The following is a 56363-nucleotide window of genomic DNA, read 5'->3' on the forward strand; positions in this document are numbered from 1 at the left end:
CGGCACCCGCGAGGGCGTCGAGGCCGCCGCCGCGATACTCGGGCGGGAGTGAGCCCTTGCACTCCGCGGTCTTCCTCATCGAGTTCGGCGCCATCATCCTCGGTCTCGGCCTTCTCGGCCGGGTCGCCGGACGGTTGCGCTTCTCGCCCATCCCCCTCTACCTGCTGGCCGGTCTCGCCTTCGGCGAGGGCGGGATCCTGCCGCTGGGCACCAGTGAGGAGTTCGTGGCGATCGGCGCCGAGATCGGCGTCATCCTGCTGCTGTTGATGCTCGGCCTGGAGTACACCGCGAGCGACCTGATCGGGAACCTGCGGACGCAGTACCCGTCGGGACTGGTCGACATCGCGTTCAACGCGCTGCCGGGCGCGGTGGCGGCGCTGCTGCTCGGCTGGGGCCCGGTCGCCGCGGTGGTGCTGGCGGGCGTCACCTGGATCTCCTCCTCCGGGGTCATCGCCAAGGTGCTGGGCGACCTCGGGCGGCTCGGCAACCGCGAGACGCCGGTCATCCTGAGCATCCTGGTCCTGGAGGACCTGGCGATGGCGGTCTACCTGCCGATCCTCACCGCCCTGCTGGCCGGGGTCGGCTGGGCGGCGGGCAGTGTGACGCTGGCCGTGGCGCTGGGCGCCGCCGGCCTGGTGCTGCTGGTCGCGGTCCGCTTCGGGCGGGTCATCTCCCGCTTCGTCTCCAGCGACGACCCGGAGAAGCTGCTGCTCGTGGTGCTGGGCCTGACACTGCTGGTGGCGGGCATCGCCCAGCAGTTGCAGGTGTCGGCGGCCGTGGGCGCGTTCCTGGTGGGCATCGCCCTGTCCGGGGAGGTCGCCGAGGGCGCCCACTCGCTGCTGAGCCCGCTGCGGGACCTGTTCGCGGCCGTGTTCTTCGTGTTCTTCGGTCTGCACACCGACCCGGCGAGCATCCCGCCGGTCCTGCTGCCCGCGCTGGCGCTGGCGGTCGTCACCGCGCTCACCAAGATCGCCACCGGGTACTGGGCGGCGCGCCGCGCCGGGGTCGCGGTGCGCGGCAGGTGGCGGGCGGGCGGCGCGCTCGTGGCGCGGGGCGAGTTCTCCATCGTCATCGCGGGGCTCGGCGTCACGGCGGGCATCGAACCGGCGCTGGGCCCGCTGGCCACCGCGTACGTCCTGCTGCTGGTGGTCTTCGGCCCGCTGACCGCCCGCTACACCGAGCCGCTGGCCAGGGCGCTGACGGGCCGCCGTGCCCCGGTGCGCAAGAGCGGAGCCGAGCCGGAGCGTACCCCGTCCCCCGTCGCCGGGGACTGACCCCGCGGCGGGGCCCGGTCCCCGCACGTCACCCCGAGAGGAGGCCCTGGGCCGTGTCGCTGTTCTGGCGGATCTTCCTGCTCAACGCCGTCGTACTGGTGGTGGCGACGACGCTGCTGCTGGGGCCGGTCACGGTCTCCTCCCCCGTCCTGCCGGCCGAGGCGGCGGTGGTCGTGGTGGGCCTGGCCGCGATGCTGGTCGTCAACGCCGTGCTGCTGCGCGTCGGGCTGGCGCCGCTGCGCCGGCTGACCCGCGCCATGGCGGCGGCGGACCTGCTGCGGCCCGGTAGCCGGCCGGCCGCCGCCGGGCACGGGGAGGTCGCCGAGCTCATCACAACGTTCAACACCATGCTCGACCGGCTGGAGAGCGAACAGGCCGCCGGCAGCGCCCGCGTGCTGTCCGGCCAGGAGGCGGAGCGGCAGCGCATCGCGCAGGAACTCCACGACGAGGTCGGGCAGACGCTCACCGCCGTGCTCCTGCAGCTCAAGCACGTCACCGAACTGGCCCCCGGCCCGCTGCGCGAGGAGCTGCACCAGGTCCGCGAGACCACCCGCGGCAGCCTGGAGGAGATCCGCCGCATCGCGCGCCGGCTGCGGCCCGGGGTCCTGGAGGAACTCGGCCTGCCGAGCGCGCTGCGCGCGCTGACCGCCGAGTTCACCTCGCCGGCGCTGGCGGTGGTGCTGCGCCTCGACCCCGAACCGCCCGCCCTGGACGAGCAGACCGAGCTGGTCCTGTACCGGGTCGCCCAGGAGGGCCTCACCAACACCGCGCGCCATGCGGGCGCGGCCCGGGTGGAGCTGCGGCTGGAACGCACCGCGGGCGGCACGCGCCTGACCGTGCGAGACGACGGCAAGGGTCTGGGCGCCGCACCGGAGGGCGCCGGGATCCGGGGGATGCGCGAACGCGCCCTGCTGGTCGGGGCACGGCTCACGCTCGGCCCCGGGCCGGGCGGTGGCGGTACCGAGGTACGGCTGGACGTACCCGCGCCCGAGGAGGACCACTGACCGTGCCCGAGGCGGCGAAGACCCGCATCCTGCTCGCCGACGACCACGCGCTGGTGCGCCGCGGGGTACGGATGATCCTCGACGACGAACCGGACCTGACCGTCGTCGCGGAGGCCGGGGACGGCGCCGAGGCCATCGAGCAGGCCCGCTCCCACGAACTCGACCTGGCGGTCCTGGACATCGCGATGCCCCGCCTCACCGGGCTGCAGGCGGCCCGCGAACTGTCCCGGCTGCGGCCCGGGCTGCGCATCCTCATGCTGACGATGCACGACAACGAGCAGTTCTTCTTCGAGGCGCTGCGCGCCGGGGCCAGCGGCTACGTCCCGAAGTCCGTCGCCGACCGCGACCTCGTGGAGGCCTGCCGGGCGGCGGTGCGTGACGAGCCGTTCATCTACCCGGGCGCCGTCACCGCGCTCGTGCGCAACCTGCTGGAACGCGCCCGGCAGGGCGAGCCGCTGCCCGCCCGGGCCGTCACCGACCGGGAGGAGGAGATCCTGAAGCTGGTCGCCGAGGGCCACACCTCCAAGGAGATCGGCGACATCCTCTTCATCAGCGCCAAGACGGTCGAGCGCCACCGTGCCAACATCCTGCAGAAGCTGGGCCTGCGCGACCGGCTGGAACTCACCCGGTACGCGATCCGGGCCGGGCTGATCGAACCGTGAGCGGAGGAACGATGGGCAGCTGGGGCAGCGGCAACTTCGACGGGGACACGGCGGCGGACCATCTGTCGCTGCTCACCGCGCGGCTGGTCCGCGAGGTCGAGGACGCCGTGGCCGGCGCGCCGGGGACGTTGGAGCCCGACGAGTACTGGGGCGTGGCCGTGCCCTGCAACGTGGAACTGCTCCACCTGATCGCCGGCCGGGGCTGGGCGGGCGCGGTGCTGCCCGCGGCCGCGACGGTCCACCGGTGGAAGGCGGCCCACCTCGCCGCCTGGGACGCGGCGATCGACGACCTGGGACCCTCGCCGGAGTACCGCGCCGAGCGGCGCGCGGTCCTCGTCCGCACCTTCGACGCGCTGGCGGAACTCGCCGCGCGCGGGGCGTAGCCGTCACCGGGCCCCGGGAGGCGGGGGCGGCGTCAGGCGGCCTCGCGCGCGGGCGCCGCCGGTTCGCCGTCCCGGGGACCGCGCGGCGCGGGGCGGTGGGGCAGCGTCACCAGCGCCGTGCCCAGGGCGAAGGCCGGCGCGGCCAGGGTGGGGAACCGGCCGTCGGGGGCGAGGCCGTGCACCGACCAGTGGGCGAGGGCGGCCGTGCTGCACGCGAGGCCCGCCCAGAGGAGGGCGGGGCGGTCGTGGCGCGCGCCGGGTGGCGGTGCCACGGCGGCGGACAGCCGGGCCAGCGCGCGTTCCAGCGGGCGCAGTACGGCCAGCCCGCCCGCCATGAACACCGCGAGGACCAGCAGCCACGGCACACGGAGCGCCCACCAGGCGGCGCCGCCGAAGGGGGCGTCGGGGGCGACGCCGGCCAGGTAGAAGGCCGCCACGAGCAGCACGGGCAGCATGTGCCACAGGTACAGCGTCATGCTCGCGCGGCCCAGGAAGGCGACGGCCCGGCCGACGAGTACGCCGCGCAGGGCCCGCCGGACGGCCGGCGCGGCCAGCAGGCACGCGCCCGCCTGGGCCACCACCCAGGCCAGCATGGCGGGCGACGGGGGGTCGGCGTTGCCGACGGCCTGTCCGGTGACCCGGATCAGGCTCACCGGGTACGGCCCGAGGGTGGTCAGCGCCGCGAAGGCCAGCACGCCGCCGGCCGCCATCCCGGCGGCGTGCCCGCGCGTCAACCGTCCGTCGCGCCAGCAGAACCCGAGCTGGTACGCCACGCCCCACACGAGTACGTAGTCGACCAGCCCGGCGGACGCCGGCGCGCCCGCCGTCACGAGCGAACCCACCACGACGGCGACCGCGCCCATCACCGCGGGCACCCACAGCCCCCAGCGCCGGTGCGCCGCGTGCAGCACCGGGGTCAGGGCGCTGAGCAGCAGATAGACCGGCAGGAACCAGAACTGCATGGCCATCGCCCATCCCGCGAGAGCGAGCGTGGGCCGGTCCACACCGGCCGCCGAGCAGATCGCGACGGCGAGCAGCACCAGCCCGCAGTAGGCGGCCGCGGGCAGCAGCAGGCGCAGCGCCCGGCGGGCCACCCAGGGGGCCGCGGTGCCGCCCGCCGCACGGGTGCGCGCCCAGGAACCGCCCGCGGCATGGCCCCCGGCGAGGAAGAACAGCGGCATGATCTGGAAGCCCAGGGTCAGCCACTGCGTCCAGGGGATCTCCGCCAGGAGCTCGGGCGCCACGACGCCCCCGCCCGGCTCGCGGACGAGGGCGGTGATCAGCCAGTGGCCGAGCACGACCATGCAGATCGCGAGGGCCCGCAGGAAGTCGACGTACCGGTCTCGCTCCATGTCCGGTCATGGTGCCCGACCCCCGTGCACGGCGCCGCGGTTGGCGTCGGCCGCAACCGTTTCGTGGCCGCGGCGCAACCTGACCGGGGTAAATCGCTTGCGGGGCCTGTGTGTCGGGGCGAGGCTGACCGGTCGGCCGCCGTTCGGCCGGTCGCGAGGAGAGGGAGTCGCTGGTGACGGGCGAGGAGCAACGGGAAGTGCCGCTCTGGCGGTTGGCGGACCTGGTGACGCCGATGGCGCTGCGCACGGCGGCGACCCTCAAGGTGGCGGACCGTCTGGCGGACGGTCCCCGTACGGCCACCGAGCTGGCGCAGGACACCGGCGCCGACTCGGGCGCGCTGGACCGGCTGCTGCGGCACCTGGCCGGTGCCGGGGTGGTCACCCGGGACGGCGGCGGGCGGTACGCGCTGACGGCGCGCGGCGAGGAGCTGCGGTCCGACCATCCGGGCGGGCTGCGGGAGTGGCTGGACACCGAGGGCGGCCTCGGCCGGGCCGAACTGGCCTTCGTGCAGCTGCCGCACAGCGTGCGCACGGGCACGGCCGCCTTCCCGCGGCAGTACGGCCGCGGGTTCTGGGAGGACCTGGCGGCGGACGGGGAGCGGACCCGCTCCTACGACCGGCAGATGGGGGTGGACGTCGCGGCGTGGGCGACCGCGCTGGTCCCGGCGTACGACTGGGGCGCACTCGGCCACGTCGTCGACGTGGGCGGAGGCAACGGGACGCTGCTCGCGGCGCTGCTGACCGCCTTCCCCGAGCTGCGCGGCACCGTGCTGGACCAGCCCGCCACGGCCGACGCGGCCCGCGCGACGCTGGCGGCGGCCGGGCTCGGCGACCGCGGCGACGTGGTCGCGGGCAGCTTCTTCGAGACCCTGCCCAGGGGGGCCGGCGGTTACCTGCTCTGCGCGATCCTGCACGACTGGGACGACGACGCGGCACGGGCCGTCCTGCGCCGCTGCGCCGAGGCCGCCGGGGAGCACGGCCGGGTCCTCGTCGTGGAGAAGGTGGGCGCCGACCGGGAGTCGACCGTGACCGCGATGGACCTGCGCATGCTGGTGTACTTCGGCGGCCGGGAACGCGGGGTGGCCGCGCTGACCGCGCTCGGCGCGGACGCGGGCCTGCGCGTCTCGTCGGTCCGCACGGCGGGGGACATCGGCATCGTCGAGTTCACGGCCGCCTGAACCCCGCGACGGCGTCCGCCGGTTCCGCGTCCAGTGGATCCCGGAGGGAACGCGAGGCCCTGGCCACGCACTCGGCCGCCCCGGACCCGCATGACCGGCTCAAGAACACGGGGCGGTGTCCGCGCCCGTCGCGCGCCGCCGACCGGCGCCCAGGCCGTGTGGGGGCGGCTGGTGGCTCCCGTCGCCGGCGTCGGTGCCGGCGGCACCGCACGGCCCGCGCGGCGCCGAACAGCGCCCGCACACCGCGAGACGACGCGTCATGGTCAGATCGGCACCGGCAGCCGCAACGCCGCCGACCCGCGGTCCCTCACCGCAGCGTCGGGACCGCGCCGCCCTCCGCACGGGTGACCTCGACGCCGGGGAGGCCGCGGGTCCACGCCGCGGCGATCCGGGCGAGGCCGGCCGCGTCGGGCGGAACGGGGCCGAGGCCGACGGCGTAGTGGGCGGAACGGGGCGTGGTGCGGAACGGGCGGGGCCAGGCGTGGACGCCGCCGGTGCCGGCGTCCTCCAGCGCGGTGAGCAGCGCCCTGACACGCCCCCGGACCCTGCCGAGGGTGTCCTCGAACTCCTCCTCCGTCGCCCCGTGCACGGCCAGCACCGCCCAGGCCGCGTGGCGGCGGTGCGGCGGCGGGCCGGCCGGAACGGACAGCGGGCCGGCTCCCGTACCGGCCGCGGACTCCAGCGACTCCCAGGCGCGGTAGAGCTCCTGGACGAGCAGGTCGCGGCCGTCCGGGCCGACCTGCGCGCTGCACAGCCGGATGGGCTCGGTGGGGGTGGCGATGGAGACCGCCGGGCCCGGTGCCACGGCGGCGCCCACCGGTTGACGCCAGTCCCAGGCGGCCCAGGTCGCGAAGAAGTGCCGGAGCAGGTCGGTGCCTGCCGTGCCGGGGGCGTCGTGGACGGTGCGGGCGGCGAGCAGCGCCCAGGCCAGGCCGGGCAGGCCGCCGAAGGGCGCGGAGTCCAGGCCGCGTGCCCGGGCCCAGGCCTTCACCTCGCGGGCGAGACCCGCGAAGCGGCCGTGGTCCCCGGCGAGTTCGAGGACGGCGTCGGCGTCGCTGACGGCGCTCAGCGCGACGGCGGCGGCCTCACCCAGTTCGGCGCGGCGGTCCACGGCCTCGGCGGGGTCGAGGCCGCCGGTGGCGACGACGACCAGGTCGACGTCGAGGGCGCCGACGCGGAAGCGCAGTCCCGGCACCCGGGCTCCGGCCACCTCCCGCACGCGGGTCGCCTCCGGCAGCGCGGCCGTGACCCTGGCCCGGACCGCGCCCAGGTCGGCGCCGCCCGGCAGCGCCGCGACGAGGTCGAGGTCGGCGCCGGGGAGCGCGCAGCCCATGCGACGGGAGCCGGCGAGGTGGACCACGCCGTCGTCCAGGGCGGCGGCCACGCGCCGCGCGGTCTCCCGAGCGTGCGGGATGTCGTCCTCGCGTGTGACGGGATCCGCCTCGGCGGTGTCGGGCACCCAGCGCAGTTCCCCCGTGCCGAGGGCGACGGTGGCGCGGACCCGCATCGGTTCGTCGCCGCGCCGCGAGAGCAGGACGAGTTCGCCGACCTGTGCGGTCGCCCCGCTCAGCCGGGCCGCGCAGTCGGCCGCGACCCGCAGCGGGTCCCGGGTGCGGCCGAGCGACAGGTGCGGGGTGAAGCCCTCGGCGCGGCCCCGGCAGCGCGGGAAGCGGCGGGCGAGGGCGTGCCGGAGGGCCGTCCAGGAGGCGCCGTCGCCGGCCGCCGGGTCCAGCCAGACGGTGGCGTCCTCGCGGTGCCCGAAGGTGTGCACCCCGTCGAGGCGCGCGGTGAAGGGGGGTACGCCGGCCGCGGCCAGGGACAGCAGGGGTGCCGCGCGCTCGAACGCGGCCTCGGGCACGTAGCCGAAGAGCAGGTTGACGTGCGGCGGCCAGCGGTGGATCTGCGGGTCGTGGTCGCGGCGGACGGCCTGGAGGGCGGGCCACAGCTCGTCCGGCGGCAGCCAGGCGACGGCGGTGCGGGCGGTGGGCGGCACGTCCAGGACGTCCTCGGTGTCGTCCTCGGTGCCGGCGGTGAGGGAGAGGGTGACCTCCACGCCGTAGTGGTCGGAGACGAACAGGCCGTCCTCCGTGGGGGTGTCGCCGTGCAGGACCGCGCCGGTGACGCGGGGTCCCCCCGCACGCAGCAGGACCCGGTCGAGCCGGGAGGCACGGCCGCTGAGCGAGGAGACGGCGGCGAGCGGATTGGCGGCCGGGTCGAAGGTGGGGGTGCGGTCGTGCGGCCCGTGCGCCTCGGTCCAGGCGTCGCGCAGGCCGAGGGCGAACGCCGGCCCGTCGCCTCCGTCGTTGAAGTCGCCGAGCAGCAGCAGGGCGCCCTCGACGCCGGCCAGTCCCTCGGCGAGCCGGGCGAGTTCGGCCTGCCTGCGGGCCGGGCCGTCGTCGGAGTGGTCGCTGCTGAGGTGGGTTGCCGCGACCACCAGCGGTCCGGCGGAGGTGTCGACGGTGATCGCGGCGACGGCCTTGTGCGGGCCGAGGGTGTGCCGGGCGGCCTCCCGTACGGGCAGCCGGCTGAGCAGCAGCACCCCGGCGTCGTCGGTGTCACGTCCGGCCGGGTCGGTGCCGAGGGTGTAGCGGGAGCGCACCCAGTCGGCCCGCAGCAGCATGTCCAGCAGCGCGGACTCGACCTCCTGGAGGGCGATGACGTCGGCGTCCGCCTCCTCGAGCGCGCGCAGCAGCAGGGGACGGCGGCGGAAGGTGTCGATGCGGTGGCTGTCGTACCGGTCCCACAGGGTGTTCCAGGTCAGGACGCGCAGCCGGCCGCCGTCCGCCGTCCCGGCCCGCCCGGGGGCCGGCCGCCCGGCGGGGCGCCAGGTCCGGCGGCCGTCGTCCCAGGCGTGCGGGACGCGGGCCGTGAAGAACGGCGGGCGCAGCAGGCGCGGGTCGCCGACGCGTCCGGCGTCGGTGGCGTCGATGCGGTCGGTGCCGGTGGCCCGGTCCCAGACGCGTTCGCCGTCCGCCTCGACGAACAGCACGCGGTGCCAGGGGATGTCGCCGCCCGGCACGAACGCGGGCAGTGGGATGCGCGCGGGCGGGGCGCCGCGCTGGTGCACGCCGATCACGAACCGCGCCGGGTCGAACCGGGCGTCCCAGCGCACGCGGTGGTAGATCTCCTCGCTGGTGCGCATGTCACGCCTCCTGTCCGGTCGCGGCGCCGCCGAGCGAGCCGTCGGTGTCCTCGACGGCGCCGCCCGCGCCGATGTACCAGGTGCGGTGGGCCTCGCCGGGGTAGGGCGGGGTGAACCGGCGGGCCTGCGCGCTCAGTACGGCCGGCGGCACCGGGTGGGCGCGGCCGGCGTTGCGGCGGCCCAGTTCCTCCTCGTCGACCAGGGCCACCACGTGCGTGACCAGGGCGTCGCGGCGGCGGGCCACCGCGTGCACCAGGGAGCGCTGGTGCGGGGTGAGGGACGTCGCGTCCCACACCACCGTCGCACGCCCGGCCAGGGCGGTGTCGAGTCGGCGCAGGCCTTCGCGCAGGACGTCGGCGTTGGCGCGCTGGTCGGCTCGGGAGCCGCGGGCGAGCCGTAGGTCGTCGAGGGCGATGCGGACGGGGCCGCCGGGCAGCGTGCCGGCGAAGGTGCTCTTGCCGCTGCCCGCGGGTCCCGTCAGGTGGATCAGGCGGGGGAACTCCGCGGAGCGCCACCGCCAGGTGGCGGCCACGGCCTCCTCCGGGCCGGCGATCCGCCCGGCGGCGTACGCGGCGCGTGCCTCGGCCCAGCAGCGGTCGGCGGCCTCGGTGTCCAGCCCGGCGAGGGCCTCGCGCAGCCCGTGGCGCAGCGGGCGCAGCGGGTCGGGGCCGAGCAGGCCGGCCTCCTCGGCGTGCAGCGCCGACCATTCGGCCTGCTCGCGGGCCTCGGCGTCGGGCGCCGTGGCCGCCGCCACGGCGTGCAGGACACCCAGGTCGGCGGCGAGCGCAAGGCGGGCGAGGCCGGCCGCGCGGTCCTCGTCGGGGTACGGGCGGTGCAGTGCCGGGTGGAGTCCGGCGAGGTCGGCCACGCGCCGGGCCCCGGGCATGCCGAGCGGTCCGGCGAGGCGAGCCGCCAGGCGGGCGCGGGGGGTGCCGTGCAGCAGGACGGCCAGGACTCCGGCCAGCCGGGCGTCCCCGGTGCGGCCGAGGACGTCCAGCCGGGCGCAGACGTCGGCGGCGCGCTCGGTATGCCCGGGGCCGGTGACGGCGACGCCCACGGCCGCGGAGAGCGCGTCCGCGTCGGGGGCCGCCCCGGAGCGCACCGCCCACAGCGGGGCGGCGGGGCCGAGCCCGTTCTCGACGACGGCGGCGTGCATCCAGTGGGTGCCGGTCGTCACGTGGCCGGCGCGCACCCACTTGGCGACGTGGCGGCCGAACTCCCCGTACCGGAAGCCGTCCACGGTGCGGACGACGTAGCCCTCGCGGCGTGCGGTGTCCAGCCGCAGCGCGCGCAGCGCGGCCTCGTCGTAGGTGCCGCGCCACAGCACGGGCGGCACCGGGATGCCGAGCCGCCGCAGGAAGCGCACCGTGCGGTCCCAGTCCAGGCAGCGGTCGCCGTCCCAGACGGAGAAGCCGTAGAACCAGCTGTCCAGCTCCTCGTAGGGGACGGAGTGGCGGGCGTGCAGGTTCTCCCCGCACACCCGGAGTCCGGCCGGGAGGAAGGGGCCGATCCGTCCCTGGAGCGCCTTGACCCAGGCGCGGGAGGGATGGTGGCCCGAGTCGAGCGACCTGGCGTGGGTGCCGTCCCGGTAGAGCGTGGTGTTCTCGCCGTCGAGCTTCTCGGTGACGACGACCTCGCGGCCCCGCAGCGCTCCGGGGTCCCCGGCGCGCAGGTCGTCCGCCGAGGCCCCGGGCGACCAGGGCAGGTGCGGTGTGCGTGGATAGTGCGTGCGCATGGTGCCGGTTTCCCCCGTGACGTACTGGTGCGGGCTCACTGTAGGAGCGCGGGAATCCGCGGGCCACCGCTTAACCGGGCGCGCCACCGGGGTACGGGAAGTCCCGTGGGACGGACGGTCGGTGTGCGCGTGCCGGGCTTCGCGGCCCGGGGCACGGCAGCGGACGGCCGCCGTCGCGGCGGGCGTCGGGAGCGACCGCAAAATGCGTGGTGGCGGCGGGGGACGGGGGCGATGATGGGCGCGTGACGTTCCTGGAGGTCGCCTGCGACGAGTCGGGCTCCGACGGCGAGAACCTGATCGGCGGGAACACGGATGTCTTCGCCCACGCGGGTGTGTGCGTCGCGGGCGACGCCGCCGCCGGGGCGCTGCGGGAGATACGGGAGCGGATCAGGTCGCCCGCCGAGGAGTACAAGGCCAACCACCTGCTGCGGGAGAAGCACCGCGCGGTACTGGAGTGGCTGCTCGGACCCGCGGGCCCCCTGCACGGTCACGCGTCCGTGCATCTCGTCGACAAGGCGTACTTCGTGCTCGTGGCGGTCCTCGACGTGCTGGCCGGCGGACCGGCCGCGGCGGCCACGGCGCCGGTGCTGTACCGCGAAGGGCGGGGCACCATCGACCCGTTGACGTGGCAGGCGTTCCTCCGCGCCGGCAACGACCTGGTGCGCAGGAGGAACCACGAGGAGGGGGAGGCGCCCGTCGACGCCTTCTACCGGGCGCTGGACGCGCTGCGTCCGGCACCCGGCGGGGACGGCGGTCCGTCCGGGGTCCTCGCGGTACTGCGGCGGGCGAGGCCCCGGGCGGAGGCGTTCCGGGCCCGGCTGTCGGCGGAGCCGGGGGCGGCCGAGCCGTTGGATCCGCTGTTTCCCGCGCTGGAGCACACGGTGGCGCGTTGGGGCGAGGGCGGAGCGCCGGTGCACGTCGTCCACGACCGGCAGAACACGCTCACCGAGGAACGGATCGCGCGGCTCGGGGCGTCGCTGCCCCCCGGCCGCCGTCTGGCGGGGCTGCGGTTGGCCGAGTCACGCCATGACCCGCGGATCCAGCTCGCCGACTTCCTCGCGGGGGTCGCGCGGAAACTGGCCTCGGACGAACTCGCGGGCCGCGGGGACCCGGTGCTGACCGGACTGCTGCGCCCCTACGTGGATCCGCTCTCGGTGTGGGGCGACGACCGGAGCTGGTCGCGGCTTCGGCCCCAGCCGTCCGCGGCGCTGCCGGGCCGGCGCCGTCCCGGCCGGTACAGCTGAGCCTCACCGCAGGGTGTGCGGGCACGACGGAACAGCTCTGCCCCGACCCCGGCTGGAGCCGGCCACGCGATCGCGGGGGTCGTTCCGCGCCGGAGCCCGACGACGTTCCGGAAGCGGTCCTCGGCGCACACGGTCTCGTGGCGCGGTTCCGGCCCCCTCACGGGCGCGCCCCTCGGGGAGCCGCCGTCAGCACTGCCAGAGGAAGGCGGCCTCGCCGCAGGGCCGGCAGGTGAAGACGTAACCGCGGCCCCCGCCGCCGAAGTTCGCCGAGGTCGCGTGGTCGGTCCCCTCCTCGAGTTGCGCCGTGAACGTCATGGTCGCGGTGCAGGAGGGACAGTGCGGGGTCTCGTCACCCTGGATCCAGCCCGGCTCGCCGCCCAGCCGCCCGAGCGCCCGCTCCGGGACACCACCGCCGGCCGGGACCGGGCGCAGCGCGGTGACCGCCCCGAGGAGCGTCACGCCCTCCACCGGGACGGCGGCCGGGGTCAGCGCCCCGGTGAACACGTAGGCGCGGTTGCCGCCGGCCCCGGGGTCCCAGTCCTCGCACATGCCCGGGTCGTTCTGGCAGAGGAAGGCCGCGACGGCACCGTCCCCGGCGGGCAGGTGCGCGAGGAACTGCAGCGCCCCGTCACAGGTCCGGCACAGCGGCCAGGGGAAGCCCTCCGGCACCAGCGGGACTCCGCCGGTGCGCAGGACGGGCGCGTCGGGGGCGGTCGCGCCGCCGTCGATCAGGTGCACCGGGAGAGCCTAGGCCGTGTCGTCACATGCCCTCCCCCAACCTTCGGCGCCCCCACCCCACGGCTCCCCCAGCGCCAGCTGGGGGAGCTCATGTGACGACACGCCCTAATGGCTCCGGGGGACGCAGCGCAGGGCGAGGGCGGCAGCGGTCAGGTAGGCGAGGGCGCCGGCGGCCATGGCGAGGCGCAGGCCCGTGGCGTAGTCGGCGGCGGTGGCCAGGAGGGTGCCGCCGAGCGCCACGCCCGCGGCGCTGCCGATCTGCCGGGCGGTGTTGAAGAGGGCGGAGGCGGTGCCCGAGTACCCGGGGGGTGCCGCCGCCATCACGGTGGTGGTCGTCCCGGTGAGCGCGAAGGAGGTGCCGAAGCCCGCGGCCATCATGGGTGCGATCAGCAGCGGGTAGGCGGGGTCGGTGCCCGCGGCGGCCCAGCCGGCCAGTCCGAGGGCACCCAGCAGCATGCCGGTGACGACCAGCGGGCGGTCCCCGGTCCTGCGGGCCAGCCGTCCGGACAGGACGGAGGCGAACATGGTCGTCGCCACGGCCGGGAAGAGGGCGAGGCCGGTGCCGAGGGCGCTGTAGCCGCGCTGGTGCTGGAAGGCGAGGCTGGCGGTGAACACCATGCCGTAGAAGGCGAAGTTGAACAGGAGCCCGATCAGGGATCCGCCGCCGACCGCCGTGGAGCGCAGCATCCGCGGCGGGATCGCGGGTGCGCGGGCCAGCCGCTCGCGCAGGGCGAACGCCGCGACGGCGAGGAGGGCCAGACCGGCGCCGGCGAGGACCGCCGGATCGGACCAGCCGCGCCGCCCGGCCTCGTTGAGCACGGCGGTCAGCAGGGCGACCGCGGCGACGACCGCGACTTGCGCCGGCCAGTCCAGGGCCCGGTCGGCGCGGCGGGGCGAGGGCGCCACGTGCCGCAGGGTCAGCGCCAGGCACGCGGCGCCGACGGGCAGGTTGACGAGGAAGACCCACCGCCAGCCCACCGTGGACACGAGCAGCCCGCCGAGCAGCGGGCCCGCGGACGCCGCGATGCCGGCCATCGCGCCCCACAGCCCGACGGCCCGCGACCGCGCGGCGGGAGCCGGGTAGGCCTGCTGGAGCAGCGCCAGGGAGCCGGGCACGATCAGCGCCGCGCCGAGCCCCTCGGCCAGCCGCGCGACGACCAGGGCGGGGGCGTCCGGCGCGAGCGCGCACGCGGCGGAGGACGCGGTGAACACGGTCACACCGGCGCAGAAGACCCGGCGGTTGCCGAGCCGGTCGCCGAGCGCGCCGCCGGTGAGCAGCAGTCCGGCGAACACCATGGTGTAGCCGTCGGTGATCCACTGGATCCCGGTGAGCGAGGCGTGCAGTTCGCGGCCCACCACGGGCACGGCGACGTTGATGACGGTGACGTCCAGGATGACCATGAAGTAGCCGGCGCACACCGCGAGCAGCGGCGCCCGTGACCAGGGCCGGGTGCCTGGGGCCGGCACGGCGGCGGGCGCGGGCCCGTCGCCACCGGCGGCCTCCGCGAAGGGCACGTCCTCGACCTCATCCCGTACGCAGGGGTTCCGTACCGGATGTCACAGTAAGGGGTGGAAGGTCCGCTTCACGGGACCGGCCGGGCGGGCCGTGCGTGCTTCAGTCCACCCCGTCGGGACGGCGGCGCAGCAGGTAGGTGTCCATGATCCAGCCCTTGCGCTCCCGGGCCTCGGCGCGGGCGCTGAGGATGCGCTGCGCGGTCTCGGCGAGCGGGCCGGAGATGAGGATCTCGTCCTCGGTGCCGAGGTAGGCGCCGTAGTGGATGTCCAGGCCCTCGGGGTCGATCCCGGCGAAGGCCGCGCGGCCGTCGAGCATGACCACCACGTCGTCGGCGTCCCCGGGGAACCCCTCGGCGAGGCGGCGGCCGGTGGTGATCTGCAGGGGGCGGCCGACCCGGGTGAGGGTGAGGCGGTGGCGGGCCGCGAGGGCGGCGACGCTGCTGATGCCGGGGACGACCTCGTGGGTGAAGGTGCCGGGCCGCCGGGCGAGGACCTCGTCGACGACGGCGATCACGCTGTCGTAGAGGGAGGGGTCGCCCCAGACCAGGAAGGCACCCGTCTCACCGGGGCCGAGGTGGGCGTCGAGGAGGTCCGCCACCAGGTCGGCGCGGCGGCGGCGCCAGTCCTCGACGGCTTCGGCGTAGCCGGGTGCGGTGCGGTCGCGCTCGGCGTCGGGCACCTCGACGATGCGGTGGCCGGGACGGGCGTGCTCGTCGAGCATCCGCCGGCGCAGGCGGATCAGGTCCTGGCGCTCCTCCGGTTTCCCGAGGACGAGGAAGACGTCCGTACGGCCGATCGCCTTGACCGCCTGAAGGGTGAGGTGTTCGGGATCGCCCGCGCCGATGCCGATGACGAGGATGTGTCGCATGCGGTGATTGTGCCCTGCGGTACGCCCGTGACGGCCACCGCGGCAACTGTTCCCGGGAGGTCCTGTGATGTCCCTCACGCCGGATGGGGTGATTACGGTGCGACTTAGTAGCCGGCACCCTCACGGCATATAAGCTCTATCCGGAACGGAATGGGACATTATTCGCACAGGGGGGCGACGGTATCCGATCCGTACGGCGTCATGGGCTGCTCCCGGGGCGGGGAATGCGAACTGAGGGCCCATCAGGTCTCATCCGGACGACGGGTCCGGCGGCGCGGCACGCCCACGCGCCCTGCGCAAGAACCGTCGTGGCTACGAGTCCGCGTAGTACCGATCTTCCATTGCCCGATGTTCGGGACGGTCCACACAATGGCCGGGCCCGCCAGCCGTCACGGCAGCTCAGGCGGGTTGTGAACACGCACGCCGAACCCTCGAGTGAGGTCACGCAATGACGAAGCACCGCCGGACGATGCCCTTCCGGAAGATCACCGTCGCCGCCCTCGCCGTCGCCGCCGTGGGTGTGCCCTCGGTGGCCATGGCCTGCGTCGGCGGCCAGCAGGGGCCGCGCCAGGACGGGTCCCAGGCCCAGGGCCGCTGGAACCACGGCTCGTGGGGCGGGTCCTGGAACGGGGCCGCCGACGGCTCCGCCGGCCAGACCGCGGGCGGGACCTGGACCAAGGGCGGCCCGTGGAGCGGGAAGCCGTCCTCGGCTCCCGCCGCCCCCTCGGCGCCCTCTTCTGCCCCCTCCTCCGCGCCGTCGTCGGCGCCCTCCTCCGCACCGGGCGCTCCGGCCGCGGGTTCGGGCGCCACGCTGACGGGAGCCTCGGCCACCGTGTTCGACCTGGTGAACCAGGAACGCGCCAAGGCCGGCTGCACGGCCCTGAAGGTGAACGCCAAGCTGAACGAGGCCGCGCAGGACCACAGCAAGGACATGGCGTCGCACCGGAACATGTCGCACACCGGCTCCGACGGCTCGTCACCCGCCGACCGCATCTCCTCGACGGGCTACAACTGGCGCAGCTACGGCGAGAACGTGGCCTACGGCTACTCCTCCGCCTCCAGCGTGATGAGCGCCTGGATGGCCAGCCCGGGCCACAAGCGGAACATACTGGACTGCTCCTTCAAGGAGATAGGGATCGCGCTGGCGCAGCCCGGCAACTACTGGACGCAGGACTTCGGCGCCGCGCGCTGAAGCGGTACGCCGGGAGGCCCGGCCGCCCCCGTGGCGGCCGGGCCTCCCGGCGTACGTGCGGCCGGCGGCCGCGCTCAGCGCAGGCCGCGGCCGAGCGCGTTGATCAGCTCGCCGTCGGCGGTGTCCCCGCTCAGTTCCCAGAAGAAGGCGCCGCCGAGGCCCTGGGACTTCGCCCAGGCCGCCTTGCCGCGCAGCGTGAGCGGGGTGTCGTAGCTCCACCACTCGTCGCCGCAGCGGGCGTAGGCCGTGCCGGCGACCACGTGCGTGGCCGGGCAGCGGGTCTTGAGCACCTTGTAGTCCTCGCTGCCCGCCTCCCAGGTGCCGGGAGCGGGTCCGGTGGCGTCACCGCCGGGCGCCGTCCGCGTCACCCCGGTCCAGCCGCGGCCGTAGAAGCCGAGGCCGAGCAGGAGCTTGCGGGCCGGGATGCCGAGGCCGCGCAGCTTGTGGAGGGTCGCCGCCGCGTTGGCGTCCTTCGCCGGGATGCCGCGGTAGGAGGTGAGCGGCGAGTGGGGGGCGGTCGGGCCGGTGGCGGCCCAGGTGCCGAAGTAGTCGTAGGTCATGGGGTTGTACCAGTCGACGTACTTCGCGGCGCCCGCGTAGTCGGCGGCGTCGATCCTGCCCCCGTCCGAGGCGTCGGCGGTGATGGCGGCGGTGACGAGGTTCTTCTTGCCGAAGCGGTGGCGTACCGCGGACATCAGGTCCTTGTACGCGCCCGGGCCGCTGGTGTCGCAGGACATGCCGCAGGCGTTGGGGTACTCCCAGTCGATGTCGATGCCGTCGAAGACGTCGGCCCAGCGCGGGTCCTCGACGAGGTCGTAGCAGGAGTCCGCGAAGGCCTTCGGGTCGGCGGCGGCCTGGGTGAAGCCGGGCGACCAGGTCCAGCCCCCGAAGCTCCAGAGGACCTTGATGTGCGGGTACTTCTTCTTCAGCTTGCGCAGCTGGTTGAAGTTGCCGTGCAGCGCGCCTTCCGCGGTGCTGTCGGCGACGCCGTCGACGCTGCCGGCCGCGTCGTAGGGCTTCTGGTAGTCCGCCCACTCGTCGCCGACGGCGCACTTGCCGTCCGTGACGTTGCCGAAGGCGTAGTTGATGTGGGTGAGCCGGGAGGCGGCGCCCGAGGTGACGATGTTCTTGACGTGGTAGTTGCGGTCGTAGACGCCCCAGTCGATGAAGTAGCCGACGACCTTCGACGTCGCCCCCTGGCCGTGCGGGGCGTGCGGGGCGTGATGGCCGTGGGACGCCGCCGTGGGCAACGGCTGGGCCGCGGCGGGGCCGGTGACGAGGCTCGCGGTGAGCAGCGCCGTGCCGGCGGCGACGAGGCCGGTCAGGGCTCTGCGGAACCGTGATCCGTGCTGTCCGGGCATGGAGTCACCTCTGGTGAGGAAGCGGTCGTGAGCGCGCGTGGGTGCGGGGACACCCTAGAAGGACTAGACCAATGAGGTCAATGGTCTGCACCAATGCGGAAGTACCCGCTCCTCAGGTCCCGGTGAGCGCCCGTCAGGTCGGCATCAGCGTCCAGGACCAGCGGTGGGTGCCCGGACCGACCCGGTACGCCGGCAGGGTGTCGGGCCCGCAGGAGGCGGTGCCGACCCCGCGGTGGGCGGCGTCCACGTGGACCACGCACGCGGCGCGCGGCACGAGTTCGTCGTGGTGCGCGGCCGCCGTGAGCTCCGCGGCGCGGTAGCGGGTGACGCTCACCTGGCGCGGGGCGTCCAGGTGGACGGCGATCCCCGCCGCGGCCGCCGCCCCGGTGAGGCCGAAGCGCCGCACGCCGTGCCGCCCGCCGCTCTCCTGCGGCCGCAGGTACGGCGTGAACAGGGCGTCCACGTCCGCCCGGTGGAGCCCGGTGGTCGCGCCCGTGCACCGGTCGGGGTAGGTCTCGCCCGGCCCCCGGCCGAACCATTCCAGGGTGTCAAGACCCGCCACGGTCTCGAAGACGGTACCGACCCGCGGCACGTCGGTCAGCGCCTCCGGCAGCACGGCGGTCTCGTCGACGAGCAGCCCGCCATTCAGCAGCGGCGTCAGGACCTGCTCGTGACCGACGGTGCCCGCACCGTCCGTGGCGTACTCCGAGCGCACCACCACGCTCGCGCCCTCCCTGCCCACCGACACCAGGGTGCGTCGCGGTGCGTGCAGGCCCCAGGCGCGCCAGCGGGCGGCGATGCCGCCCCACTCGTCGTTGTCGGTGGGCGCCCGCCACAGCGTCAGCACGGGCGGTGCGGTGAGCAACGGGTGCCGGAGCAGCCCGGCTTCGTCGAGTTCCACCACCCCGCCCGGGGCGAGCACGGCGCCCGCCCGGGTGAGCAGGTCCCGGTGGTCCTCGTCGAGCACCACCTGCGGGGCGCACACCAGCGTGCCGCGCGGCGCCCAGGGCAGGTCCTCGGCCGTCGTGACCCGCAGGGTCAGGTGCGAGTCGCCGTGCGGCAGCAGGCTGGTGGGCAGCGGCACCACCGCGCTCTCCCCCGGCGCAAGGTCCGGCAGCCGGACGGGGGCGGTGCCGGAGTCACCGATGTGCCACCGCGCGCTCAACCACGCGAGGCCCGTGAAGTGCTGCCGGTTCGTGATCCGCGCCCCGCGGTGGTCGGGGGTGAGCTCCAGCCGCAGCGGGGCGGCGATCTCACGGTGCTCGGCCATCGCGGGCTTGGGCGTCCGGTCGGGCAGGACGAGGCCGTCGGCGCAGAAGGCGCCGTCGTTCGGCGTGTCCCCGAAGTCGCCGCCGTACGCCCAGCGGTAGCCCGGCGCGGCGAAGCCGTCCGCGTACGCGCCGGCGGGCGCGTCGGGCCCGGCCGGGAGACCGGCCCGCTCCCCGGTGAGCCGCTGGAGGATGCCGTGGTCCCGGAACTCCCAGACGAAGCCCCCCTGCAGGCCCGGGGTGGACTCGATGGCCCGCCAGTAGTCGGCCAGGGAGCCGTTGCTGTTGCCCATGGCGTGCGAGTACTCGCACAGGATGAGCGGCTTGGAGTGCGGGCCGGCCGTGATCTCCTCGATGGAGGCGTACATCGGGCAGATGATGTCGCTCGCGGACTGCTCCCGCTCCCAGTCGTCCTTGATCGCGCCCTCGTACTGCACGGGCCGGGTCGGGTCGGTGCGCCGCAGCCAGCCGGCGGCGGCGTCGTGGTTGGCGCCGTGGTCGCTCTCGTTGCCCAGCGACCAGACGACCACGCTGGGGTGGTTGCGGTCGCGCAGCACCATCCGGGCCACCCGGTCGGTGAACGCCCCCAGGTAGCGGGGGTCGTCGGCCAGTTCGTGGGCGTGGTCGTGGGTCTCGATGTCGGCCTCGTCCACGACGTACAGGCCGAGTTCGTCGGCGAGCGAGAGCAGCGCCGGGTCGGGCGGGTAGTGCGCGGTGCGCACCGCGTTGAAACCGTACCGCTTGAGCAGGCACAGGTCGGCCCGCATCTCCTCGGCGTCGACCACACGCCCGGTCAGCGGGTGGAAGTCGTGCCGGTTGACGCCGCGGAAGTAGACCCGGACGCCGTTGACCAGCAGGTCGGCCCCGGTGATCGCCACGCTGCGGAAGCCGATGCGGTGGCGCGACTCGTCGGCCACGCTGCCGTCCGCACGGTGCAGCCGCACGGTCAGGTCGTACAGGTGCGGGGTCTCGGCGGTCCAGGGGCGCACACCGGGCACGGTGGCCCGGATGCGGGCCTCGCCGAGGAAGTCCGAGACCCGCTCGCTCGCGACGTTGGCCCGCGCGAAGGCCTCGTCGGCCGGGAGCCGCAGGATGCCGTCCGGGGTGCACAGCAGTCCGGAGACGCTCCATCCCGCCGGGAGCGCGCCCGCCCCGCTGCGGACCTTGACGGCGACGTCGAGGGCGCCGCCGGGCACGGCGGTGATCCCCACGTCCGCCAGGTGGAGGAGGTCGGTGGCGTAGAGGTGGACGGAGCGGGTGATGCCGCCGTGCCACCACTGGTCCTGGTCCTCCAGGAAGGTCGCGTCGGACCATTTGACGACGGTCAGGCGCACGGTGTTGCGCTCCCCCGGGCGGAGCGCGTGCGTGACGTCGAACTCCGAGGCGAGGCGGGAGTCCTTGCCCACCCCGACGGCGGTGCCGTTGACGTGCGCGATCAGCACGCTCTCGGCGGCCCCGACGTGGAGCACGACGCGCCGCCCCGCCCAGTCGGCGGGCACCTCGGCCTCCCGCTCGTACACCCCTGTCGGGTTGCGCCCGGCCGGCGGTGAGGGCGGCAGGTCGGGGAAGGGCATCGTCACGTTGGTGTAGTGCGGCAGGTCCCGCACACCGTGGACGTCGTCGAAGTCCTGGACGGTCCAGCAGCCGGGCACGTCCGTCTCGGCCCAGCGGCCCGCGAGCGGGGTGCGCGGGGTGGGCAGCAGCTGGAAGCGCCAGCGTCCGTCCAGGGGTACGCACGGGGCGTCGGGGCGGACGACCGCGTGCATGGGCAGCCGGCGCCACCCGGTCAGCTCGGGGGCGTCCCAGGGGTCGATCGGAACGGCGGGCTCTGCTGCGGCGGGACGGCGGTCCTGCATGGGGGTTCCCTCCCGGGAGCGGTCGGTTCGCGGTGGGGGCGCGGTGACGGCGGGCCCGTGGGAACGAGGACCGGGGCGGCGTCGCCGGGGATGACCCGGCGGCCGCGGGTCGGGGCCCGCGGTGCGGCGCGATCGGCGCCGGGGAGGACAAGGGTCCGCTGTGACGGCACGGGGTGGCGGCCGGGCGGCGCGTCGTCGGGCGCGGGCGTGGTGCGCCCGCCCCCGACGGCCCGGAACGGTGGGGCGGCCGGTGGCCGGTGGCCGGACCGCTCCGGGCGGTGGGGCGGCTACGCGCTCGGCGTGAGACGCAGGGTGAGGATCTGGAACGGCCGCAGGGCCAGCCGGATCCCGCCGTCGGGCCCGAGCTCCGCCGCCTCCCCCTCCAGCGGGCGTTCCAGCAGGTCCGTGACCTGCACCCGCGCCACGGGGAACGAGGCCCGCAGGGTCGTCGCGGCGCGCCCGCCGAGGGACTCGTACAGCCGGACGACGACGTCGCCGGAGCGGTCGTCGGCGAGCTTGACCGCCTCGATCGCGGCCCGCGTGCCGTCGAGCGTCACCAGCGGCGCGGCCGGCCTCGCGTCCGCGGCCCCGGCGGTGACCCGCAGCGGCAGGTTGAGCTCGTAGCCGCCCGCCACGGCGTCCTCGACGGCCGCGCCGGGCAGCAGCGCGTACGTCATGCGGTGCGGGCCCTGGTCGGCGTGCGGGTCGGGGACGCGGGGCGCGCGGACGAGGCTGAGCCGCAGCGTCGTGGTGGTGCCGCCGTCCTCGCGTGAGGTGCGGCCCACGTCGTGGCCGTAGGTCGAGTCGTTGAGCACGGCCACGCCGTACCCGGGCTCCGCGACGTGCGCCCAGCGGTGGCAGAAGACCTCGAAACGGGCCGCGTCCCAGCTGGTGTTGGTGTGGGTGGGCCGGAAGACGTGCCCGAACTGGATCTCGGCGGCGCTGCGGTCGGCGTGCACGTCCAGCGGGAAGGCCGCCTTGAGGATCTTCTCGCTCTCGTGCCAGTCGATCTCCGTGTCGAAGTCGATCCGCGGGCTGCCCGCGCGCAGCCGTACGGTCTGCGCGAGGCGGGAGCCGCCGAAGGACCGCTCGACGCGGATCGCGCCGACGAGCGGGCCCTCCTCGACGACGGTGATCGCGTCCGCGGCCGTCAGGTCGGTGTACTGCCGCCGGTAGTGGCGGTCGATGTCCCAGGCGTCCCACTGGTTGGGCAGGTCGGTGTGGAGCCGCAGCAGGTTGCCGCGCTCGCCGGGGGCCAGCACCTCGCGGCCCGCTCTCAGGTCGAACACCGAGGTGAGCAGCCCGTCGTCGTCGAGTTCGACGCGGACCAGCCCGTTGTCCAGGACGCGTTCGGTGACGGTCACCCTCCCGTCCGGCTCGGCCGCCACGACCGGCCCCGCCCCGGAGGCGGGCAGCTCGGCGAAGACCGCCACCCGGCCGTCGGAGAGCGGCTGGCCCTCGGCTCCGTCCGGCGCCGCCGGCACGGCGACGACCTCCGCCCGGGGCCGCGGTGAGGTGTTGAACACCCACGGCGCCGACGGCCCGGTGCCGGGGTCGCCGGCCACCACCGCGGCGGCGCCCGCGGTGATCGCCTCCAGCTCCTCCTTCAGGCGGGCGTAGGTCGCCTCGGCCTCGCGGTGCACCCAGGCGATGGAGGAGCCGGGCAGGATGTCGTGGAACTGGTGGAGCAGGACCGTCTTCCACAGCCGGTCGAGGTCCTCGTACGGGTACGCGTACGAGGGGTCGCGCAGCGCGGCCGTGGCGGCCCACAGCTCGGCCTCGCGCAGCAGGTGCTCGCCGCGCCGGTTGCCGGACTTGGTGCGGGCCTGGCTGGTGTAGGTGGCGCGGTGCAGCTCCAGGTAGAGCTCGCCGGACCACACCGGGGCGTCCTCGTACTCCGCGCGGGCCTCGCGGAAGAAGGTGTCCGGGTTTTGGACGACGACCTTGGCCGAGCCCTCCAGGTCGCGCAGCCGCCGGGCCTTCTCCAGCATCTCGCGGGTCGGACCGCCCCCGCCGTCGCCGTGGCCGAAGGGGACCAGGGAGCGCGTGCCGCCGCCCTTGTCGGCGTAGTTGCGGACGGCGTGGGCCATCTCCTCGCCGGAGAACACCGCGTTGTAGGTGTCGACGGGCGGGAAGTGCGTGAAGATGCGGGTGCCGTCGATGCCCTCCCACCAGAAGGTGTGGTGCGGCATCTTGTTCGTCTGGTTCCACGAGATCTTCTGCGTGAGGAACCACTCCATCCCGGCCAGCCGGGCGATCTGCGGGTAGGCGCCGGTGTAGCCGAAGGAGTCGGGCAGCCACACCCCCCGGCACTCGACGCCGAACTCCTCGGCGAAGAAGCGCTTGCCGTGGATCAGCTGGCGGGCCATCGCCTCGCCGCCCGGCAGGTTGCCGTCGGCCTCCACCCACATGCCGCCGACCGGCACCCAGTTGCCGGCCTTCGCCGCCTCCTGCATGCGCCGGTACACCTCGGGGTTGCGCTCCTTGACCCAGGCGTACTGCTGGGCCTGGGAGCAGGCGAACACCAGCTCCGGGTAGTCGGACGCGAGCGCGGTGACGTTGGAGAAGGTACGGGCCGTCTTGCGCCTGGTCTCGCGCAGCGGCCACAGCCACGCGCTGTCGATGTGGGCGTGGCCGACCGCGGACAGCGTGTGGGCGCTGGCGTGGGCGGGCCGGGACAGCACCCCGGCGAGTTCGGCGCGGGCCGCGGCGGCGGTACCGGCGACGTCGGCGATGTCGAGGGCGTCGAGCATCCGCTCCAGGGCGCGCAGCAGTTCGTGGCGGCGCGGCTCGGCCGTGGACAGCTCGCGCATCAGCTCGCCGGCGACCTCGATGTCGAGGACGAGGTGCCACACGTCCTCGTCGAGGACGGCGAGATCGGCGCGGGCCATCGTGTACAGCGGCTCGGCGGGGGCGGTGAGCCGGTCGCCGAGCGGGGTCGGCAGGAAGCCCTTGGCCAGGACGTCGGGGTTGGCGGCGGCCTCCAGCAGCAGTTCCACCGGTTCACCGCCGGCCGCGGGGTTCGCCACGGGCACGTACTGGTTGCGCGGCTCGATGCCCTTGACCGGGGTGCCGGAGGCGTCGTGGACCAGGGCCTCGGCCTGGCCGCCGGGCCAGTCACCGATGAAGCCGAGGTCGAAGACGGCCTCCACGCGGCGGCCTGCCCACTCGGCGGGGACGGTGCCCCGGGCGCGTATCCAGCTGGTCGACCAGGGGGTGCCCCAGCGGTCGCCGGTCGCGAAGGGCACGTACTCGGCGGCGAGTGCCTCGCCCACGGGCACCGGTTCGCCCTCCACGTGCCACGCGGTGAGCGTCAGCGGTACCGACGCGCCGTACACCGCGGGGCGGATGCGCTGTTCCAGGACGCGGTCGAGGCGCGCCTCGACCTGCTTGCGGTCGTCGTGCATGGGCTGGTCCCCTCAGTCCCGGAGGTAGGCGAGGTCGGGTACGTGCTTGCGGTATCCGTCGAGCAGGCGCCGCGCGACGGCGACGGAGTCGACGAGCGGGTGCAGCGCGAAGGCCCGCAGTGCGGCGGCGCCGTCGCCGGTGGTGGCGGCGGTGATGACGTCGCGCTCGACGGCCTTGACGGCGGTGACCAGGCCGACGGCGTGGCCGGGCAGCGGGTCGCCGACGATGGGGCGGGCCCCGTTGGCGTCCACATGGCAGGGCACCTCGACGACGGCCTCGGAGTCGAGCGGCTCGAGGGCGCGGCGGTTGCGGACGTTGAGGATCAGCGTGGTGCGCTCGTCGAGGGCGATGGCCCGCATCAGGGCGAGGGCGACCTTCTCGTAGCCGCCGGACTCCAGGTCGCACGAGTCGCGTTCACCGGCCCCCGCGGCCTCGCGGACGTCGGCGCCGTAGGTCGTCTCGCGCTCCAGGCGGGTGGCGTCCCAGGCGGCGAAGGGTTCCGTGCCCGGGGCGCGCATCTTCTCGTAGAAGCGCCGCTGCTGCTCCAGGAGGAAGGCGCCGCGGGTGTGCTCGGCGTCGCGCGCGGCGGCGACGGCCTCGCGGTTGGAGTAGTAGTAGTTCAGGTACTCGTTGGGCACCGAGCCCAGGGTGCGCAGCCAGTCGGCGCCGAAGAGCTTGCCCTCCTCGAAGGAGGTGAGCGCCGCCTCGTCGGCCAGCAGCCGCGGGAGCAGGTCGACGCCGTCCACGCGGACCGCCCGCAGCCAGCCGAGGTGGTTCAGCCCCGCGTAGTCGAACCAGGCCCGGCCGGGGTCGATGCCGAGGGCGCGCGCCACCCGCCTGCCGAGGCCGACCGGCGAGTCGCAGATGCCGATGACGCGGTCGCCGAGGTGGTGGGACATGGCTTCGGTGACCAGGCCGGCGGGGTTGGTGAAGTTGATGACCCAGGCGTCGGGGGCGAGCCGCGCGATGCGGCGGGCGATGTCGACGGCGACGGGAACGGTGCGCAGCCCGTAGGCGATGCCGCCGGCGCCGACCGTCTCCTGGCCCAGGACGCCCTCGTCGAGGGCGACGCGCTCGTCGACGACGCGCCCGGCGAGGCCGCCGACGCGGATCGCGGAGAACACGAAGTCGGCGCCGGTGACGGCCTCGTCGAGGTCGGTCGTGACGGTGACCTCGGGCGCGTCGGGGTATCCCTGCGCCTGCTGCCGCAGCACCCGGACGATGGCGTCCAGCCGTGCGGGGTCGAGGTCGTGCAGGGTGACGTGGGTGACCCGGCCTTCCGCGCGGTCCTCCAGCAGGGCGCGGTGGACCAGCGGGACGCGGAAGCCGCCACCGCCGAGAATCGTGAGCTTCATACCTCGACTACCTCCACCCCCGCCTCGCGCAGCGAGGTCCGGGTCGTCGCGTCCGCCGGGGCGTTGGTCACCACGACGTCGATGTCCTCCGGCCCGCACACCCGGGCCATGCCGGTGCCGGGGAACTTCCCGGCGTCCGCCACGAGCAGCACCTGGTCGCTCGCCGCGATCATGGCCCGTTTGACGGGCACCTCCACGGCGGTCGTGTCCAGTATCTGCCCGTCCGGACGGATGCCGCTGGTGCCCATCACCAGCCGGTCGGCCCGGACCTGGCGCAGGTTGTCCTCGGTGAGGAAGCCGACCAGGGAGCGGTACTCGCGGCGCACCACCCCGCCGAGCAGCACCAGCTGCACGTCCTTCTCGTCCTGCAGCTCCTCGTAGACCGCGAGGTTGCTGGTGATCACCGTGAGCGAGCGGCCGCGCAGGTGCCGGGCGACCCGCAGCGCGGTCGTCCCGATGTCGAGCAGGACGGTCTCACCGTCCTGGATGGTCTCGGCGCAGCGGACGGCGATGGCGTCCTTGGCCTCGACGCGGACCGCGGCGACGTCGGGGAACGGGTCGTCCTCGCCGGTCAGCGGGACCGCGCCGCCGTAGACGCGCTTCAGCAGGCCCTCGTCCTCGAGCTGGATGAGGTCGCGGCGGATCGTGGCCTGGCTGGCGCCGATCCGTTCGGCCAGCGCGGTCACCGAGGTGGGGCCGTCCGACCGCAGTGCGCGGAGGATCAGCTCATGTCGTCGGTCGGGGAGCATGCCCCGAACCCTACCCGGGCTCTCTGCAAAGTCAATCAAAGTCGAGCAGGTTTGTGATTGACCCTTGTCAAACCACTGCACAGCATGCAAGCTCTTGCCTACTTCAGGCCAGGACGTCCCCCCGTCCGGGCCTGGACCGGGGGGACACGAAGCACCGGCCGCGCTCCGCGCCGGTGCCCCTGGAGAGGTAGGTCGCAATGCCGCGGTCGACACACGCCGGCAGCACCCGGGAGGAGGCAGCCGATGTCTTCCTGTCAGGGCTGCTCTTCTTCGACCTGGGTTTCACCGGGCTCCCCTCGGCACCCACCCCGGGCGCCGAGGTGTGGACCAAGGACATGGGCACCTCCCCCGGCGGGATCGCCAACTTCGCGGTCGCGCTGAGCAGGCTGGGGCTGCGTACGTCGCTGTCCGCGGCCTTCGGCGAGGACCTGCTCGGCACGCACCTGTGGCACGAACTGTCCGTCACCGAGGGCGTCGACCTCTCGCGCTCGCGCCGGTTCGCCGGGTGGCCGACGCCGGTGACCGTCTCCCTCGCCTACGAGGGCGACCGGGCGCTGGTCACCCACGGCCAGGAGCCGCCGCTCGGCCCGGACGCGATGATCGGCGAACCGCCGCCCAGCCGGGCCGCGATCGCCCACATCGGCGCCGAGCCGCTGGAGTGGGTGGGGCGCGCGCACGCCGCGGGCACCCTGGTCTTCGCCGACGTCGGCTGGGACCCCTCGGAGCGCTGGAGCCCGGCGGTACTGGAGCAGCTCGCCCTGTGCCACGCCTTCATGCCCAACGCCGACGAGGCGATGGCCTACACCCGCACCACCACCCCGCGGGCGGCGTTGTCCCGGCTGGCCGACCTGGTACCGCTCGCCGTGGTCACCGACGGCGCCGCGGGCGCCCTGGCGGTGGACTCCTCGACGGGCGAGACGGCGTCGGTACCGGGCCTCGCGGTGGACGCCGTCGACACCACCGGCGCGGGCGACGTCTTCGGTGCCGGGCTGGTCGCCGCCACCCTGGCCGGCCGGCCGCTCGCCGACCGGCTGCGCTTCGCCAACCTTGTCGCCGCGCTGTCCGTCGGGCGCATCGGGGGCGCCGCCGCCGCACCGGACCTGGCCGCCGTCGGCCGCTGGTGGCGGGCCGTGCGCGACTCCCCCGGCAACGACGGACTGCGCTCCGCGTACGCCTTCCTCGACCACGCCGTGCCGGCCGCCGCGACGACCGCCGCGGGCCCGCACCACGCCGATCAGCCCGAGCAGTAGGAGAACCCCGTGGACCTTTCCCGCAGACGATTCCTGCAGGCGACCGTGCTCACCGCCGCGGCCGCCGGCCTCACCGCCGCGTGCGGCGGAGGCGGCGCGGGCGGCACCAGGAACGGCAAGAACCTCACGCTCTGGTACTGGGGCGGCGGGCTGAGTGACAAGGTTGTCAAGGACGCGCAGGCGCACTTCACCGAGGTGACCCTGAAGTCCGCGCAGATAGGCGGCGACTTCAAGCAGAAGCTGCTCACGACGCTGACCGGCGGCCAGTCGGTGCCCGACATCACCGGCATCAAGGGCGAGGACATGGCCTCGTTCCTGCCCAACGCCAACCGCTTCCTGGACCTGAACGAACTGGGCTTCAAGGACATCGCCCCGCAGTACCTGGAGTGGAAGACCAAGCTGGCGCGGAGCGAGGACGGCCGGCAGATCGGCTTCCCGATCGACATCGGCCCCACCGCGATGTTCTACCGCGCGGACTTCTTCGAGCAGGCCGGGCTGCCCTCCGAGCCGAGCGAGGTCGCGGCGCAGATCAAGACCTGGGACGACTGGTTCGACGCCGGCCGGGAACTGCACAAGGCGGTGCCGTCGGCGTCGCTGATCAACAGCGCGAGCGCGGTCTTCGACATCGCCGTCGGGCAGGGCACGCAGCGCTTCATCGACGCCGACAACCACTTCGTCGGCGACCAGGACCACATCCGCACCGCCTGGGACCTGGCCGTCCGGCCGTACCAGCTGGGGCTCGACGCCAAGATCAACGACAACAGCTGGAACGCGGCCATCGCCAAGGGCACCCTGGCGACCGAACTCGGTGCCGCCTGGCACGCCCTGGACATCTCCTCCGCCGCCCCCGACTCCAAGGGCAAGTGGCGGGTGGCCCCGATGCCGGGCGGCCCGTCCAACCTCGGCGGTTCGTTCCTGGCGCTGCCCCGCCAGTGCCGCAACCCCGAGCAGGCCTTCAAGGTCGTGAGCTGGCTGCTGAGCCCCGCCAACGACGCCCGCGGCTTCGCCGACGCCGCGATCTTCCCGGCCGCCCCTGCCGCGTACGCCATGCCGCAGATGACCTCCGGCGACCCGTACTTCGGCGGTCAGAAGACCATCGACGTCTTCGGGCCGGCCGCCAAGGCGATCCCGGCGGCGTACGAGGCCCCGGCGGACGCGGCCGTCATGGCCACGTTCAAGACCGAGCTGACCAACATCGAGACCAAGGGCAAGAAGCCGGACGACGCGTGGAAGGACGCGGTGGACCAGGCCAAGCAGATCGCGCAGCGGCAGGGCGTGCGCTGACATGGCGGCGCCTCCGACCACCGGCCCCGGCTCCGTCGCGGTGGGCACCACCGACGGCGGGGCGGGGCGGCCGCGCTTCCGTCCGCGCCGTTCCGCGCCCGCGCACCATCTGCCGCCGGCGCCGCGCGCCGCCCGGCGCGGGGTGCTCTCCTTCTGGCCGCAGTACCTGGCGATCTCGCCGTTCTACCTGGTCTTCGGCGTGTTCATGCTCTGGCCGGTGTTCTACTCGCTCTACCTGGCCTTCCAGCGCTGGGACGGCATCGGCGAGATGCAGTTCGTCGGGTTGCAGCAGTTCCGCTTCCTGATGGACGACCCGGTCTTCTGGCTGTCGATCCGCAACACCCTGGCCATCTGGGTGCTGTCGACGGTGCCGACGCTCTTCGGGGCGCTGGTGCTGGCCACGCTGCTCAACTCCGTGCGGCGCTTCAAGTCCTTCTACCGGATCGCGCTCTTCCTGCCGAACGTCACCTCGATCGTCGCCATCGCGATCTTCTTCGGCGCGGTCTTCAGCAACAACTTCGGCCTGGTCAACGCGATCCTGCACATGGCGGGCCTGCCCGAGGTCCAGTGGATGAGCAATCCGTGGACCATCAAGCTGGTCATCGCACTGCTGATGACCTGGCAGTGGACCGGCTACAACATGATCATCTATCTGGCGGGGATGCAGGCCATCCCCGGCGAGGTCTACGAGGCGGCGAGGATCGACGGGGCGGGGCCGGTGCGGACCTTCTTCCGCATCACGGTGCCGATCCTGCGTCCGGTCATCCTCTTCACCGTGGTCATCTCGACGGTCAACGGTCTGCAGAGCTTCACCGAACCGCAGGTGCTGTTCGGCAGCAACGCGGCCAACGCCAATCTCGGCGGCCCCGGCCAGGCCGGCCTGACCACACTGCTCTACTTCTACCAATCCGCCTTCTCCAACAACGACTTCGGCTACGGCGCCGCCATCGTCTGGGCGTTCTTCGTGCTCATCCTGGTGCTCGTCGCCGTCAACTGGCGCCTCGTACAGCGCGGGAGGAAGTCATGACGCGCACCGCACGGTCGCTGCGGCCCAAGGGGCTCTACCCCCACCTCGTGCTGATCGCCGCGGTCCTCGTCTCGATCTTCCCGTTCTACTGGACGATCGTCATGGCGACCAACACCACGCGCGACATCTACCGGACGCCGCCCAAGGTCTCCTTCGGCCCGCACCTGCTGGACAACGTCCGCACGGTGCTCGAAAGCGTCGACTTCTTCGGCTCGATGCTCAACACGCTGGCCGTCGCCTGCGTCTCGACCCTGCTCGTGCTCTTCGTCGACTCGATCGCGGCGTTCGCCTTCGCCAAGTTCGACTTCCCCGGACGCAGGTGGCTCTTCGGGGTGCTCCTCGTCTTCATGATGCTGCCGCTGCAGCTGGCGATCATCCCGCAATACCTGATCATGATGCACCTGGGCTGGCTCGGCACGCTCAAGGCGCTCATCCCGCCCGCGCTCGCCAACGCCTTCGGCATCTTCTGGCTGCGCCAGTACATCAGCGGCGGCGTTCCCGACGAACTCCTCGACGCCGCCCGCATGGACGGCTGCGGCTTCCTGCGCCAGTACTGGCACGTGGTGCTGCCCATGATCCGCCCGGCGCTGGCGTTCCTCGGCATCTACGCCTTCGTCAACGCCTGGAACGACTACGTCTGGCCGCTGATCGCCCTGGTCAACCCCGAGCACATCACGCTCCAGGTCGCCCTGGCCCAGCTCAACGTCGGCCGCTCCACCGACTACAGCGTCGTGATGGCCGCCGTGCTGCTCGCCTCGGCGCCCCTGGTGCTGGTCTTCGCGCTCTTCGCGCGGGGCTTCATCGCGGGCGCGACCGAGGGGGCCGTCCGCGGTTGACCGCACGGCTCCCGGGGCACCGCCGTTCGCCGCGGTGCCCCGGGCGGGCGGTCAGCCCGTCCGCACCGTGACCATGCCGTTCCCGGTGGTGGCGGTGATCCTGCGCGCCGACGACGCATCGGTCGGCACGCTCACCTCGCTCATCCCGACGCCGGTCCGGGCGCGCACGTCGTAGGCGGTTCCGGGGGGCACGGTGACGGTGACCATGCCGTTCCCGGTCGTGGTGGTGACCTCCTCCGGCGCGGCCTCGAAGGTCGCCTCCACCGTGCCGTTCTCGCTCGTCAGCGAGGCCCGGCGGGCCCCGAGGGCGGTGCCGGTGACTCCGCCGTTGCCGGTGCCGAGGTCGACCGCGCCGGTGACGCCGTCCGCCTCGACCTGCCCGTTGCGCACCCTGACGGTGACGGGCGTCGAGGCGGGCACTCTGACGACGTAGTCGACCTTGCACGGCCGGCTGTTCCCGCACCCGGAGCCGGTCAGTCTCAAGGTGCCGCCCTCGACCCGATGGCGGGTGGCCGGCTTCACGGCGCCGTACTCCAGGGTCTCGGTCACCGACATCGGCCCGCTGCCCACGGTGATCCGCACGGAACCGTTCTCGTTGCGCACGTCGAGCGCCTTCGCGCCGGAGATCTCGTAGGAGCGCGGGGAGGACCCGTCGGTCGCGCCGCCGGGCGACCCCTTCCCCGAGGGGACGGCGGAGCCGGTGACCTCGGCACCGGGTGCCCCGTCGCCGCCCGCGTCGCAGGACGCCAGGAACCCCGTCGCCGCGAGTGCCAGGACGACCGCCACCACGCGCCAACTCTTCACCACTGCCTTCTCCTTGCACGTCGTCAACCATCGCCCCATGCGGAGCATATAGCTGCAAAGGGGGCATTCCCGATCCCCCGATGGAGTGACTGGCCCGCCGATGCGTGGGTACACGCGCTTCGACCGCGGTGCGGCGAACGGGTGGCAGCGGGCGCCCGGGCGGCGCGCGGGGCGGGCCCCCGGCGCCGCGGCCGGTAGACCTGGCGGGCGGGGCGGCGGACGGGAACGGGAGGGCAGGATGCGGCGCAGGGCGGCCGAGGTGACGGGGTGGCTGCTCGTGCTGCTCGCCCTGTACGTGGTGCTGATCGGGCCGGTCACGGTGCTGGAGGTCGGGGTCGGCGCGGCCGGCGCGCTGCTGGCCGGCATCGCCGCGCGCACGGTGCGGACGGCCTCCGGCGCGACGCCGGGCGGTGCGCGGCACGCGGCGCGTGCGGTGCGCGCCTGGCCGGGCGCGGTGCTCGCGGAGACCTGGCAACTGGCCGTCGCCGCCTTCGGCGGGCGGGCCCACCGCGGCGGGCTGCACACGCTGCGACTGCCCGAGGGCGTGGGGGCGGGATGGGCGACCGCGGCGCTGTCCGCGACGCCGGGCGCGGTCGTGGTGGACGTCGACGACAGCGGCGAACGCGTCGTCACGGTGCACCGGCTCGGCGCCGGGACGTCGGCGATGGAGCGCGCACTGGGGGCCGAGGAGGTACGGGGATGAACGCCTGGCTGATCGCGGCCACCGTACTCATGGCCGCCGGGCTCGGCCCGTGCGCCTGGCTGGCGCTGCGCGGGCCGGCGCACGTCCGGCTCGCCGGCACGAGCTTGGCGACGACCCTGGTGGCGGTCGTCTTCCTGCTGCTGGCCCAGGGGTTCGGGCGCTCCTCGTACACCGATCTCGCGCTGGTGCTCGCCGTACTGGGTCCGGTGGGCACCCTGGTCTTCACCCGCTTCCTGGCCGGGGAGCCGCACGAGGGTGGCGGTGCGGCGACATGACGACACGTCACGTCATCGCGGTGGCCCTGCTGGTCGTGGGCTGCGCGGTGCTCCTGCTGTCCGCCGCGGCCCTGGTCCTGCTGCCCGGCCCCTACCGCCGCCTGCACGCCCTCTCCCCCGCCGGCGCGCTCGGCGCCCCACTGGTGGCGCTGGCCCTCGCGGTGGAGACGGGACCGGGCCGGGCCGCCCTGAAGCTCCTGTTCGTCGGGCTGCTGCTGGCCGCCGGCGGCACCGTGACCACGATGGCGCTCGGGCGGCTGACCGTGCGCATGGACGAGCGAAGGGAACCCTCCACGTGACGGGCACCGATGCGCCGGCCGTGATCGCGCTCCTGCTGGTGGCGGTCACCGCCACGGCGGCCGTACTGACCCGCGACCCGGTGCGGCAGTCCGTCGTCCTGGCCTTCCTGGGCCTGGCGCTCGCGCTGCTGTTCACCGTGTTCCAGGCCCCCGACGTGGCGCTGTCGCAACTGGCCGTCGGCTCGGTTCTGACGCCGCTGCTCATCCTGCTCACCGTGCGCCGGGTCCGGCGCGGGCCCGCGGCCGAGCGGGACGGGCGGACCGGGCGGCGCGGGCGGGACGGCCGGTGAGGCGCGCCACGCGGATCCGGCTGTTCGCGGTCGCCGCCGCGGTGCTGTTCGCCGGCTGGGCACTGGCCTGTGCCGAACTGCCCCCGTTCGGGGGTGACGTCCACCCCTACGGCGAGCGGGCGGTCTCCGCGGCCCTGTCCCGGCACACGGCGAACGTGGTCTCCTCGGTCAACTTCGACCAGCGGGCCTTCGACACCCTCGGCGAGGAGTCGGTGCTGTTCGCGGCGGTCCTGGGGGCCACCGTGCTGCTGCGACTGGCCCGCGACGAGCGCAAGGTCGGCCCGGCGCCCCGGTCGGTGCTGCCGGCCACGCGGCTGTTCGGCGCGCTGCTGCTGCCGGTGGCGCTGCTGACCGGCTGGTACGTCGTCGCGCACGGCCAGTTGAGCCCCGGCGGCGGCTTCCAGGGCGGGGTGGTGCTGGCCGCGGGCCTGCACCTGGCGTACGTGGCCGCCGACTACCGGGTGCTGGGCCGGGTGCGCCCGCTGGCCGTCCTGGAGGTGACGGACGCCCTCGCGGCGGCGGCGTTCACCGCGCTGGGGCTGGTGGGGCTGGCGGTGGCCGGCGCGTACCTGGCCAACACGCTGCCGCTGGGGACCTTCCGCGACCTGGCCTCCGGCGGGCTCGTGCCGCTGATCAACGCCGCCGTCGGGGTGGAGGTGGGCTCGGGCGTCGTCGTCCTGCTCGCCTCCTTCCTCGACCAGGCCGTGGAGGTGACCGACAAGTGAGCGTGCTGCCCTACCTCGTGGCCGGCTGGATCTTCCTGGCCGGCATGTACGGGCTGGTGACCAGCCGTGACCTCATCCAGGCCGTGGGCTGCCTCAGCGTCGCCCAGGCCGGGACGTACGTGCTGCTGCTGGCCGTCGGCTACCGGCGCGGCGGCACCGCCCCCGTCTTCTCCGACGCCTCCGTGCACACCCCGGTCGTCGACCCGGTCGTGCAGGCGCTGACCCTGACCGACGTCGTGGTGGGCGCGGTGGTGACCGCGCTGCTGCTCAGCCTGGTCATCCAACTGCGCAAGCGGCACGGCACCCTGGACCCGGAGTCGCTCACCGGGCTGAAGGGCTGAGGGCGCCGACCGTGGGGCCGGACGCCCTGCTGCCGCTGGCCGTCGCCGTTCCGCTGCTCGGCGCGGTCCTGCTGGCCGTGTGCGGCCGATGGCTGCCGCGGCTGGGCTGCGACCTGCTGGCGACGGTCTGCGCCGCGGCGGAGGTGGTGGTCGTGGCGGCGCTGTGGGCGCGGGCGGGCGACGGGCTGTCCGTGGCGTGGCTCGGCGGCTGGCGGCCGCAGGCCCCGGGCGGCCACGGCGTCGGCGTCGTCCTCGCCGCGGACCGGGTGGGTGGCGGGATCGCGCTGCTCGCCGCGGTCCTGGTGCTGGCGGTGGTCGTCTACTCGTGGCGCTACTACGCCGAACCGGGCGGCGACCACGCGGGCAACTTCCCCGCGCTGCTGCTGCTCTTCGAGGCGGGCATGTGCGGCTTCGCCCTCACCGGGGACCTCTTCGACGCCTTCGTCTTCTTCGAGCTGATGGGCGTGGTCGCGTACGCCCTGACCGGCTACCGCATCGAGGACCCCCGGCCGCTTCAGGGCGCGCTGACCTTCGGCCTGGTCAACTCGCTCGGCGCGTACGCCTCCCTGATGGGCATCGGCCTGCTGTACGCGCGCACGGGCGAACTGGGCTTCGCCGCGATCGGCCGCGAACTGGCCCGGCACGGCGGGCCGGACGCCCTGGTGGTGTGCGGTTTCGTGCTGGTCGTGACGGGACTGCTGGTGAAGGCCGCGATGGTGCCCTTCCACCTGTGGCTGCCCGACGCGCACGCCGTCGCGCCGACCCCGGTGTGCATGCTGCTGTCGGGCGTGATGGTCGAACTGGGCGTCTACGGGGTCACCCGTGTCTACTGGGCGGTGTTCTCCGGGCCCGGCGGCATCCCGCCGCACGCGCTGCGCGACACCCTGACGGCCTTCGGGGTGCTGACGGCGCTGGTGGGGGCGGTGATGTGCTGGCAGCAGCGGCACCTCAAGCGGCTGCTGGCCTTCTCCACCGTCTCGCACGTGGGCCTGTTCCTGGTGGGCGTCGCCACGCTCACCCCGCTGGGCACGGCGGGAACCGCCGTGTACGTCGCCGGGCACGCCGGGGCCAAGGCCGCCCTGTTCGGCCTGACCGGGGTGCTGCTGGACCGGTACGGCTCGGTCGACGAGCGCGGGCTGCACGGCAGGGCCCGCGAACTGGTGCTGCCCGGCGCGCTGTTCCTGCTGGCCGGGCTGGTGCTCGCGGGGCTGCCACCGTTCGGGACGGGGCTGGGGAAGGCGCTGGCGGAGGACGCGGCGGCGCACTGGCTGGGGTGGCTGCCCGCCGTGTACCTCGTGGCCTCGGCGGTGACCGGCGGCGCCGTGCTGCGTGCCGCGCTGCACGTCTTCCGCGGTGCCGGGCCGCGTCCCCCGGCCCACCCCGGCGGGCCGGAGACCAGCGGCGAGGGCGAGGAGCCGGAGATCCGCGGGCCGCGCCGGGTCGTGCCGGTGATGATGGTCGCCGTCCCGGCGCTGTTGCTGCTCGGCAGCCTCGCGGTCGGCCTCGTGCCCGCGGTGGGCGCCTCCCTGGCCCGTTCCGCGACGGGGTTCACCGATCACGCCGGCTACGCGGCCGCGACGCTCGGCCCGCCGCGGGCGGCCGTTCCCGCCGGGGTCCCGCCCGAGGCCGGGTGGACCCCGGAGGGCGTGCTGCTGGGTCTGCTGTCCACGGCCGCCGCCGCCGCGTTGGCGGCGGCCGCCGTGTGGGGCCCGGCTGCCTCCGGCGACCTGGTGCGGCGCGCCCGCACCGCCGCCTCCGCGGTGACCCGTACGGCCGTGGTGCCGCTGCGCCGGCTGCACTCGGGACTGCCCGGCGACTCCGTCGCCTGGCTGACGGTCGGCGTCGCCGTACTGCTGGTGGCCTTCGGCGCCCAGGCGGGCGGCGGCTGAGACGCCACGCGCGCACCACCGCGCTCCCCAGCGTCCCGTCCGCGCACCCGAGAGGCACCAGGGAACCCGCCCCGAGGCCCACCGAAGGCGGCGGTCCGGCAGAGCGCGCAACGGAGAAGCGGGTCGAGGCGTTCGGGATCCACGTGCCGTTCTGCGTCGGGACCGGGCGCCCGTGCGGGGCACCGGGGCCGCAGGGGGCCGACGCCACCGCGGAGCGGCCCGCCGGGCACGGTGCGGGGGATGTGACGCGTGGCGGTCGTACCGGGCGGCCGCCCTGGGCGGTTACGGTCCGTGCATGGGACCGGGTATCGCGTTCGCGCTGTGTGCCGCCGTGCTGATGGGGACCGCGACGGTGCTCCAGGCCATGGGCGCGCGCCGGGCCGCCGCGGCCGCGCCGGGGGCGCCGTGCGCGGGAGCGCGGACGCTGGTGCGGGCGCTGCGCTGCTGGCCGTTCGTCGCGGGTGTCGGGATGGACGCGCTGGGTTTCGCGGCGGAGCTGGTCGCGCTGCGGTCCGTCGCGCTGTTCGTGGTCGAGGCGGCGCTGGCGTCCTCGCTCGCCGTCACCGCGGTCGTGGCGGCGGTGCTGCTGAAGGTGCGGCTGCGCGCGGCGGAGTGGACGGCGGTCGGCGCGGTGTGCCTCGGGCTCGCGGTGCTGGCCGTCTCCGCGGGCCGGGACGGCGGGAGCGAGGGCGACCCGCGGCTGCGGCTCGCGATCCTCGTCACGGCCGTGGTCCTGGCGGTCGCCGGACGGGTCGTGGAGCGCCGTTCGAAGCGGAGCCGGGCGGCGGTGCTCGGTGCCGTGGCGGGGCTGGCGTTCGGCGTCGTGGCGGTGGCGGTGCGGATGCTGATCGGGTTCGCGCCGGGCGAGCTGCTCGCGGACCCGGCGACGTACGCCGTCGTCATCTCGGGCGTCACCGGATTCGTCTTCCTCGTCGACGCCCTTGCCGCGGGCTCGGTCACCGCGGCGACGGCGGCGATGGTCATCACCGAGTCGCTGTGGCCCGCGCTCTTCGGCGTGGTGTGGCTGGGGGACTCCACGCGGCACGACCGGGCCCCGCTCGCGGTGCTCGGCTTCGCGCTGTCGATCGCGGGCGCGCTGGCCCTGGCCCGGTTCGGGGAGGCGGAGCAGGACGTGCCGCCCGCGTCGGCCGCGGGCGGCACGCCGTAGGACCGGCCGTCGGCCGGCCGGTCAGCGCCCGGGCCACGTCCAGTCGGCGACCTCCGGCAGGTCCGTGCCGTGCTCGCGGATCCACGCGTGGTGCCGCAGCCGGGCGTCCTCCATCAGCTGGCGCACGGGCGCGGCCCGTACCGCGAGTCCCGGCACCCGGTCGATGACGTCCATGACCAGCCGGAAGCGGTCGAGGTCGTTGCGGACGACCATGTCGAAGGGCGTGGTCGTGGTCCCGATCTCCTTGTAGCCGCGCACGTGCAGGTGGGGGTGGCCGGCACGGCGGTAGGCGAGGCGGTGGATGAGCCACGGGTAGCCGTGGTACGCGAAGATCACCGGCTTGTCGCGGGTGAAGAGCGCGTCGTACTCCGGGTCGGCCATGCCGTGCGGGTGCTCGTCCTTGGGCAGCAGCCGGGCCAGGTCGACCACGTTGACCACCCGCAGCGCCAGCTCCGGCAGGTGACGGCGGATCAGCGAGGCGGCGGCCAGCACCTCCTGGGTGGGTACGTCCCCCGCGCAGGCGAGGACGACGTCCGGCTCGCGGGTGCCGTCCTCCGTCCCCGCCCACTGCCACACGCCGGCGCCGCGGGCGCAGTGGGCGCGGGCGGTGTCGAGGTCGAGCCAGTCGAAGCAGGGCTGCTTGCCGGCGACGACGACGTTGACGTAGTCGCGGCTGTGCAGCACGTGCTCGGCGGTCGACAGCAGGGTGTTGGTGTCCGGTGGCAGGTAGACGCGTACGACCTCGGGCGCCTTGTTGAGGATGTGGTCGATGAAGCCGGGGTCCTGGTGGGAGAAGCCGTTGTGGTCCTGCCGCCACACGTGCGAGGTCAGCAGGTAGTTCAGCGAGGCGATGGGCCTGCGCCAGGCCAGTTTCCGGGTGGTGCGCAGCCACTTGACGTGCTGGTTGACCATCGAGTCGACGATGTGGACGAAGGCCTCGTAGCAGGAGAACAGCCCGTGCCTGCCGGTGAGGAGGTAGCCCTCCAGCCAGCCCTGGCAGGTGTGCTCGGAGAGGATCTCCATGACGCGGCCGTGCCGGTCGAGGTGTTCGTCGACGGGAAGGACCTCGGCCTGCCAGGCCTTGCCGCTGGCCTCGTAGACGGCCTGGAGCCGGTTGGAGGCGGTCTCGTCGGGGCCGACGAGCCGGAAGTCGCGGCGTTCGGCGGTGTCGGCCATGACGCGTTCCAGCAGGCCGCCGAGGACCCGGGTGGGCTCGTGCAGGGTGACGCCGGGCTTGTCGACCTCGACGGCGAACCGCTCCAGCGGCGGCACGGGCAGGTCGTGCAGCAGCAGCCCGCCGTTGGCGTACGGGGTGGCGCCGAGCCGCAGGTCGCCCTCGGGGACGCAGGCCAGCACCTGTGCGGTGGGCGCGCCGTGCTCGTCGAACAGTTCCTGCGGCCGGTAGGAGCGCATCCACTCCTCGAGCTGCCGCAGGTGCTGCGGGTTGTCGCGGACCGCGGCCAACGGCACCTGGTGGGCGCGCCAGGTGCCCTCCACGGGCAGGCCGTCGACCTCGGCCGGCCCGGTCCACCCCTTGGGGGTGCGCAGCACGATCACGGGCCAGCGCGGACGCCCGCGCCCCCCGCCGTCGCGACCCCCGCCCTCGCGCCCGCCGCCCTCGCGGGCGGCGCCCTGGATCTCCGCGATGCGGTCCAGGGCGGTGTCCATCGCCTCGGCCATCGCCGCGTGCACGGCCAGTGGTTCGTCCCCGGTGACGTGCAGCGGCTCGTGGCCGTAGCCGCGCAGCAGTTCGTCGAGCTCGCTCTCCGGGATCCGGGCGAGCACGGCCGGGTTGGCGATCTTGTAGCCGTTCAGGTGCAGGACGGGCAGGACGGCCCCGTCGTGGACGGGGTCGAGGAACTTGTTGGAGTGCCAGGACGCGGCGAGCGGGCCGGTCTCGGCCTCGCCGTCACCGATCACGCAGGTGACGACGAGCCCGGGGTGGTCGAAGGCGGCGCCGTAGGCGTGCGAGAGCGAGTAGCCCAGCTCACCGCCCTCGTGGATCGAGCCGGGGGTCTCCGGTGCGACGTGGCTCGGCACGCCCCCGGGGAAGGAGAACTGCCGGAACAGCCGGCGCATGCCCTCCGCGTCGCGCGGGACGTCGGGGTAGGTCCGCGAGTACGTGCCCTCCAGCCACGAGTTCGCGAGGACGGCCGGGCCGCCGTGCCCCGGTCCCCAGACGGCGAGTGCCCGCTGCCCGCGGGCCTTGATCACCCGGTTGAGGTGGGTGTGGACGAGGTTCAGGCCGGGCGAGGTGCCCCAGTGGCCGAGCAGCCGTGGCTTGATGTGTTCGGGGCGGAGCGGTTCGGTCAGGAGCGGATTGGCCATCAGGTAGATCTGGCCGACGGCCAGGTAGTTCGCGGCGCGCCAATGGGCGTCGAGGGCGCGGAGCTCCTCGTCGTGCACGGCTTCCTCCGGGACATCGGGTACGGGAGACCTCTCCTTCCCAGACTCGGCATTCCCGGTGACGGTCCGCTAGGGCCGGACGGGGTCTCTTCCGGGCCGTCCGGACGCCGGCGCGATGTCCGACCCGGGCCCTGATGTGGAGTGCGCGTGCCGGAGGAGGAGGCAGGGAAGATCGCGGATTGAGCGGATCCGGGCGAACCGGACCGCTTTCGGCGCATCCCCGGCACGGCGGGCCGCCAGGCCCTACGTTCCCGGAACCGGCCCCGTGAGGACGCCGCGAAGGACAGGGGGACGACGATGCACGAGACCCGCACCGACACGGCGGCCCCGGCGGTCGGTGACCCGGCCGCCGGGGAGATGTTCCGCGCGCTGCTCGAGGCGGCCCCGGACGCCATGGTCATCGTGGACGGCACCGGCGTCATCAGACTGGTCAACGCCCAGACGGAGTCCCTGTTCGGCCACACCCGGCAGGAGCTGCTGGGCCGCCCCGTCGAGGTACTGGTCCCCGACCGCTTCCGTGGCCACCACCCCGCCTACCGGCACGGCTACGCGGACAACCAGCAGGTGCGGCCGATGGGCGCCGGCTTGGAGCTGTACGGGCTGCGCAAGGACGGCCGGGAGTTCCCGGTCGAGATCAGCCTCAGCCCGCTGCAGACCGCCGACGGCCTGCTGATCTCCGCGGCGGTCCGCGACGTCAGCGAGCGCAAGGCGGCGGAGGAGCGCATCAACGAGCTGGCGGTGCTCGTCGAGTCGTCCCAGGACGCGATCCTCGCCAAGACCCTCGACGGCCGGATCACCTACTGGAACGCCGCCGCGCAGCGGCTGTACGGCTACTCGGCGGAGGAGGCCATCGGCCGGCACGTGTCCATGCTGGCCCCCGCGCACCTGAAGGAGGAGATCGCGGCCCTGCTGGAACGCCTCGCCCGCGGGGAGCGGGTGGAGCACTTCGAGACGCTGCGGGTGACGAGCACCGGCCGCCTGCTGGACGTCGACGTGACCCTCTGGCCGATCCGCGGCCGCGACGGGGCCATCGTGGGCGCCTGCTCCATCGTGCGCGACATCGCCGACCTCCGGCGCGCCGAGGAGGAGCTGACGGAGCTGTACCGGCAGCAGCGGCACATCGCGCTGACCCTGCAGCGCAGCCTCATGGGGTCGCCCGCCGAACCGCCCGGCATGCGCACCGCCAGCCGCTACTTCCCCGCCACGCAGGGCGCCGGGGTCGGCGGCGACTGGTTCGACCTCATCCCGCTGGGCGGCGGTCAGGTGGGCGTGCTCATCGGCGACGTGATGGGACGCGGCCTGGAGGCCGCCGCGGTGATGGGGCAGCTGCGGTCGGCGGCCCGCGCCCTGGCCAAGACCGGAATACCCCCGCGGCAGTTGATGCAGGCGCTCGACGCCTTCGTCACCGACCTGCCCGACCAGCTCGTCACCTGCTGCTACCTGGTGGTGGACCCCGACGCGGGCGAGGTGACGGTCTGCTCGGCGGGACACCTGCCGGTCCTGCTGGTGGACCCGGGCCCGGGCGCGGCCGTCCGCGAACTGCCCGCGCCGATCAGCGTGCCGCTCGGCGTCGGCGAGGTGCCGCACCAGCAGGTGTGCCTGCCGGTTCCGGCCGGGTCGACGCTCGTGCTGTACACCGACGGGCTGGTCGAGACGCCGCGCTCCGACATCGACGAGCAACTGCGCCGGCTCGGCGCGGAGCTGCGCACCTCCTTCGCCCGCTCCCCCGGGCTGGAGGAGGCCGCGGACATGGTGCTGGCCTCGCTCCGCCCCGACGCCGACGGCCACGCCGACGACGTCACACTGCTGCTGGCCCGGCTCCCCGAGGCGCCGCTCGCCGCGACGGCCATGGAGGTGACGGCCGTCCCCTCGGCGGTCGCCGAAGGGCGCGGCTTCGTCCGCGAGACCCTGGCGCAGTGGGGCTGCGCGGGGGTCTCGGACGCCGCCTGCCTGCTGGCCTCGGAGGTCCTCACCAACGCCGTGCGGCACGCCCAGGGGCCGCTGCGGTTGCGGCTGCACCGTACCGAGCGGGAGATCACCGTCGAGGTGACCGACCACAGCACGCACATCCCGCAGCGCCGTCCGGCCGAGCTGGGCGACGAGTCGGGGCGCGGCCTGCTGCTGGTGGAGGCGCTGGCCGCGGGCTGGGGCACCCGGCCTTCCAGCGACGGCAAGACCGTGTGGTTCACCCTCCGGCTGGCGCATGGGTGACGCCGGGGACGGCGGCGCCGGGCGCTTCGGTCATCTCGACGAAGTGCGGGTTGTACATCACGCCGAGCAGGTTCCCGAAGGGGTCGACCGCCGCGCCCGCCACGAAGCCGTGGCCGTGGTCGCGCGGAGCCTCGTGCGGGCGGGCCCCCAGGGAGAGCAGGCGCCCCCAGACCGCCTCGACGTCGTCGACGTGCCAGTAGGCGACCACGCCGGCGGGCGCGGAGGGCGTACGGGAGACGCCCAGCTCCTGGCTGTGGTCACCGAGCCGGAACTCGATGTAGTCCGGTGTGTCGAAGTAGGGCCCGACGCCGAGCAGTTCGGTGTACCAGGCCTTCGCGGCCGCGAGGTCCTCCGCGTGGTAGCGGATGGTGGCCAGACCGCGGAATGTCGTCGTCATACCGTCATGCTCGCGCGCCTTGCGGTCGGTTCCGGTCCGCATCGCGCGAGTCCCGGCGCCCGGACGGCGGTGCGGACGTCACCAGGGCCGCGCGCCGCCCGTCCCGGTCCGGGGCCCGTCCGTAGCATCGGTTCCATGGCAACCCTGTGGGAGCTCATGCGCGACTGCATCCCCGACGACCACGCCCGCCAGGTCACGTCGCGCTTCTACCTCGACGAGGTCATGGCCTCCGCCCAGGCACCGGACCGGGTGGTGGACCTCGGGTGCGGCCGGGGCACCTCGGCCGCGCTCTTCCGCCGGCACGACCCGCAGGTGCGCTGGGTGGGCGTCGACATCAGCGACTCCCCCGAGGCGCGGCAGCGCACCGCCGGCGGCGACCCGGTCCTCCACTACGACGGCGTCCGGCTGCCCTTCCGCACCGGCGCGGTCCCGCTGATCTACTCGCACCAGGTGTTCGAGCACGTCTCCCGCCCCCGGGAGCTGCTGGCCGAGATCGGCCGGGTGCTCCGGCCGGGCGCCGTCTTCATCGGCAGCACCTCGCAGTTCGAGCCGTACCACTCCTTCAGCCTCTGGAACTACACGCCGTACGGTTTCCGGGTGCTGGTCGAGGAGGCCGGGCTGGCCCTGGAGGAGATCCGGCCCTCGCTGGACGGGGTGACCCTCATCATGCGCTCGTACCACGGCCGCCCGTCCGAGTACGGCCGCTACTGGGACGAGACGTCACCCCTGAACGCCGAGATCGACACCTGGGCGCGGCGCACGAAGCGCGGCGCCGCCCTCGCGAACCTCCGCAAGCTCACGTACTGCGGGCAGTTCGCGTTCCGCGTCCGCAAGCCGGCGGACGCCGGCGCGACGGCGCCTGCCTGACGTTCCGCCACCTACGGCACCTGCTGCAACGACTGCGGACCCAGATCCCCCGGCCGGGAGTGGCCCGACAGGGCGAGGGTGAGGTCGAACTCGGCCAGCAGGCAGCGGATGACGTGCTCGACGCCCGCCTGACCGTCGAGGCCGAGGCCGTAGGCGTAGGGGCGGCCGAGGAGGACGGCGGAGGCGCCGAGGGCGAGGGCCTTGAGGACGTCGTCACCGGTGCGGACACCGCTGTCGAAGAGGACGGCGACGCGGTCGCCGACGGCACGGGCCACCGCGGGGAGGGCGTCGGCGGCGCCGATGGCGCCGTTGACCTGGCGGCCGCCGTGGTTGGAGACGACGACGCCGTCCATGCCGGCGTCGGCGGCCAGCCGGGCGTCGTCGGGGTGCTGCACGCCCTTGAGGACGATCGGGCCGTCCCAGTTCTCGCGCAGGAAGGCCAGGTCGGGCCAGGTCTTGCCGGGGTCCGAGAACATGCCGACGAAGTGCAGGACGGCGGCGTTCAGGTCCTGTTCGACGGGCTTGGCCAGGCCCGCGAGGAACGCGGGGTCGGTGAAGTAGTTGGCGGTGCCGATGCCCTTCAGGAAGGGCAGGTACGCCTGGTCCAGGTCGCGCGGCCGCCAGGCGAGCAGCGGGGTGTCGAGGGTGACGAACAGCGCGGTGTAGCCGGCGGCCTTGGCGCGGCCCAGGAAACTGCGCGTCACCTCGCGGTCCTTGGCCCAGTACAGCTGGAACCAGCGTTCCGCGTCGCCCATGGCCTCGGCGACCTCCTCCATGGGCGTGCTGGACGCCGAGGAGAGCACGAACGGCACGCCCTGCGCCGCGGCGGCACGGGCGGCCGCGCGCTCGGCGTCGGGGTGCACGATGGACAGCACCCCGACCGGGCCCAGCGCGAGCGGGGCGGCCAGCGTACGGCCGAGGACCTCGACGGACAGGTCGCGCGCGGACACGTCGCGCAGCATGCGCGGCACGATCCGCAGCCGGTCCAGGGCCTCCCGGTTGGCGCGTTCCGTGCGGCCGCTGCCCGCGCTGCCGGCGACGTAGCCGAAGGGACCGGGGTCCAGGCGCTCGGCGGCCAGCGCCTCCAGCCGTGTCAGGTCGGTGGGGAGCGCGGGCAGCACGCCCGCGAGCCCGTTGAGGTAGATCTCGTACTGGTGGTCCGCCCGGTCGCCCATCCCTGTCCCGTCTCTCGGTGCCGAGAGGAGGACTGTGTCAGCACCGCGACGCCGCGTCCACCGTCCGGTCAGGCCCCCGGCAACTCGGCCGCCATGTCGGCGCGTACGGCCGCGTTGCGGCGGGAGATGACCACCGCGGCGGCGACGGCGCCGGCCGCGAAACAGGCCGCGACCGTCCAGGGGCAGTCCAGTACGTCTCCGGTCACGTGGTCCAGGGAGTAGCGGCCGGGTCCGGCGACACCGATCGCGGCCGCCGTGAAGCCCAGGAACGCCGGGAACTCGAAGCCGCCCGAGGCGGAGAAGAAACCGGCCGGCAGGTGCACGGAGACGGCGCCGGCCATCCCGCCGGCGGCGGCCGCGCCCGCGGCCGGGGTGGCCAGGCCGAGCGCCAGCAGGGTGCCGCCGCCCGCCTCGGCGAGGCCCGAGGCGAGCGCGCTGCGCCGGCCGGGCCGGAAGCCCATGGACTCCATCGCCTCGCCCGTGCCCTCCAGGCCGTGGCCGCCGAACCACCCGAAGAGCTTCTGGGAGCCGTGCGCGACGAGCACCGCGCCGGCCCCGAGGCGCAGCGCGAGCAGTCCGAGGTCCTTGCGGCGGCTGTTGGGCATGGCGGGGTCCTTCCGGGCGTGGTGCGGGGCGGTGGGGGCGCGTACGGCCAGTTTCGGCGCCCGCCGCGGGCCGCGCCGCCCGCGGTGGGCCGTACGGGCGGTCGGGAGGCGGGCCGGGTGGCGGGGCGGGTAGCGGGGCGGAACGCGGGTCAGGAGGCGATGGCCACGGCCTGCCGCACGCAGTCCTCGGAGCCGAGCGCGCGGAGCATGAAGTCGGCGAGGTCGGCCCGGCTCACCCGGGACCCGAGGCCCAGCCGCAGGTCGGGGCCGGTGCGGTAGACACCGGAGTAACGGCCGCCGGTGATCACCGCGGGCCGCACGATCGTCCACAGGTCGCCCTCGGCGCGGATGACCTCCTCCTGCCGGTCCTTGTCCCGCATGAGGGCCGGGATCACCAGCGAGGTCACGACCCGGTACGCGCCGCGCCTGCCGGGCCCGCACCCGTACGCGCCGACGGCCACCAGCCGGCGTACGCCGAGCGCCCGCATGGCGGGGAGGATCCGCCGCATCCCGTCGGCGCAGACGGTCCCGCCGCGCGGGGGACGGGTGCCCAGGGCGCTGAGCACCCCGTCGGCGCCCGCGACGACCCGCCCGACGGCCTCGGCGTCCCGGACGTCGCCGGGCACCACCGTCAGCCGTTCGTGCGGGGTGAGGGCGGCGGGGTCGCGGGCCAGGGCGGTGACCTCGTGGCCCGCGTCGAGCGCCTGCGTGACGAGTTCGCGTCCCACATGACCGGTGGCTCCGAAGATCGCGATACGCATGTCGGCGTGGCTCCGGGTCGGGGAAGGGTCACCAGCCATCCTGGGCCACCGCCCGCCGGGCGGCTACTTCAGCAGCCGCGACATCCTGCGGTCGGCGAGCGGCTTCCCGCCCGTCTGGCAGGTCGGGCAGTACTGCAGGGAGGAGTCGCTGAAGGAGACCTCGCGGATGGTGTCCCCGCAGACGGGGCACGGTTCGCCGGTCCGCCCGTGCACCCTCAGCCCGGTCTTCTTCTCGCCCTTCAGATCGCCCGCGGCGAGGCCGCGGGAGCGCTCGACGGCGTCCTGGAGGGTGGTGCGCAGCGCTTCGTACAACCGGCTGACCTCCTCCTCGGAGAGGTTCGCGGCGAGCGCGTACGGCGACATCTTCGCCGCGTGCAGCACCTCGTCCGAATAGGCGTTGCCGACACCGGCGATGACGCCCTGGTCGCGCAGGACGCCCTTGATGCGGCGGCGTTCGCCGGAGAGGAGGCCGGCGAAGACCTCGCGGGTGAAGGCGGGGTCGAGCGGTTCGGGGCCGAGGCGGGCGATGCCCGCGACGTCCTGGAGGTCCCGGACGCAGTACACGGCCAGCCGCTTCTGCGTCCCCGCCTCCGTCAGGTCGAAGCCGGCGCCCTCCGGTTCGGCCATCAGCAGCCGCAGCGCGAGCGGGCCCTTGCCCGGGCGGGGCGGCGCCGTGGGCAGGTCGTCCTTCCAGCGCAGCCAGCCGCCCCTGGCCAGGTGGACGGCGAGGTACGGGCCCTCGCCGCCGTCGGTGGTGAACACCAGGAACTTGCCGCGCCGGCCGACGGAGGTCACGGTGCGCCCGTGCAGCGCGTCCAGCGGCGGGTCGTAGGTCTTCAGGACGCTCACCGCCACCGGCAGGACCCTGCCGACGGCGTGCCCGGCCATCCGGCCGGAGAGGAACCCGGCCAGGGCCTCGACTTCGGGCAGCTCCGGCATGCGACCAGTGTGCGCCCCGGGGCGCCGGGGTGCGAACGCCGACGGGACGGTTCCACCCGGTTTCTCCGTCAATACCGCACCATGAACAGACAGTTGGATCTTCGGGAGAACTGGACATCGGGCCGCCGGATGTGAATGATCGCAGCCATGGCCGATTCTCTCCCCCTGCCCGCCGAGGCACCGAACCACCTGGACCCCGGTGCGCTGGACCCCACCGAGGTGATACCCCGGCCGCAGCCGGTGGAGGCCGGTGAGGCCGCGGAGGTCAGGGTCATCAGCGGGGAGGTCGTCGGCGGCCGTCACCGCGGGCAGCGCCGGGGGCCCGGCCGCGGCTCCCTCGGCACGGCCGTGCTGACCGCGACCGGCGCGGTCGCGGGGCTGTCCATGCTCATGCCGCACGGCGGCGCGGGGGGCGTCGCGGAGGCCGCCCAGGAACCGGCCAGCACCGTGCCGGACGGGGTCGTCGAGGACGTCATCGTGCCGACCGCCGCGGGCGCCGCCGTCGCCGCGGAGTCCCCACAGGCCGGCACCGAGGTGGTCACGAAGGCCGCGTCGACGGGCACGGGTACGGGCACCGCCACGACTCAGGGCACGGGATCCGGCACGCGCGACGCCGCCCGGACCGACGCCCCGGACGACACCCCCACCCCGGGCCGCCACGCCCGCGTCAGCGGCAGCTGGGACAGCGACGAGTGGCAGGAGGCCGTGTCCCGCGCCATCGCCGCCCACCGCTCGGGCGAGCAGGGACACCACAGCGGCCGCCACCGCGCCGGCAACGACTCCGGCTGGACCGGCACCCAATGGGGCGGCACCCGCCACGGCGGCTGGCCACGCGGCTGACGCCCCTCCCCACCCCCGAACGCGGCCCCGCGCGACGCGCGGGGCCAAGTCACGTCCGGCGGGCCGCCGAGGGTCTCCGATGACACGATCGGATGAACTGCACGGCGCTTCTTGAGCGTCGTCGAATCGGGGGACGGCTCCCGTACGACCCGGCCGCCGCTCGCCCGGCGTCAGGCACCGACGCCGGGCGCAGACCCCAGCCGGAACCGTGGCAACGCCAGGCCGGCAGAAGCCGGCTCGGGTGCCAAAGAGGCCACCCCACGCGCCGCACACCGCTCCGAGCCCGCACGCATTGAGACCGGCCGCCGACCAGCCCGCACCACCCCGCGCACGACGCCACACCCAGGCCCGGGCCGGGCACCGCATCGACGCCGGGGTCAGGGGAGTTCCTGCTCGGCCCAGATCGTCTTGCCCGTGGGGGTCTGGCGGGAGCCCCACCGCTGGGTGAGCTGGGCGACGAGCAGCAGGCCGCGGCCGCCCTCGTCGAGGATGCGGGCGCGGCGCAGGTGCGGGGCGGTGCCGCTGGTGTCGGAGACCTCGCAGATCAGGGTGGCGTCGCGGATCAGCCGGAGCTGTATGGGGCCGCCGCCGGCGTAGCGGATGGCGTTGGTGACCAGTTCGCTGACGACGAGTTCGGTGAGGAACACGACGTCCCCGAGCCCCCACTCCCGGAGTTGCTCCGCGGCCCTCCTGCGGGCGTCGGCGACGACGGCCGGGTCGTCGGGCACCTCCCAGGTGGCGACCTGGCGGGCGTCGAGCGCCCGGGTGCGGGCGACGAGCAGGGCGATGTCGTCGCCGGGCCGGTCCGGCAGCAGCCCGTACAGCACGTTGTCGCAGAGCTCCTCCAGGCTCCCGGCGGGCCGGATGAGCGTCCGGGCGAGCAGCGCGAGTCCCGCGTCGACGTCGTGCCCGGCGGATTCGATGAGGCCGTCGGTGTAGAGGGCCAGCAGGCTGCCCTCGGGCAGTTCCAGCTCCGCCGACTCGAAGGGCAGCCCGCCCAGTCCCAGCGGTGGGCCGGCGGGCAGTTCGGGGAACTCGGCCCGGCCGCCGGGCAGCACCACGGCGGGCGGCGGGTGGCCGGCACGGGCCATGGTGCAGCGCCGGGAGACGGGGTCGTACACCGCGTACAGGCAGGTGGCGCCGACCTCCCCGGAGAACTGCTCGGAGACGCCCGCGACGCCCTGCCCCTCCTCCATGTCGAGGCGCACCACCAGGTCGTCGAGCTGGGTGAGCAGTTCGTCGGGCGCCAGGTCGACGTCGGCGAGGGTCCGCACGGCCGTGCGCAGCCGTCCCATCGTCGCCGAGGCGTGCACTCCGTGGCCGACGACGTCGCCCACGACGAGCGCCACCCGGGCGCCGCTGAGCGGGATCACGTCGAACCAGTCGCCGCCCACGCCCGCCCGGGAGCCGGCCGGCAGGTAGCGGGAGGCGACCTCGACGGCGGCCTGCCGCGGGGAGCGCCGCGGGAGCATGCTGCGCTGCAGGGTGAGGGCGGTCGAGCGTTCCCTGGAGTAGCGGCGGGCGTTGTCCACGCAGACGGCGGCCCGGGCGGCGATCTCCTCGGCGAGCATCAGGTCGTCGGCGTGGAAGGCGTCGGGGGTGCGGTGCCGGATGAAGATCGCCAGGCCCAGGGTGGTGCCGCGGGCGCACAACGGGACGACCATCAGTGAGTGCACGCCGTAGTCGACGACGCTCTTGCCGCGGGCGCGGTCGTACTCCGTCCAGCGCCGGATCTCCGGCTCGTGGGTGCGGTGCAGTGAGCCCCGCCCGGTGACGAGGGCGCGGGCGGCCGGTGTGTAGTCGGGCACCGTGTCCAGCTCGCCGATCTGCGCGGCGGCCTCGGGACAGCCGGGCAGTACGGACTGGTGGGCGACGCGGCGGAAGGCGAGGTCGCCGGTGGCGGGCAGGGGGCCGGGCTCCTCGCCGCGGACGACGGAGTCCAGCAGGTCGACGCTGACCATGTCGGCGAAGCGGCGTACGGAGACGTCGGCGAGTTCCTGCGCGGTGCGGGTGATGTCCAGGGTGGTGCCGATGCAGGTGCTCGCCTCGTTGACGATGTCCAGCCGGCGCCGGGCGTGGAACTGCTCGGTCGTCTCGTACACCGCGGCGGACACCCCGGTGACCTGCCCCGATCCGTCCCGCAGCGGGAAGACGAGCATCGCGTAGGCGTGGTCGCGGTCGTCGCCGGGCGGACGGCCCAGGCTCTCCAGGCGCGCGGTCTCGCCGTTCCTCATGACCGCTTCCTGGACGCGGTCGAACTCCTCGAAGGCCGCTCCCGGCATGAACTCGCGCAGCCGCAGTCCGCGTACCTCCGCCACCCTCTTGCCGACCAGCCGCTCCATCGCGGCGTTGGCGGTGCTGAGGCGTACCTCGCGGTCGTAGACGGCCACGGCGACCGGGAGCTGGTCGAGGACCCTGGCGTCCAGTTCCGGCCGCTCGGGGGCGGTCACGGTCGCGGTGACGGTCCAGTGCGCGATGCCCGCGGCGTCACAGAGGAGGCGCAGGCCGAGCCGGACCGGCAGTCTGCGGCCGTCCCGGTGGCGTAGGGCGACGGGGCCCGTCCAGGACCGCCCGGCGGCGATCCGGCGGAGTGCGGAGAATGGCAGCGGGTCGGCGAGGAGGCCGACGGCGGGCCGGCCGAGCACCTCGGCGGAGGACCAGCCGAGCAGGCGGCGGGCGTCCTCGCCCCAGGCGGTGAGCACTCCGGTGTCCCCGGCAGCGACGGCCGCGGCCGCGGGCGGCGTCGGCCCGTGGCGCTCGTCCCCTCCCCCGTGCTCGCCGTGGCCGGTGCGCCTTCCCATGGGTACGTCCTCGCCCTCATGGCCGTCCCCCTCAGCATGGTCCTCCGCCGGTGCGCTCTCAACCGGCGTGCGCGGCGGCGGTGCGGCGCGCACGGCACGGGGCCGCCGGCTCACGCGCTGTCGCCCTCTGGGCAAGGCCGTCCGGACGAACGAGACTGAGGCCAGGCGAGCGTGAGGAGTGGCGCAGGTGACGGTGAAGGTCGACGGGCCGCTGACGGCCTCCCCCCGGCGCGCCTCGCCCTGGACACGCGGCACGGCGGCCGTGGCGGCGGGGGCGCTCCCCGCTCTGGCGTTCCCCGCGCCCGCGCTGTGGTGGCTGGCGTACATCGCCCTGGTGCCGTGGATGCTGCTGGCGCGTGCCGCGCCGACCGGGCGGCGGGCCGCGCTGGACGGATGGCTGGGCGGGGCCGGCTTCATGGTGGCCGTGCACCACTGGCTGATCCCGAGCCTGCACGTCTTCATCGTGCTGATAGCCCTGCTGCTGGGGGCCCTGTGGGCGCCGTGGGGGTGGCTGGTGCGCCGGCTGCTCGGGGGCGCCCCGGACGGCCGCTCGGTGGTGACGGCGGTGGTGCTGGTGCCGTGCGCCTGGCTGCTGGTCGAGCTGGTGCGGTCGTGGGAGTACCTGGGCGGGCCGTGGGGGCTGCTGGGCGCGAGCCAGTGGCAGGTGACGCCGGCGCTGCGGCTGGCGTCGATCGGGGGCGTGTGGCTGGTCAGCTTCCTGGTGGTGGCCGTCAACACGGCGCTGGCGGCGCTGCTCGCGGTGCCCTCCGGCCGGGCGGCCGCAGGGTCGGTGCTGGCGGCCGCGGCGGTGGGGACGACGGCGGTGTGGGCCTGGGCGCCGGTCCCGTCCCGCGGCGGGGAGTCGGTGCGGCTGGCGGTGGTGCAGCCGGGGGTGGTCGACGGGCCGCAGCCGCGCTTCGACCGGGGCGAGGAGCTGACCCGTACGCTCGCGGGCCGGGGCGTGGACCTGGTGGTGTGGGGGGAGAGCAGCGTCGGCTTCGACCTCTCGGCCCGCCCCGACCTCGCGGACCGGCTGGCCGCGCTGTCCCGTGACATCGGCGCCGCCGTCCTCGTCAACGTGGACGCGCGGCGGGCGGACGGCCTCGGGATATCCAAGACCTCGGTGCTGATGGGCCCGGACGGGCCGGTGGGCCCGAGCTACGACAAGATGCGGCTGGTGCCCTTCGGCGAGTACGTACCGGCCCGCACCGTGCTGGGCTGGGCCACGTCGGTGGGCAGGGCGGCCGGCGAGGACCGGATCCGTGGCGACCACCAGGTGGTGATGGACGCGGGCACGGTACGGCTCGGGCCGCTGGTGTGCTTCGAGTCGGCGTTCCCCGACATGAGCCGGCACCTCGCCGACGACGGGGCGCAGTTGCTGGTGGCGCAGTCCTCCACCTCCTCGTTCCAGGAGAGCTGGGCGCCCGCGCAGCACGCCTCGCTGGCGGCGCTGCGTTCGGCGGAGTCCTGGCGGCCCATGGTGCACGCGACGCTGACCGGGACCAGCGTGGTCAACGACGCCCGCGGCGAGCGGATCGGCCCGGCGCTGGGCACGTCGAGCAGCATGGCGCGGGTCTACGACGTGCCGCTGGTCTCGGGGCGCAGCCCGTACGACCGGCTCGGCGACTGGGTGCCCCGGCTGGCCGTCCTGCTGCTCGCCGGGGCGGGGGCGTACGAGGCGGCGCTCAGGAGGTCTGCTCGGTCACGGCCGTGACGACGCGCTCGCACAGCTCGTGGGTGAGCAGCGCGTCGCGGGCGTCGAGGGGCTTGCCGTGCCGGACGGCGTCGAGGAACGCGAGGGCGATCCCCTCTATGCCGCGCTGGCGGGCGACGGGCACCCAGTCGCCGCGCCGGCGGACGGTGGGCTGGCCCTTGTGGTCGACGACCTCGGCCAGGTTGAACACCTGGCGCTTGCTGTCGTGGCCCATGACCTCCAGGACCTCCTCGTTGGAGCCGCTCATGCGGTTCATCACGCCGATCGCGGTGAAGCCGTCGCCGGACAGCTGCAGCGTGACGTGGTGGAGCAGCCCGCCGCGGACCCGGGCCCGGACGTCGGTGTGCTCGACGGGGCCCGGGAGGAGGAAGCGCAGGGTGTCGACGACGTGGATGAAGTCGTCGAAGACGACGGTGCGCGCGGTGTCCGGGTGGCCGATGCGGTTCTTCTGCATCAGCACCAGGTCGCGCGGGTGGTCGGCGCACTGGACGTAACCGGGTGCGTGGCGGCGGTTGAAGCCGACCGCCAGCCCGACGCCGCGCTCCTCGGCGCGGCGCACCAGGTGCTCGGCCCCGGCCAGGTCGTAGGCGAGCGGTTTGTCGACGTAGACGGGGACGCCCGCGTCGATGAGGCGTTCGGTGATCTCGACGTGCGTCTCGGTGGGGGCGTGCACGAACGCCCCGTCGAGCCCCTGGTCGAGCAGGGCGTCGAGGGTGTCGTGGCGGTGCGGGGCCGGGACGCGGTGGGTGTCGCCGACGGTGTCGAGGGTCGCGCGGGTGCGGGTGTGCAGGTGGAGTTCCACCCCCGGCTGGGCCGTGAGCACCGGCAGGTACGCCTTGCGCGCGATGTCGCCGAGTCCGATGACCCCGATCCTGAGGGGTTCCATGTGCCGCTCCCGCCTACGCCTGCCCTGCCCGACCTGTGCCGTCGGCAGCATACGGGCCGGTCGGCGGCCGCCAGTCGGCGATCCCGTCGAGGCTGCGCAGCGCCAGGCGCGGGCCGACCCGGTTGACGCCGGCGAACAGGGCGTCGCGGAGCGCCACGGCGGGCCGGGACGACCATGTGGTGAGCCGCCCGACGCCCCAGGAGCGGCGCACGACCGCGGTCGTGCGGGGCAGCCGCTGCGCGGTGTACGCGGCGAGGGCACCCGCGAGGGCGTCCTCCCCGGCGTCGGGGGCCGCGAGGTGGGCGAGGACGACGGCGTCCTCCAGCGCCTGGCAGCCGCCCTGGCCGAGGTTGGGCGTCATGGCGTGCGCGGCGTCGCCGAGCAGGACGACGCGCCCCCGGTGGAAGGCGGGCAGCGGGCGCGCGAGGTGGTGGACGTCGTTGCGGAGCACGGTCCCGGGCGCGGCGGAGTCGATCAGCTCGGGGATCGGCCGGTGCCAGTCGCCGAACAGCCGCCGCAGCTCGGCGCGTTCGTCCCCGCCCGGGGCGCGGCCGCCGGGCGCGGTCACGGCAGTGGCGTAGCAGTAGACGCGGCCGCCGGTGAGCGGCACGGTGCCCCACAGCCGGCCGCGCCCCCAGGTCTCGTGCGGCAGGTACGCGGCGGGCGCCGGCACGACCGTGCGCCAGCTGGTGAACCCGCTGTAGCGGGGTCCCGGATGCTCGGGGAAGAGCGCGGCGCGCACGGCGGAGTTGATCCCGTCGGCGGCGACCACCAGATCGGCGTCGACCGTCCCGTCCTCGGTGGTGACCTTCCCCTCGGGCGATGCGGAGACCACCCGGGTCCCGGTCCGCAGCGCGCCGTCCGGCAGGAGGCCCGCGAGCACGGCGACCAGCTCCGCCCGGTGGGCGATGACCACGGGTCCCCCGAAACGTTCGGCCGCGGCTTCACCGCTGGTCCGCGACAGCCAGCGTCCGTCGGGCCGGCGCAGCCCGCCCTCGCCCTGGAACGCCGCCATGGCGCGCACGGCCTCCCCGACCCCGAGCACGTCCAGAGCCCGCAGGGCATTGGGCGCGATGCCGATCCCGGCACCCACCGGTTCCAGCGCCGCCGCGCGCTCCAGGACGGTCACCCGCCAGCCGCGCCTGCGCAGGGCCACGGCGGCGGCCAGTCCCCCGATCCCGGCCCCGACGACGACGGCGTGCGGCTGCGGCGGTGTACGGCCCATGGCGTCCGCTCCCCTTCCCCTTACTACAGGTGTAGTCACTACCGTACTACACCTGTAGTGACCCGAGGAAGACGCACTCCGGGAAGCGGTTCCGTCCCGGGACGAGACCGCCGACAGCCGTCTCCCGGCACCAGCGCCCCGGCGGACAACGGGCCGCGAAGGGCGCAGGCGGCCGCACCGGGCGTGGGACCAGACCCCCACGGGCGACGGATCCCCTACACGCCCCACCGCCGGGGGCGCAGGCAGGACGAGGACCGCCCCGGGCCGCCGCAAGACCACCCCGTGACCCCGAACCGGCCGACAGCCCCTTCCAGGGCCTCCGCCGGGGCCGCCCTGCCCCATGGGCGAAGGGGCCCCGGCCGGGCACCCCCGGCACGCTCCACCGAACCGCCCACGGCGACGGATCCGCTACACCCCCCACCCGCGTCGCCGGAGGCTTACCGGAAACCCTCCGCACGGCCCGCCGGCCAGGCGGGGGTGCACGAAGGACAAGGACCGCCCCGGACCGCCGCAGGACCACCCCGCGGCCCCGAGCCCGCCAACAGCGCCTCCCGGGGCCTCCGCCGAGGCCGCCCTGCCCCAGGGCGACGGGCCGTGGCCGGACACCCACAGCACGCTCCACCGCAGAGAGGTCGCGCCCGGCCCGGCTGCCGCAGGCGTCCCGGGCACCGGGGGCGGAAGGTACGGCGGGGCGGGAGCGCGGAAGGGGACCGGTAGGTTGCCGTCATGAGCACCGCGCAGACCTCCCGGCCCGAGCTGATCGCCGACACCGCGCTCGCGCTGCTCGCGGAGCGCGGCATGCGGGGGCTGACGCACCGGGCGGTCGACGAGGCGGCCGGTCTGCCGCAGGGCTCGACGTCCAACCACGCCAGGACCCGGGCGGCCCTGCTGGAGGCGGCGGTCCGCAGGCTGGCCCTCCGCGAGTCGCAGGCCGCCGGCGCCTCCGCGAGCCGGGCGCCCGCCCCCGGGCCCGAGGGGCTGGCCGCGCTGCTCGCGTACTTCCTGCACCGCTCGGTCACCGAGTCCCGCGACCTCACCCGCGCCCGGCTGGAGCTCGCCCTGGAGGCCACCCGGCGCCCCGAGTTGCGCACGGTCTACGACACCGCCGGCCGTGCCTTCCGCGAGCAACTGGAGGCGATGCTGCGCGCCGTGGGCTCCGCCGAGCCGGAGCGGCACGCGCGGTCCCTCATCGCCTGGTGCGACGGCGTCCTCTTCCACTCCGTCGCGGGCGCCGGGTCCGTGTCACCGCCGTCCGAGGCCGAGTTGCGGGCGGGCGCGGGCGACCTGCTGCGGGGCATGCTCGGCGCCGGCGCCGGAGGCTGACGCGTCGACGCTGTCGGAGGGGCCCGCCATCATGGCGGCATGACGACGTCACCGGAGCGCACCGACCCGCCCTGCACCGCCGACGAGCGCACCATGCTGGAGAGCTGGCTGGACTTCCACCGCGACACCCTCGCGATGAAGTGCGCCGGCCTGGACGACGAGCAGCTTCGCACGGCCGCCGCGCCCCCGTCCGACCTCACGCTGCTGGGCCTGGTCCGGCACATGGCCAACGTCGAACGCGGCTGGTTCCGCAATGTCCTCGCCGGCGAGGACGTCTCGCCGTTCTACCGCAGCGACGCGGATCCCGACGGTGAGTTCCACGACCTCGACAAGGCCGACACCGCCGAGGCGTTCGCCACCTGGCGCGCCCAGATCGTGCACGCCCGCGATGCGGCCCGCGGCCGGTCGCTCGACGAGACCGGGCTGCGGCCCGGCAGGCACGAGGTCTCACTGCGCTGGATCTACGTCCACATGATCGAGGAGTACGCCCGCCACAACGGCCACGCCGACCTGATCCGCGAGCGCATCGACGGCGTCACGGGCGACTGACGCGTCACTCCGGCACCCGGTGCAGCAGCTCGTCGCAACGCACGCCCGGGTCGCCGGAGTGCACGCACAGGCGGACGTCGTCGCGCCAGTCCTCGACGACGCCCAGCCGCGAGGAACCGTCGAGCTCCACGAAGCCGTGGTGGAACGTCCACGTGCCGTCCGTGGTCCTCGCCCCGTCGGTCCACCGGCCCGGGGTGAGGACCTGGGCGGGCATCCGGGAGGCGGAGAAGTGGCCGTCGGGGTCGAACCGGATCGAGCCCTCCCCGTCGTCCGTCGCCCAGGTGCCGATCACCGCGCTCGGCGACGCGACGGATGCCGGTGTCACGTCCGCCTCCAGGAAGCGCAGGATCAGCCGGACGTCGACCGCCAGGGCGAGCAGCAGCCCGGCCGTCCACGCCGCGGCTTCGGCCCGGCGGCGCGCCCTGCTCGTGCGCGGCCCCGTCCATCCCGTCCCGTCCACTCCATGCGCGTCCCCCCTCGGCCCGGGCC

Annotated in this window: 47 protein-coding genes and 1 pseudogene (1 of these 48 running past the window's edge); 26 read left to right on the top strand and 22 right to left on the bottom strand. The window is 74.9% G+C overall.

All coding sequences use genetic code 11. The features are described 5' to 3' along the window. The 5 genes in view from ACZ7MY_RS09975 to ACZ7MY_RS09995 are tightly spaced (at most 53 nt apart) and all read left to right on the top strand, a layout consistent with a single transcriptional unit that may run on beyond the window. Positions 1-52, top strand: partial view of a cation:proton antiporter regulatory subunit gene (locus ACZ7MY_RS09975; RefSeq protein ID WP_499600814.1) — the end only. It extends 434 nt beyond the left edge of the window; only the last 52 of its 486 coding nucleotides appear in the window; the start codon falls outside the window, past its left edge; its stop codon occupies positions 50-52. A gap of 4 nt (positions 53-56) precedes the next feature. Continuing rightward, on the top strand, positions 57-1274 hold the full coding sequence (locus tag ACZ7MY_RS09980) for a cation:proton antiporter (protein WP_499600816.1): 1218 nt from the start codon (positions 57-59) through the stop codon (positions 1272-1274). Between the two features lie 53 nt (positions 1275-1327). Continuing rightward, positions 1328-2278, top strand: coding sequence for a sensor histidine kinase (locus tag ACZ7MY_RS09985; protein WP_499600817.1), 951 nt, complete (start codon positions 1328-1330; stop codon positions 2276-2278). Between the two features lie 2 nt (positions 2279-2280). Next, the gene (locus ACZ7MY_RS09990; protein ID WP_499600819.1) at positions 2281-2940 is read left to right on the top strand and encodes a response regulator; all 660 of its coding nucleotides are present in this window, start codon (positions 2281-2283) and stop codon (positions 2938-2940) included. After that, complete coding sequence (locus ACZ7MY_RS09995) at positions 2937-3323, top strand: DUF4259 domain-containing protein (RefSeq protein ID WP_499600820.1); 387 nt, start codon at positions 2937-2939, stop codon at positions 3321-3323. Before ACZ7MY_RS09990 ends, ACZ7MY_RS09995 begins: the two co-directional genes overlap by 4 nt. A 32-nt stretch (positions 3324-3355) precedes the next feature. On the opposite strand, the gene ACZ7MY_RS10000 is transcribed toward ACZ7MY_RS09995, so the two are convergent. Beyond that, entirely contained in the window at positions 3356-4675 is a 1320-nt protein-coding gene (locus tag ACZ7MY_RS10000; RefSeq protein ID WP_499600821.1) for an acyltransferase family protein, read from the bottom strand. A 173-nt stretch (positions 4676-4848) separates the two neighbouring features. On the opposite strand from ACZ7MY_RS10000, the gene ACZ7MY_RS10005 reads away from it, so the two are divergent. Beyond that, positions 4849-5853, top strand: coding sequence for a methyltransferase (locus ACZ7MY_RS10005; protein ID WP_499600822.1), 1005 nt, complete (start codon positions 4849-4851; stop codon positions 5851-5853). Between the two features lie 307 nt (positions 5854-6160). Here ACZ7MY_RS10005 and ACZ7MY_RS10010 read toward each other — a convergent pair whose 3' ends face one another. Both ACZ7MY_RS10010 and ACZ7MY_RS10015 read right to left on the bottom strand, forming a co-directional pair. Then, positions 6161-8995 carry a poly(A) polymerase gene (locus tag ACZ7MY_RS10010; protein ID WP_499600823.1) on the bottom strand — a complete coding sequence of 945 codons (2835 nt, stop codon included), beginning with the start codon at positions 8993-8995 and terminating at the stop codon, positions 6161-6163. Position 8996: 1 nt separating this feature from the next. Beyond that, positions 8997-10730 carry an RNA ligase family protein gene (locus tag ACZ7MY_RS10015; protein ID WP_499600824.1) on the bottom strand — a complete coding sequence of 578 codons (1734 nt, stop codon included), beginning with the start codon at positions 10728-10730 and terminating at the stop codon, positions 8997-8999. Between the two features lie 242 nt (positions 10731-10972). Here ACZ7MY_RS10015 and ACZ7MY_RS10020 point away from each other — a divergent pair, with 242 nt between their 5' ends. After that, the gene (locus ACZ7MY_RS10020) at positions 10973-11974 is read left to right on the top strand and encodes a hypothetical protein (RefSeq protein WP_499600825.1); all 1002 of its coding nucleotides are present in this window, start codon (positions 10973-10975) and stop codon (positions 11972-11974) included. A gap of 186 nt (positions 11975-12160) precedes the next feature. On the opposite strand, the gene ACZ7MY_RS10025 is transcribed toward ACZ7MY_RS10020, so the two are convergent. The 3 genes from ACZ7MY_RS10025 to cobF form a co-directional block, all read right to left on the bottom strand. After that, complete coding sequence (locus ACZ7MY_RS10025; RefSeq protein ID WP_499600826.1) at positions 12161-12712, bottom strand: hypothetical protein; 552 nt, start codon at positions 12710-12712, stop codon at positions 12161-12163. A gap of 105 nt (positions 12713-12817) precedes the next feature. Further along, a complete protein-coding gene (locus ACZ7MY_RS10030) occupies positions 12818-14227 on the bottom strand; it encodes an MFS transporter (protein ID WP_499600827.1) in 1410 nt (469 codons plus the stop codon). A 100-nt stretch (positions 14228-14327) separates the two neighbouring features. After that, positions 14328-15095, bottom strand: a complete 768-nt coding sequence (gene cobF / locus ACZ7MY_RS10035; RefSeq protein WP_499600828.1) for a precorrin-6A synthase (deacetylating) — start codon at positions 15093-15095, stop codon at positions 14328-14330. A 448-nt stretch (positions 15096-15543) separates the two neighbouring features. On the opposite strand from cobF, the gene ACZ7MY_RS10040 reads away from it, so the two are divergent. Further along, positions 15544-16287, top strand: coding sequence for a CAP domain-containing protein (locus ACZ7MY_RS10040; protein WP_499600829.1), 744 nt, complete (start codon positions 15544-15546; stop codon positions 16285-16287). Between the two features lie 74 nt (positions 16288-16361). Here ACZ7MY_RS10040 and ACZ7MY_RS10045 read toward each other — a convergent pair whose 3' ends face one another. The 5 genes from ACZ7MY_RS10045 to ACZ7MY_RS10065 all read right to left on the bottom strand — a co-directional run bounded on the left by ACZ7MY_RS10045 (position 16362) and on the right by ACZ7MY_RS10065 (position 26284). Next, on the bottom strand, positions 16362-17648 hold the full coding sequence (locus tag ACZ7MY_RS10045; RefSeq protein ID WP_499600831.1) for a glycoside hydrolase family 18 protein: 1287 nt from the start codon (positions 17646-17648) through the stop codon (positions 16362-16364). A gap of 133 nt (positions 17649-17781) precedes the next feature. Further along, positions 17782-20772 carry a glycoside hydrolase family 2 TIM barrel-domain containing protein gene (locus ACZ7MY_RS10050; protein ID WP_499600832.1) on the bottom strand — a complete coding sequence of 997 codons (2991 nt, stop codon included), beginning with the start codon at positions 20770-20772 and terminating at the stop codon, positions 17782-17784. A gap of 287 nt (positions 20773-21059) precedes the next feature. Beyond that, positions 21060-24179, bottom strand: a complete 3120-nt coding sequence (locus ACZ7MY_RS10055) for an alpha-mannosidase (RefSeq protein WP_499600833.1) — start codon at positions 24177-24179, stop codon at positions 21060-21062. A 12-nt stretch (positions 24180-24191) separates the two neighbouring features. Continuing rightward, positions 24192-25535, bottom strand: coding sequence for a 6-phospho-beta-glucosidase (locus ACZ7MY_RS10060; RefSeq protein ID WP_499600834.1), 1344 nt, complete (start codon positions 25533-25535; stop codon positions 24192-24194). Beyond that, positions 25532-26284 carry a DeoR/GlpR family DNA-binding transcription regulator gene (locus ACZ7MY_RS10065; protein WP_499600835.1) on the bottom strand — a complete coding sequence of 251 codons (753 nt, stop codon included), beginning with the start codon at positions 26282-26284 and terminating at the stop codon, positions 25532-25534. The genes ACZ7MY_RS10060 and ACZ7MY_RS10065 overlap by 4 nt, the downstream gene beginning before the upstream one ends. Before the next feature lie 197 nt (positions 26285-26481). Between ACZ7MY_RS10065 and ACZ7MY_RS10070 the strand changes: the two genes are divergently transcribed. The 4 genes from ACZ7MY_RS10070 (at position 26482) to ACZ7MY_RS10085 (ending at position 30681) form a co-directional block, all read left to right on the top strand. After that, complete coding sequence (locus ACZ7MY_RS10070) at positions 26482-27534, top strand: carbohydrate kinase family protein (RefSeq protein ID WP_499600836.1); 1053 nt, start codon at positions 26482-26484, stop codon at positions 27532-27534. A gap of 9 nt (positions 27535-27543) precedes the next feature. Beyond that, positions 27544-28818, top strand: coding sequence for an ABC transporter substrate-binding protein (locus ACZ7MY_RS10075; protein WP_499600837.1), 1275 nt, complete (start codon positions 27544-27546; stop codon positions 28816-28818). Between the two features lie 142 nt (positions 28819-28960). Beyond that, positions 28961-29845 (top strand): carbohydrate ABC transporter permease, encoded by an 885-nt coding sequence (locus ACZ7MY_RS10080; protein WP_499600938.1) that lies wholly within the window; start codon positions 28961-28963, stop codon positions 29843-29845. After that, a complete protein-coding gene (locus tag ACZ7MY_RS10085; protein ID WP_499600838.1) occupies positions 29842-30681 on the top strand; it encodes a carbohydrate ABC transporter permease in 840 nt (279 codons plus the stop codon). The genes ACZ7MY_RS10080 and ACZ7MY_RS10085 overlap by 4 nt, the downstream gene beginning before the upstream one ends. Positions 30682-30732: 51 nt before the next feature. Here the strand turns inward: ACZ7MY_RS10085 and ACZ7MY_RS10090 are convergent, their stop codons facing one another. Beyond that, positions 30733-31485, bottom strand: a complete 753-nt coding sequence (locus ACZ7MY_RS10090; RefSeq protein ID WP_499600839.1) for a DUF4097 family beta strand repeat-containing protein — start codon at positions 31483-31485, stop codon at positions 30733-30735. Between the two features lie 238 nt (positions 31486-31723). On the opposite strand from ACZ7MY_RS10090, the gene ACZ7MY_RS10095 reads away from it, so the two are divergent. The 8 genes from ACZ7MY_RS10095 (at position 31724) to ACZ7MY_RS10130 (ending at position 37175) form a co-directional block, all read left to right on the top strand. Continuing rightward, positions 31724-32188, top strand: coding sequence for a hypothetical protein (locus ACZ7MY_RS10095; RefSeq protein ID WP_499600840.1), 465 nt, complete (start codon positions 31724-31726; stop codon positions 32186-32188). Beyond that, positions 32185-32463 (top strand): MrpF/PhaF family protein, encoded by a 279-nt coding sequence (locus ACZ7MY_RS10100; protein WP_499600841.1) that lies wholly within the window; start codon positions 32185-32187, stop codon positions 32461-32463. The genes ACZ7MY_RS10095 and ACZ7MY_RS10100 overlap by 4 nt, the downstream gene beginning before the upstream one ends. After that, on the top strand, positions 32460-32762 hold the full coding sequence (locus ACZ7MY_RS10105; protein WP_499600842.1) for a monovalent cation/H(+) antiporter subunit G: 303 nt from the start codon (positions 32460-32462) through the stop codon (positions 32760-32762). Before ACZ7MY_RS10100 ends, ACZ7MY_RS10105 begins: the two co-directional genes overlap by 4 nt. Beyond that, positions 32759-33052 carry a Na(+)/H(+) antiporter subunit B gene (locus ACZ7MY_RS10110; RefSeq protein ID WP_499600843.1) on the top strand — a complete coding sequence of 98 codons (294 nt, stop codon included), beginning with the start codon at positions 32759-32761 and terminating at the stop codon, positions 33050-33052. The genes ACZ7MY_RS10105 and ACZ7MY_RS10110 overlap by 4 nt, the downstream gene beginning before the upstream one ends. Next, positions 33049-33777 (top strand): MnhB domain-containing protein, encoded by a 729-nt coding sequence (locus ACZ7MY_RS10115; protein WP_499600844.1) that lies wholly within the window; start codon positions 33049-33051, stop codon positions 33775-33777. Before ACZ7MY_RS10110 ends, ACZ7MY_RS10115 begins: the two co-directional genes overlap by 4 nt. Beyond that, entirely contained in the window at positions 33774-34118 is a 345-nt protein-coding gene (locus ACZ7MY_RS10120; protein ID WP_499600845.1) for a sodium:proton antiporter, read from the top strand. Before ACZ7MY_RS10115 ends, ACZ7MY_RS10120 begins: the two co-directional genes overlap by 4 nt. A gap of 11 nt (positions 34119-34129) precedes the next feature. After that, a complete protein-coding gene (locus tag ACZ7MY_RS10125; RefSeq protein ID WP_499600846.1) occupies positions 34130-36007 on the top strand; it encodes a complex I subunit 5 family protein in 1878 nt (625 codons plus the stop codon). 295 nt (positions 36008-36302) lie between these two features. Then, positions 36303-37175: a DMT family protein gene (locus tag ACZ7MY_RS10130; protein WP_499600847.1), complete on the top strand. Its 873-nt coding sequence runs from the start codon at positions 36303-36305 to the stop codon at positions 37173-37175. Between the two features lie 21 nt (positions 37176-37196). Here ACZ7MY_RS10130 and ACZ7MY_RS10135 read toward each other — a convergent pair. Beyond that, a pseudogene (locus ACZ7MY_RS10135) lies at positions 37197-39590 on the bottom strand (phosphoketolase family protein); the annotation flags it as partial. A gap of 288 nt (positions 39591-39878) precedes the next feature. Here ACZ7MY_RS10135 and ACZ7MY_RS10140 point away from each other — a divergent pair. Next, positions 39879-41792, top strand: coding sequence for a PAS domain S-box protein (locus ACZ7MY_RS10140; protein WP_499600849.1), 1914 nt, complete (start codon positions 39879-39881; stop codon positions 41790-41792). On the opposite strand, the gene ACZ7MY_RS10145 is transcribed toward ACZ7MY_RS10140, so the two are convergent. Next, a complete protein-coding gene (locus ACZ7MY_RS10145; RefSeq protein ID WP_499600850.1) occupies positions 41767-42189 on the bottom strand; it encodes a VOC family protein in 423 nt (140 codons plus the stop codon). The genes ACZ7MY_RS10140 and ACZ7MY_RS10145 overlap by 26 nt on opposite strands. Positions 42190-42324: 135 nt before the next feature. Here ACZ7MY_RS10145 and ACZ7MY_RS10150 point away from each other — a divergent pair, with 135 nt between their 5' ends. Next, on the top strand, positions 42325-43056 hold the full coding sequence (locus ACZ7MY_RS10150; protein ID WP_499600851.1) for a class I SAM-dependent methyltransferase: 732 nt from the start codon (positions 42325-42327) through the stop codon (positions 43054-43056). An 11-nt stretch (positions 43057-43067) separates the two neighbouring features. On the opposite strand, the gene ACZ7MY_RS10155 is transcribed toward ACZ7MY_RS10150, so the two are convergent. From ACZ7MY_RS10155 to ACZ7MY_RS10170, 4 genes are all read right to left on the bottom strand, one after another. After that, positions 43068-44231: a lactate 2-monooxygenase gene (locus tag ACZ7MY_RS10155; RefSeq protein ID WP_499600852.1), complete on the bottom strand. Its 1164-nt coding sequence runs from the start codon at positions 44229-44231 to the stop codon at positions 43068-43070. A 68-nt stretch (positions 44232-44299) separates the two neighbouring features. After that, on the bottom strand, positions 44300-44836 hold the full coding sequence (locus ACZ7MY_RS10160; protein ID WP_499600853.1) for a DoxX family protein: 537 nt from the start codon (positions 44834-44836) through the stop codon (positions 44300-44302). A 149-nt stretch (positions 44837-44985) separates the two neighbouring features. Further along, positions 44986-45597, bottom strand: coding sequence for an NAD(P)-dependent oxidoreductase (locus tag ACZ7MY_RS10165; RefSeq protein ID WP_499600854.1), 612 nt, complete (start codon positions 45595-45597; stop codon positions 44986-44988). A gap of 63 nt (positions 45598-45660) precedes the next feature. After that, positions 45661-46536 (bottom strand): Fpg/Nei family DNA glycosylase, encoded by an 876-nt coding sequence (locus ACZ7MY_RS10170; protein WP_499600855.1) that lies wholly within the window; start codon positions 46534-46536, stop codon positions 45661-45663. Between the two features lie 147 nt (positions 46537-46683). Here ACZ7MY_RS10170 and ACZ7MY_RS10175 point away from each other — a divergent pair, with 147 nt between their 5' ends. Next, on the top strand, positions 46684-47376 hold the full coding sequence (locus tag ACZ7MY_RS10175; RefSeq protein WP_499600856.1) for a hypothetical protein: 693 nt from the start codon (positions 46684-46686) through the stop codon (positions 47374-47376). Between the two features lie 377 nt (positions 47377-47753). Here the strand turns inward: ACZ7MY_RS10175 and ACZ7MY_RS10180 are convergent, their stop codons facing one another. Beyond that, positions 47754-50177: a SpoIIE family protein phosphatase gene (locus tag ACZ7MY_RS10180; RefSeq protein WP_499600857.1), complete on the bottom strand. Its 2424-nt coding sequence runs from the start codon at positions 50175-50177 to the stop codon at positions 47754-47756. A gap of 187 nt (positions 50178-50364) precedes the next feature. Here ACZ7MY_RS10180 and lnt point away from each other — a divergent pair, with 187 nt between their 5' ends. Beyond that, a complete protein-coding gene (gene lnt, locus ACZ7MY_RS10185) occupies positions 50365-51891 on the top strand; it encodes an apolipoprotein N-acyltransferase (protein WP_499600858.1) in 1527 nt (508 codons plus the stop codon). Here lnt and ACZ7MY_RS10190 read toward each other — a convergent pair. Both ACZ7MY_RS10190 and ACZ7MY_RS10195 read right to left on the bottom strand, forming a co-directional pair. After that, complete coding sequence (locus tag ACZ7MY_RS10190) at positions 51863-52777, bottom strand: Gfo/Idh/MocA family protein (protein ID WP_499600859.1); 915 nt, start codon at positions 52775-52777, stop codon at positions 51863-51865. The genes lnt and ACZ7MY_RS10190 overlap by 29 nt on opposite strands. 13 nt (positions 52778-52790) lie before the next feature. Beyond that, positions 52791-54002: an FAD-dependent monooxygenase gene (locus ACZ7MY_RS10195; protein ID WP_499600860.1), complete on the bottom strand. Its 1212-nt coding sequence runs from the start codon at positions 54000-54002 to the stop codon at positions 52791-52793. A 726-nt stretch (positions 54003-54728) separates the two neighbouring features. Between ACZ7MY_RS10195 and ACZ7MY_RS10200 the strand changes: the two genes are divergently transcribed. Both ACZ7MY_RS10200 and ACZ7MY_RS10205 read left to right on the top strand, forming a co-directional pair. Further along, complete coding sequence (locus ACZ7MY_RS10200; protein WP_499600861.1) at positions 54729-55325, top strand: TetR/AcrR family transcriptional regulator; 597 nt, start codon at positions 54729-54731, stop codon at positions 55323-55325. Between the two features lie 39 nt (positions 55326-55364). Further along, positions 55365-55874, top strand: a complete 510-nt coding sequence (locus ACZ7MY_RS10205; protein ID WP_499600862.1) for a DinB family protein — start codon at positions 55365-55367, stop codon at positions 55872-55874. Between the two features lie 4 nt (positions 55875-55878). Here the strand turns inward: ACZ7MY_RS10205 and ACZ7MY_RS10210 are convergent, their stop codons facing one another. Continuing rightward, complete coding sequence (locus ACZ7MY_RS10210) at positions 55879-56334, bottom strand: hypothetical protein (RefSeq protein ID WP_499600863.1); 456 nt, start codon at positions 56332-56334, stop codon at positions 55879-55881. Positions 56335-56363 lie beyond the last annotated feature (29 nt).

Source organism: Streptomyces sp. NPDC111520, from assembly GCF_055635295.1.

What these genes read in the sequence shown, in the direction of transcription:
- ACZ7MY_RS10190 (WP_499600859.1), bottom strand. Translation starts at nt 52,777, where the DNA reads ATGGAACCCCTCAGGATCGGGGTCATCGGACTCGGCGACATCGCGCGC.
- ACZ7MY_RS10160 (WP_499600853.1), bottom strand. Translation starts at nt 44,836, where the DNA reads ATGCCCAACAGCCGCCGCAAGGACCTCGGACTGCTCGCGCTGCGCCTC.
- ACZ7MY_RS10195 (WP_499600860.1), bottom strand. Translation starts at nt 54,002, where the DNA reads ATGGGCCGTACACCGCCGCAGCCGCACGCCGTCGTCGTCGGGGCCGGG.
- ACZ7MY_RS10000 (WP_499600821.1), bottom strand. Translation starts at nt 4,675, where the DNA reads ATGGAGCGAGACCGGTACGTCGACTTCCTGCGGGCCCTCGCGATCTGC.
- ACZ7MY_RS10070 (WP_499600836.1), top strand. Translation starts at nt 26,482, where the DNA reads ATGCCGCGGTCGACACACGCCGGCAGCACCCGGGAGGAGGCAGCCGAT.
- ACZ7MY_RS10065 (WP_499600835.1), bottom strand. Translation starts at nt 26,284, where the DNA reads ATGCTCCCCGACCGACGACATGAGCTGATCCTCCGCGCACTGCGGTCG.
- ACZ7MY_RS10105 (WP_499600842.1), top strand. Translation starts at nt 32,460, where the DNA reads ATGACGACACGTCACGTCATCGCGGTGGCCCTGCTGGTCGTGGGCTGC.
- ACZ7MY_RS10015 (WP_499600824.1), bottom strand. Translation starts at nt 10,730, where the DNA reads ATGCGCACGCACTATCCACGCACACCGCACCTGCCCTGGTCGCCCGGG.
- ACZ7MY_RS10045 (WP_499600831.1), bottom strand. Translation starts at nt 17,648, where the DNA reads ATGCCCGGACAGCACGGATCACGGTTCCGCAGAGCCCTGACCGGCCTC.
- ACZ7MY_RS10010 (WP_499600823.1), bottom strand. Translation starts at nt 8,995, where the DNA reads ATGCGCACCAGCGAGGAGATCTACCACCGCGTGCGCTGGGACGCCCGG.
- ACZ7MY_RS10205 (WP_499600862.1), top strand. Translation starts at nt 55,365, where the DNA reads ATGACGACGTCACCGGAGCGCACCGACCCGCCCTGCACCGCCGACGAG.
- ACZ7MY_RS10175 (WP_499600856.1), top strand. Translation starts at nt 46,684, where the DNA reads ATGGCCGATTCTCTCCCCCTGCCCGCCGAGGCACCGAACCACCTGGAC.
- ACZ7MY_RS10150 (WP_499600851.1), top strand. Translation starts at nt 42,325, where the DNA reads ATGGCAACCCTGTGGGAGCTCATGCGCGACTGCATCCCCGACGACCAC.
- ACZ7MY_RS10050 (WP_499600832.1), bottom strand. Translation starts at nt 20,772, where the DNA reads ATGCAGGACCGCCGTCCCGCCGCAGCAGAGCCCGCCGTTCCGATCGAC.
- ACZ7MY_RS10100 (WP_499600841.1), top strand. Translation starts at nt 32,185, where the DNA reads ATGAACGCCTGGCTGATCGCGGCCACCGTACTCATGGCCGCCGGGCTC.
- ACZ7MY_RS10155 (WP_499600852.1), bottom strand. Translation starts at nt 44,231, where the DNA reads ATGGGCGACCGGGCGGACCACCAGTACGAGATCTACCTCAACGGGCTC.
- cobF (WP_499600828.1), bottom strand. Translation starts at nt 15,095, where the DNA reads ATGCGACACATCCTCGTCATCGGCATCGGCGCGGGCGATCCCGAACAC.
- ACZ7MY_RS10085 (WP_499600838.1), top strand. Translation starts at nt 29,842, where the DNA reads ATGACGCGCACCGCACGGTCGCTGCGGCCCAAGGGGCTCTACCCCCAC.
- ACZ7MY_RS10040 (WP_499600829.1), top strand. Translation starts at nt 15,544, where the DNA reads ATGACGAAGCACCGCCGGACGATGCCCTTCCGGAAGATCACCGTCGCC.
- ACZ7MY_RS10170 (WP_499600855.1), bottom strand. Translation starts at nt 46,536, where the DNA reads ATGCCGGAGCTGCCCGAAGTCGAGGCCCTGGCCGGGTTCCTCTCCGGC.
- ACZ7MY_RS10055 (WP_499600833.1), bottom strand. Translation starts at nt 24,179, where the DNA reads ATGCACGACGACCGCAAGCAGGTCGAGGCGCGCCTCGACCGCGTCCTG.
- ACZ7MY_RS10165 (WP_499600854.1), bottom strand. Translation starts at nt 45,597, where the DNA reads ATGCGTATCGCGATCTTCGGAGCCACCGGTCATGTGGGACGCGAACTC.
- ACZ7MY_RS10130 (WP_499600847.1), top strand. Translation starts at nt 36,303, where the DNA reads ATGGGACCGGGTATCGCGTTCGCGCTGTGTGCCGCCGTGCTGATGGGG.
- ACZ7MY_RS10180 (WP_499600857.1), bottom strand. Translation starts at nt 50,177, where the DNA reads ATGGGAAGGCGCACCGGCCACGGCGAGCACGGGGGAGGGGACGAGCGC.
- ACZ7MY_RS10145 (WP_499600850.1), bottom strand. Translation starts at nt 42,189, where the DNA reads ATGACGACGACATTCCGCGGTCTGGCCACCATCCGCTACCACGCGGAG.
- ACZ7MY_RS10095 (WP_499600840.1), top strand. Translation starts at nt 31,724, where the DNA reads ATGCGGCGCAGGGCGGCCGAGGTGACGGGGTGGCTGCTCGTGCTGCTC.
- ACZ7MY_RS10200 (WP_499600861.1), top strand. Translation starts at nt 54,729, where the DNA reads ATGAGCACCGCGCAGACCTCCCGGCCCGAGCTGATCGCCGACACCGCG.
- ACZ7MY_RS10140 (WP_499600849.1), top strand. Translation starts at nt 39,879, where the DNA reads ATGCACGAGACCCGCACCGACACGGCGGCCCCGGCGGTCGGTGACCCG.
- ACZ7MY_RS10060 (WP_499600834.1), bottom strand. Translation starts at nt 25,535, where the DNA reads ATGAAGCTCACGATTCTCGGCGGTGGCGGCTTCCGCGTCCCGCTGGTC.